This is a genomic window from Funiculus sociatus GB2-C1 (assembly GCF_039962115.1).
Taxonomy (GTDB): Bacteria; Cyanobacteriota; Cyanobacteriia; order Cyanobacteriales; family FACHB-T130; genus Funiculus; species Funiculus sociatus.
On record NZ_JAMPKJ010000030.1, the window covers coordinates 1 to 57671 of the forward strand.

The 57671-nt window shown below is 45.9% G+C and carries 54 protein-coding genes and 2 pseudogenes (1 of these 56 running past the window's edge); 27 read left to right on the forward strand and 29 right to left on the reverse strand.

The window, feature by feature from the left end:
- Positions 1-17: 17 nt before the first annotated feature.
- Entirely contained in the window at positions 18-278 is a 261-nt protein-coding gene (locus tag NDI42_RS15235) for a hypothetical protein (protein ID WP_190458872.1), read from the reverse strand.
- A gap of 732 nt (positions 279-1010) precedes the next feature.
- On the opposite strand from NDI42_RS15235, the gene NDI42_RS15240 reads away from it, so the two are divergent.
- Positions 1011-1253, forward strand: a complete 243-nt coding sequence (locus NDI42_RS15240; protein ID WP_190424801.1) for a NifU family protein — start codon at positions 1011-1013, stop codon at positions 1251-1253.
- Between the two features lie 79 nt (positions 1254-1332).
- On the forward strand, positions 1333-3564 hold the full coding sequence (locus NDI42_RS15245; protein ID WP_190458972.1) for a glycoside hydrolase family 57 protein: 2232 nt from the start codon (positions 1333-1335) through the stop codon (positions 3562-3564).
- Between the two features lie 420 nt (positions 3565-3984).
- Here NDI42_RS15245 and NDI42_RS15250 read toward each other — a convergent pair whose 3' ends face one another.
- The 4 genes and pseudogenes from NDI42_RS15250 to NDI42_RS15265 form a co-directional block, all read right to left on the reverse strand.
- Entirely contained in the window at positions 3985-4446 is a 462-nt protein-coding gene (locus NDI42_RS15250) for a DUF4383 domain-containing protein (protein WP_190458874.1), read from the reverse strand.
- Positions 4447-4919: 473 nt separating this feature from the next.
- Entirely contained in the window at positions 4920-5591 is a 672-nt protein-coding gene (locus NDI42_RS15255) for a GNAT family N-acetyltransferase (protein ID WP_190458875.1), read from the reverse strand.
- 473 nt (positions 5592-6064) lie between these two features.
- Positions 6065-7435, reverse strand: a pseudogene (locus NDI42_RS15260) (aminopeptidase P family protein); the annotation flags it as partial.
- Between the two features lie 153 nt (positions 7436-7588).
- Positions 7589-8020: an NUDIX domain-containing protein gene (locus NDI42_RS15265; protein WP_190458877.1), complete on the reverse strand. Its 432-nt coding sequence runs from the start codon at positions 8018-8020 to the stop codon at positions 7589-7591.
- A gap of 210 nt (positions 8021-8230) precedes the next feature.
- Here NDI42_RS15265 and malQ point away from each other — a divergent pair, with 210 nt between their 5' ends.
- On the forward strand, positions 8231-9739 hold the full coding sequence (malQ, locus tag NDI42_RS15270) for a 4-alpha-glucanotransferase (protein WP_190458879.1): 1509 nt from the start codon (positions 8231-8233) through the stop codon (positions 9737-9739).
- A 71-nt stretch (positions 9740-9810) separates the two neighbouring features.
- Here malQ and NDI42_RS15275 read toward each other — a convergent pair whose 3' ends face one another.
- Together NDI42_RS15275 and NDI42_RS15280 are read right to left on the reverse strand one after the other, a co-directional pair.
- Positions 9811-10611, reverse strand: a complete 801-nt coding sequence (locus NDI42_RS15275; protein WP_190458882.1) for a helix-turn-helix domain-containing protein — start codon at positions 10609-10611, stop codon at positions 9811-9813.
- Positions 10608-11393: a pseudouridine synthase gene (locus NDI42_RS15280; RefSeq protein WP_190458885.1), complete on the reverse strand. Its 786-nt coding sequence runs from the start codon at positions 11391-11393 to the stop codon at positions 10608-10610. The genes NDI42_RS15275 and NDI42_RS15280 overlap by 4 nt, the downstream gene beginning before the upstream one ends.
- Positions 11394-11558: 165 nt before the next feature.
- Between NDI42_RS15280 and NDI42_RS15285 the strand changes: the two genes are divergently transcribed.
- A complete protein-coding gene (locus NDI42_RS15285; RefSeq protein ID WP_190458886.1) occupies positions 11559-12278 on the forward strand; it encodes an LmeA family phospholipid-binding protein in 720 nt (239 codons plus the stop codon).
- A gap of 120 nt (positions 12279-12398) precedes the next feature.
- Here NDI42_RS15285 and NDI42_RS15290 read toward each other — a convergent pair whose 3' ends face one another.
- The 3 genes from NDI42_RS15290 to NDI42_RS15300 all read right to left on the reverse strand — a co-directional run bounded on the left by NDI42_RS15290 (position 12399) and on the right by NDI42_RS15300 (position 15675).
- Positions 12399-13271 (reverse strand): phosphatidate cytidylyltransferase, encoded by an 873-nt coding sequence (locus NDI42_RS15290; RefSeq protein ID WP_190444163.1) that lies wholly within the window; start codon positions 13269-13271, stop codon positions 12399-12401.
- Positions 13272-13524: 253 nt separating this feature from the next.
- Positions 13525-14127: a precorrin-6Y C5,15-methyltransferase subunit CbiT gene (gene cbiT / locus NDI42_RS15295; protein ID WP_190458888.1), complete on the reverse strand. Its 603-nt coding sequence runs from the start codon at positions 14125-14127 to the stop codon at positions 13525-13527.
- A 45-nt stretch (positions 14128-14172) separates the two neighbouring features.
- Positions 14173-15675 (reverse strand): aminotransferase class I/II-fold pyridoxal phosphate-dependent enzyme, encoded by a 1503-nt coding sequence (locus NDI42_RS15300; protein WP_190458890.1) that lies wholly within the window; start codon positions 15673-15675, stop codon positions 14173-14175.
- A 257-nt stretch (positions 15676-15932) separates the two neighbouring features.
- Here NDI42_RS15300 and NDI42_RS15305 point away from each other — a divergent pair, with 257 nt between their 5' ends.
- The 7 genes and pseudogenes from NDI42_RS15305 to NDI42_RS15335 all read left to right on the forward strand — a co-directional run bounded on the left by NDI42_RS15305 (position 15933) and on the right by NDI42_RS15335 (position 21336).
- A complete protein-coding gene (locus NDI42_RS15305; protein ID WP_190458892.1) occupies positions 15933-16169 on the forward strand; it encodes a hypothetical protein in 237 nt (78 codons plus the stop codon).
- A 49-nt stretch (positions 16170-16218) separates the two neighbouring features.
- Positions 16219-17310 (forward strand): redox-regulated ATPase YchF, encoded by a 1092-nt coding sequence (gene ychF / locus NDI42_RS15310; RefSeq protein ID WP_190458893.1) that lies wholly within the window; start codon positions 16219-16221, stop codon positions 17308-17310.
- A 27-nt stretch (positions 17311-17337) separates the two neighbouring features.
- Positions 17338-17692, forward strand: a pseudogene (locus NDI42_RS15315) (phage holin family protein).
- Positions 17693-17838: 146 nt separating this feature from the next.
- Positions 17839-18738 (forward strand): hypothetical protein, encoded by a 900-nt coding sequence (locus NDI42_RS15320; RefSeq protein ID WP_190458895.1) that lies wholly within the window; start codon positions 17839-17841, stop codon positions 18736-18738.
- A 23-nt stretch (positions 18739-18761) separates the two neighbouring features.
- The gene (locus NDI42_RS15325; RefSeq protein ID WP_190458897.1) at positions 18762-19754 is read left to right on the forward strand and encodes a GUN4 domain-containing protein; all 993 of its coding nucleotides are present in this window, start codon (positions 18762-18764) and stop codon (positions 19752-19754) included.
- Between the two features lie 97 nt (positions 19755-19851).
- Positions 19852-20550, forward strand: coding sequence for a hypothetical protein (locus NDI42_RS15330; RefSeq protein ID WP_190458898.1), 699 nt, complete (start codon positions 19852-19854; stop codon positions 20548-20550).
- Positions 20551-20907: 357 nt separating this feature from the next.
- Positions 20908-21336 (forward strand): hypothetical protein, encoded by a 429-nt coding sequence (locus tag NDI42_RS15335; RefSeq protein ID WP_190458899.1) that lies wholly within the window; start codon positions 20908-20910, stop codon positions 21334-21336.
- A 42-nt stretch (positions 21337-21378) separates the two neighbouring features.
- On the opposite strand, the gene NDI42_RS15340 is transcribed toward NDI42_RS15335, so the two are convergent.
- Together NDI42_RS15340 and NDI42_RS15345 are read right to left on the reverse strand one after the other, a co-directional pair.
- Positions 21379-22209: an ABC transporter permease gene (locus NDI42_RS15340; RefSeq protein WP_190424832.1), complete on the reverse strand. Its 831-nt coding sequence runs from the start codon at positions 22207-22209 to the stop codon at positions 21379-21381.
- A gap of 55 nt (positions 22210-22264) precedes the next feature.
- On the reverse strand, positions 22265-22477 hold the full coding sequence (locus NDI42_RS15345; protein WP_206755958.1) for a hypothetical protein: 213 nt from the start codon (positions 22475-22477) through the stop codon (positions 22265-22267).
- Positions 22478-22509: 32 nt separating this feature from the next.
- Here NDI42_RS15345 and NDI42_RS15350 point away from each other — a divergent pair, with 32 nt between their 5' ends.
- Together NDI42_RS15350 and NDI42_RS15355 are read left to right on the forward strand one after the other, a co-directional pair.
- Positions 22510-23190, forward strand: a complete 681-nt coding sequence (locus NDI42_RS15350) for a hypothetical protein (protein ID WP_348231424.1) — start codon at positions 22510-22512, stop codon at positions 23188-23190.
- 86 nt (positions 23191-23276) lie between these two features.
- A complete protein-coding gene (locus NDI42_RS15355) occupies positions 23277-23816 on the forward strand; it encodes a DUF3172 domain-containing protein (protein ID WP_190424837.1) in 540 nt (179 codons plus the stop codon).
- A gap of 61 nt (positions 23817-23877) precedes the next feature.
- Here NDI42_RS15355 and NDI42_RS15360 read toward each other — a convergent pair whose 3' ends face one another.
- Complete coding sequence (locus NDI42_RS15360) at positions 23878-25044, reverse strand: AMIN domain-containing protein (RefSeq protein ID WP_348231425.1); 1167 nt, start codon at positions 25042-25044, stop codon at positions 23878-23880.
- 199 nt (positions 25045-25243) lie between these two features.
- Between NDI42_RS15360 and NDI42_RS15365 the strand changes: the two genes are divergently transcribed.
- Positions 25244-26770 (forward strand): sensor histidine kinase, encoded by a 1527-nt coding sequence (locus NDI42_RS15365; RefSeq protein ID WP_190458905.1) that lies wholly within the window; start codon positions 25244-25246, stop codon positions 26768-26770.
- 2 nt (positions 26771-26772) lie between these two features.
- Here NDI42_RS15365 and NDI42_RS15370 read toward each other — a convergent pair whose 3' ends face one another.
- The 5 genes from NDI42_RS15370 to NDI42_RS15390 form a co-directional block, all read right to left on the reverse strand.
- A complete protein-coding gene (locus NDI42_RS15370) occupies positions 26773-27195 on the reverse strand; it encodes a pentapeptide repeat-containing protein (protein WP_199294988.1) in 423 nt (140 codons plus the stop codon).
- Between the two features lie 166 nt (positions 27196-27361).
- Positions 27362-28252, reverse strand: coding sequence for a glycine betaine ABC transporter substrate-binding protein (locus NDI42_RS15375; protein ID WP_190458907.1), 891 nt, complete (start codon positions 28250-28252; stop codon positions 27362-27364).
- Between the two features lie 102 nt (positions 28253-28354).
- Positions 28355-28987: an ABC transporter permease gene (locus NDI42_RS15380; RefSeq protein ID WP_190445318.1), complete on the reverse strand. Its 633-nt coding sequence runs from the start codon at positions 28985-28987 to the stop codon at positions 28355-28357.
- A 41-nt stretch (positions 28988-29028) separates the two neighbouring features.
- Positions 29029-29796, reverse strand: coding sequence for an ATP-binding cassette domain-containing protein (locus tag NDI42_RS15385; protein ID WP_190458909.1), 768 nt, complete (start codon positions 29794-29796; stop codon positions 29029-29031).
- Between the two features lie 375 nt (positions 29797-30171).
- Positions 30172-31617 carry an MFS transporter gene (locus tag NDI42_RS15390; protein ID WP_190458911.1) on the reverse strand — a complete coding sequence of 482 codons (1446 nt, stop codon included), beginning with the start codon at positions 31615-31617 and terminating at the stop codon, positions 30172-30174.
- A 66-nt stretch (positions 31618-31683) separates the two neighbouring features.
- Here NDI42_RS15390 and NDI42_RS15395 point away from each other — a divergent pair, with 66 nt between their 5' ends.
- Both NDI42_RS15395 and NDI42_RS15400 read left to right on the forward strand, forming a co-directional pair.
- Entirely contained in the window at positions 31684-32211 is a 528-nt protein-coding gene (locus NDI42_RS15395; protein WP_190458913.1) for a phosphoribosyltransferase, read from the forward strand.
- Positions 32212-32668: 457 nt separating this feature from the next.
- Positions 32669-33301, forward strand: a complete 633-nt coding sequence (locus NDI42_RS15400; RefSeq protein WP_190458915.1) for a low molecular weight protein arginine phosphatase — start codon at positions 32669-32671, stop codon at positions 33299-33301.
- Here the strand turns inward: NDI42_RS15400 and NDI42_RS15405 are convergent.
- Positions 33202-34254, reverse strand: a complete 1053-nt coding sequence (locus tag NDI42_RS15405; protein ID WP_190458917.1) for an AEC family transporter — start codon at positions 34252-34254, stop codon at positions 33202-33204. The two genes, NDI42_RS15400 and NDI42_RS15405, sit on opposite strands and share 100 nt — an antisense overlap.
- Before the next feature lie 240 nt (positions 34255-34494).
- On the opposite strand from NDI42_RS15405, the gene NDI42_RS15410 reads away from it, so the two are divergent.
- A complete protein-coding gene (locus NDI42_RS15410) occupies positions 34495-35403 on the forward strand; it encodes a M15 family metallopeptidase (RefSeq protein WP_190458919.1) in 909 nt (302 codons plus the stop codon).
- A 3-nt stretch (positions 35404-35406) separates the two neighbouring features.
- Positions 35407-36093, forward strand: a complete 687-nt coding sequence (locus NDI42_RS15415; protein WP_190458921.1) for an ATP-dependent Zn protease — start codon at positions 35407-35409, stop codon at positions 36091-36093.
- A 180-nt stretch (positions 36094-36273) separates the two neighbouring features.
- Here NDI42_RS15415 and NDI42_RS15420 read toward each other — a convergent pair whose 3' ends face one another.
- Positions 36274-37329 carry a GGDEF domain-containing protein gene (locus tag NDI42_RS15420; RefSeq protein WP_313931463.1) on the reverse strand — a complete coding sequence of 352 codons (1056 nt, stop codon included), beginning with the start codon at positions 37327-37329 and terminating at the stop codon, positions 36274-36276.
- 617 nt (positions 37330-37946) lie between these two features.
- Positions 37947-38150, reverse strand: coding sequence for a heavy-metal-associated domain-containing protein (locus NDI42_RS15425; protein ID WP_190424866.1), 204 nt, complete (start codon positions 38148-38150; stop codon positions 37947-37949).
- 600 nt (positions 38151-38750) lie between these two features.
- On the opposite strand from NDI42_RS15425, the gene alaS reads away from it, so the two are divergent.
- From alaS to ftsE, 7 genes are all read left to right on the forward strand, one after another.
- Positions 38751-41393, forward strand: coding sequence for an alanine--tRNA ligase (gene alaS, locus NDI42_RS15430; RefSeq protein ID WP_190458923.1), 2643 nt, complete (start codon positions 38751-38753; stop codon positions 41391-41393).
- A 517-nt stretch (positions 41394-41910) separates the two neighbouring features.
- Positions 41911-43632 (forward strand): adenylate/guanylate cyclase domain-containing protein, encoded by a 1722-nt coding sequence (locus tag NDI42_RS15435; protein WP_190458925.1) that lies wholly within the window; start codon positions 41911-41913, stop codon positions 43630-43632.
- Between the two features lie 64 nt (positions 43633-43696).
- The gene (locus NDI42_RS15440; RefSeq protein ID WP_190458927.1) at positions 43697-43957 is read left to right on the forward strand and encodes a hypothetical protein; all 261 of its coding nucleotides are present in this window, start codon (positions 43697-43699) and stop codon (positions 43955-43957) included.
- A gap of 37 nt (positions 43958-43994) precedes the next feature.
- Positions 43995-44498 (forward strand): VanZ family protein, encoded by a 504-nt coding sequence (locus NDI42_RS15445; RefSeq protein WP_199311374.1) that lies wholly within the window; start codon positions 43995-43997, stop codon positions 44496-44498.
- Between the two features lie 319 nt (positions 44499-44817).
- On the forward strand, positions 44818-44949 hold the full coding sequence (locus NDI42_RS15450) for a hypothetical protein (RefSeq protein ID WP_277876891.1): 132 nt from the start codon (positions 44818-44820) through the stop codon (positions 44947-44949).
- 187 nt (positions 44950-45136) lie between these two features.
- Positions 45137-45871, forward strand: a complete 735-nt coding sequence (locus tag NDI42_RS15455; RefSeq protein WP_190458980.1) for a WecB/TagA/CpsF family glycosyltransferase — start codon at positions 45137-45139, stop codon at positions 45869-45871.
- Positions 45872-46190: 319 nt separating this feature from the next.
- Positions 46191-46883 (forward strand): cell division ATP-binding protein FtsE, encoded by a 693-nt coding sequence (ftsE, locus tag NDI42_RS15460; RefSeq protein WP_431191432.1) that lies wholly within the window; start codon positions 46191-46193, stop codon positions 46881-46883.
- A 20-nt stretch (positions 46884-46903) separates the two neighbouring features.
- Here the strand turns inward: ftsE and NDI42_RS15465 are convergent, their stop codons facing one another.
- From NDI42_RS15465 to NDI42_RS15475, 3 genes are all read right to left on the reverse strand, one after another.
- Positions 46904-49582 (reverse strand): chloride channel protein, encoded by a 2679-nt coding sequence (locus NDI42_RS15465; RefSeq protein WP_190458928.1) that lies wholly within the window; start codon positions 49580-49582, stop codon positions 46904-46906.
- A 74-nt stretch (positions 49583-49656) separates the two neighbouring features.
- Complete coding sequence (locus tag NDI42_RS15470; RefSeq protein ID WP_190458930.1) at positions 49657-50973, reverse strand: TldD/PmbA family protein; 1317 nt, start codon at positions 50971-50973, stop codon at positions 49657-49659.
- Between the two features lie 322 nt (positions 50974-51295).
- Positions 51296-52180: a Tab2/Atab2 family RNA-binding protein gene (locus NDI42_RS15475; protein ID WP_190427638.1), complete on the reverse strand. Its 885-nt coding sequence runs from the start codon at positions 52178-52180 to the stop codon at positions 51296-51298.
- Positions 52181-52241: 61 nt separating this feature from the next.
- On the opposite strand from NDI42_RS15475, the gene rtcA reads away from it, so the two are divergent.
- Together rtcA and NDI42_RS15485 are read left to right on the forward strand one after the other, a co-directional pair.
- Positions 52242-53285 carry an RNA 3'-terminal phosphate cyclase gene (gene rtcA, locus NDI42_RS15480; RefSeq protein WP_190458932.1) on the forward strand — a complete coding sequence of 348 codons (1044 nt, stop codon included), beginning with the start codon at positions 52242-52244 and terminating at the stop codon, positions 53283-53285.
- 237 nt (positions 53286-53522) lie between these two features.
- Positions 53523-53762 (forward strand): hypothetical protein, encoded by a 240-nt coding sequence (locus NDI42_RS15485; RefSeq protein WP_190458934.1) that lies wholly within the window; start codon positions 53523-53525, stop codon positions 53760-53762.
- A 148-nt stretch (positions 53763-53910) separates the two neighbouring features.
- Here NDI42_RS15485 and NDI42_RS15490 read toward each other — a convergent pair whose 3' ends face one another.
- From NDI42_RS15490 to NDI42_RS15510, 5 genes are all read right to left on the reverse strand, one after another.
- The gene (locus tag NDI42_RS15490) at positions 53911-54621 is read right to left on the reverse strand and encodes a pentapeptide repeat-containing protein (RefSeq protein ID WP_190458935.1); all 711 of its coding nucleotides are present in this window, start codon (positions 54619-54621) and stop codon (positions 53911-53913) included.
- Positions 54614-55336, reverse strand: coding sequence for a hypothetical protein (locus tag NDI42_RS15495; protein ID WP_190458937.1), 723 nt, complete (start codon positions 55334-55336; stop codon positions 54614-54616). The genes NDI42_RS15490 and NDI42_RS15495 overlap by 8 nt, the downstream gene beginning before the upstream one ends.
- Before the next feature lie 214 nt (positions 55337-55550).
- Complete coding sequence (locus NDI42_RS15500; RefSeq protein ID WP_190458939.1) at positions 55551-56741, reverse strand: pentapeptide repeat-containing protein; 1191 nt, start codon at positions 56739-56741, stop codon at positions 55551-55553.
- A gap of 87 nt (positions 56742-56828) precedes the next feature.
- Positions 56829-57548 (reverse strand): pentapeptide repeat-containing protein, encoded by a 720-nt coding sequence (locus NDI42_RS15505; protein WP_190458940.1) that lies wholly within the window; start codon positions 57546-57548, stop codon positions 56829-56831.
- A protein-coding gene (locus NDI42_RS15510; RefSeq protein WP_190458942.1) for a hypothetical protein crosses the window boundary here: on the reverse strand, positions 57517-57671 show its 3' portion. 109 nt of this gene lie beyond the right edge of the window; only the last 155 of its 264 coding nucleotides appear in the window; the start codon falls outside the window, past its right edge; it ends in the stop codon at positions 57517-57519. Before NDI42_RS15510 ends, NDI42_RS15505 begins: the two co-directional genes overlap by 32 nt.

The window sequence follows — 57671 nt, forward strand, 5'->3', positions numbered from 1 at the left end:
TTTGGGAGCATAGTCGCTTAGGGACAACTGCCGCCCAGCGGGCTGGGGTGGCGGATACTTCTTGGAGTTGGCATAATTTTGCCGTTTATCCCACACTTTGTTAATGCACAATCGAGGATAATTACTTCTGTCCCCGGTTTCACACCCGCCGCCAGGCTTTCTTTATCCGCAACTGTGGCATCGATGAAAACAATCTCTTTATTTGCGGCACTGGAAGTAACTTCGGTCATAGAATTGCTGTATTGATTGAGGTTGGCGTTCTGGTCGAGGTCTTGCACGGTTAGGATTCCTTATAGTTAGTAAAAGCCATCAGAATTCCGGCGCGAATCGCAACACATCGCGCTGCCAAGTAACTTGGCTTTCGTATTGACAAAAATTAATAATTTTAGTGAATCACGCGCCACCAGTTGGTTAGGAATCTGACACAGATGGCGTTGTTTGGATGGCAAGGTAAGCGAGGGCGGTTATTAAGGTATTATTTTTTACCCGCTTACAACGGTAATTACGCTCAGGCAGCGGTGTCTGCAATCGCGTAGAACTGTGAAGTCGGTAGTTTTTCAGCCAGCCTCCCTCTAAAGTTTGTTTTCCTCTTACTAAGTTAATCTATCTTTAGAGGGATGACTTAAGCCAAATGGCGTAGTAAAAGAAAACTTAATCAAAGTTTTACAGTAGCTTTAAAGTTAATAGCTCGCTACTATCTACATCGCCGCAGAGATCGCCCCTCAATTCCAACGCCGATATAGGTGACAATCAAGGATTTTTTGGGATTCCAGCTTCTGCGATCGCAGATTATTGACAATAGGGCTAAGAACGCGAAGATTCATTCTGGAAATCTTCTGCTAATCACTCTTAGCTGACAATAGTTATGAGATAAGATACTTGCGATCGCTCGTGACAAGGGTAACAATGCCCACTCTACTTGAATCGCTGTCATCAGTTTTTTATCCTTGTGTAGACTAGGATCGAGATAGTTGCGATCGCACTCTCAGATTCCATAAGGTAAACAGACCATGACACAAACACTGGCACTAACTCCGGAAAACGTCGAACAAGTTTTAGATGAACTGCGCCCCTACTTAATTTCTGACGGCGGTAACGTGGAACTGGTAGACATCGACGGGCCAGTTGTTAAACTGCGGCTTCAGGGAGCTTGCGGCTCTTGCCCCAGCTCTACCATGACCCTGAGAATGGGTATTGAACGCCGCTTGCGCGAATTTATCCCAGAAATTGCCGAAGTTGAGCAAATCATGTAAAAGGTGATAGGTAATAGGTAATAGGTAATTGGCAAAAAAACTCCCATTACCTATTACTCATTACCCATTACCTATATCTATGCCTCATCCCCTATACATCGCTTTCATCTGGCATCAGCATCAGCCGTTATACAAAAGTCGCACAGTTCAACAGTATCGTTTGCCTTGGGTGCGTCTGCATGGGACGAAAGATTATCTGGATTTAGTGCTGCTCTTGGAACGTTATCCCAAGCTGCATCAAACTGTGAATCTCGTTCCCTCATTGATTTTGCAGATAGAAGATTATGTTGCAGGGACTGCAATAGATCCTTACTTGGCAGCATCTTTGACACCAGAGGAAGAACTGAGCGAAGAACAAAAAAGATTTATTATTGAACATTTTTTTGATGCCAATCACCACACTCTGATTGATCCTCATCCCCGCTACGGAGAGCTTTACCATCAGCGTCAGGAAAAGGGGCAAAATTGGTGTTGGGAAAATTGGAATTTGTCAGATTACAGCGATTTGCTGGCTTGGCATAATTTGGCGTGGATTGATCCCCTATTTTGGGATGATCCAGACATTGAAGGTTGGTTGAAGCAGGGGAGAAATTTTAGTTTAGGCGATCGCCAGCGCATTTACTCCAAACAGCGCGAAATCTTGAGCCGCATCATCCCTCAACACAAAAAGATGCAGGAATCTGGGCAACTGGAAGTAACAACCACGCCCTACACTCACCCGATTTTACCCTTACTGAGCGATACCAACTCCGGACGGGTGGCGGTGCCTAATATGACCTTGCCCCAGCAGCGGTTTCAGTGGGCGGAAGATATTCCCAGGCATTTACAAAAATCCTGGGATATGTATATAGACAGATTTGGACAGGAACCTCGCGGTTTATGGCCTTCAGAACAGTCGGTCAGTCCGGATATTTTGCCCTACATTGCCAAGCAGGGGTTTAATTGGATATGTTCCGATGAAGCGGTACTCGGTTGGTCGCTGAAACAATTTTTCCATCGCGACGGTGCGGGGAACGTGTATGAACCGGAGTTACTGTATCAACCTTATCGCCTGCAAACTGAGTCCGGCGATTTGTCGATCGTGTTTCGGGATCACAGATTATCAGATTTGATCGGCTTCACCTACGGGGCGATGGAACCGCGCCGCGCTGCTGCGGACTTGGTGGGACATTTGGAAGCGATCGCCCGAAGTCTCAAACACCGTCAGCCTGGAGGCGGTACAGCCCTGGAACAGCCAAGGCTCGTCACCATTGCCCTTGACGGCGAAAATTGCTGGGAACACTACTACCTAGACGGCAAACCCTTCCTAGAAGCTCTTTATCAAACCCTCTCCCAGCACGAAGAACTGAAACTGGTAACAGTTTCCGAATACCTAGACCAGTTCCCCGCGACAGAAACCATCCCCGTCCAACAGCTGCACAGTGGCTCTTGGGTAGATGGTAGCTTCACCACCTGGATAGGCGACCCAGCCAAAAATCGCGCCTGGGATTTGCTAGAGGCGGCACGAGAAGTCTTAGCTAAGCATCCAGAAGCAACCGAGGAAAACAATCCCGAAGTTTGGGAAGCACTATATGCCGCAGAAGGTTCCGACTGGTTCTGGTGGTTTGGCGAAGGTCATTCCTCCAACCAAGATGCCATGTTCGACCAGTTGTTCCGCGAACATTTGTGTGCAATCTACCAAGCTTTGAATGAGCCAGTACCGCCTAACGTGCGCCAACCTGTGGAAGTCCACGAAGCGCAAGGCGACCATCGACCACAAGGGTTTATTCATCCGATTATCAATGGACTCGCTGACGAACAAGACTGGGATCGCGCAGGTCGCATCGAAGTCGGCGGATCGCGGGGTACGATGCACAAGAGTAGCGCGGTTCAGCGTCTCTGGTATGGGGTAGATCACCTCAACTTCTATTTACGGTTGGATTTCCAAGCAGGTCTTCAACCGGGTAAAGGTTTTCCCCCGAAGTTACATTTGCTGTGGTACTACCACAACCGGACAATGCACAACAGTCCGATTCCTCTAGCGAATATGCCGGATGAAGCGCCTTTAAACTATCTGTTCCACCATCATTTAGGAATTAACTTGCTGACTCAATCAATTGAGTTTCAGGAAGCTGGGGAAAATCATCAGTGGCATCCTCGTTTTAGCCGCGCTCAAGTGGCTTTTGATAAGTGCTTAGAGGTGGCAGTTCCTTGGGCAGATTTGCAAATAGAACCAGATTATCCGCTGCGGCTGATAATGGTTCTGGCTGATGGGGAACAGTTCTCTAGTTATTTGCCGGAAAATGCTTTGATTCCAATTGAGGCTCCGTAAGGAAAAAGGTAAAAACGCCTGACGATTAAAGTCGCCGCTAAACAAACTAAGCCTGCTCTAGGCTTAGTTTGTTTAACTCCAGGTAGAACCTAAGGAAGTGTTACAAATATTTTTTTTGAAAGCTAAATAGTTAAGCCAACTTCATACCTGTTAATCAATAAGTCCGGGCAATAGTTACTTTGTACAAACAGAATTTATTGATATTTATAATCTTACATTAAATCGTGTATTAGAACGCCAATTGTTATCAACAACAGCATTCAAACACTTTATGTGATTACATTTGAAGCTTACAGAGAACCAGAATACTTCGTCTGAGTTAAAGGCATACTGGTTTTCTGTAAGGCAATTAGCGATCGCGTCCCTTTAAACTCAATCTGATTAGACAATCGACACGCTACATTTAAACGCTACTCTTTTTTAGCCCTGTCCAGGAGTATTGGTCGGCTGTCCCGTGCTTATCTCTAATAAATCTGGTTTAACAATAAAACCAAAGTACACTGCGATCGCTGCGGTGACTGCATGAAGCCAGACATCGTTGCCAAAGATTGGGATTAAGCCCAATATTGACTGGGTAGCAGGAATAAGCCCCATTACAGTTAGCAGCCCATAAAATATTCCGAGGGCTCCACTATAGAGGCGAGAACTGTCTAACGAGATGGATGCAAGAATTCCCAGAAGTCCCACGACGAGGTGAACAATATTGTGTAAGACATTGATGGGGAATATTCCCAGTAAGTAACCGTATCCAGTTGTGAACCCAAGGTTAGCCATATCAGGTGTAACTGTAGGCTCTTTCACAAACGCTGGAATAAATCCCATTACACCACAAAGAAAAAAGAAAATGCCGATAATCAAGGCGAATTTTTGCCCTGCTTTCATAATTAAACTCCCTACATATTTGATTTCACTTTAGACTGTATTCCTTAATCATTTGAGTTTCCTAAGGGAGAAGTATTGAATATGCCTAGAGAAAGGTTTTGTGTTAAAGACGATCGTAACTTAGACTACAACTGAAGCCAATTTAGACTACCAATTTGAATTAAACACACGAATTTAACTCCCTTTCCGATTCCGGAAAGGGAAAAGCCCCTATAGAAGAGTACGAGAGGGGCCAGAATTTATCGCCCCCAATTTCGTGCAATACAAATATTCGTAGGGACACGGCAATGCCGTGTCCCTACAGTGTCATCTACGCAACTGCTATATTTGCAAAAACCGTATGCTGGCAAGGTATTTAGCGCATTTAACCTAAAATATTATGTTGATTCTGAAGCCGTTTCCGGGGAATAAAGCGATTCCAGCTTTTTTAACCTCTATTCTGGGATAGGCACACTACGACAATTATTCTATTTCTAACTTTGATACCGCATGACCGTCCAAGAAATTCCAGTCAGCTTGCTGTCAATTTTGAAAATGTTAAAACTTGCCTGAAGCGGCGATGATAACTCATGCCAAGGAACTATTATGAAGCCGAGTTGGGAATAAAATTGCACCAATTTAGGTTTACATACTAAATAAAGGGGTTGAACAGCTTCCTGAACAAGACGCTTCACTAAACAAGAACCTAATTGCTGACTGCGCCAGACTGGTGTAACAAACAGGTAATAAAGCATTGAGTGTGTAGTGGAGGAGTGTAATTCCCCACAGGCTACTAAGGTTCCATTGCATTCAATTACCCAGAAACGCGACCAATTTACTAATGCGTAGGTAAAAATCGATAGCAAAAACAAAATAATCCCCAAGGTTAATACAACTAGGGAAATAAAAAGGAAAATGATTGTTGCTTCTAAAATAAATTTGATTAAAATAAAGTATTTAAGTAAAATCCATAACTTTATATTTATAATAAAAAAGAAACCAAGCAAAAGCAGAATCAGGAAATTCAAAATTATAATTCTTAAGTCAAATGCTAATGCTTCAGATGTGGTGAATTGAAGTAATAATTTCTGAATTAACCATTTTTCCCTTTCACGGGCTGGTCGAATAATACACCCTGGTGGCAATGAAGGAGGTTGCTCAGTCATTTACAAATTTTGTATGATTAGGGCAATTTTACCAGCACAAGAGCCGTTGTTACCTTAAAATAAAATGCAATTTATGGGCGATCGCGATCGCACTCCTAAGCTGTCAACAGCATCTAATCTTCATAAATCTAAACTTGAGGAAAGTTGCCCATTGTTACGGAGAGTTGTTAGAACCTGACAAGGTTCTAACAACTTTCCAACTCTTAAACTCCTTCAACCAGTTGTAAAGTGCAAATCATCCCATCCGGATATTTCGCCAGTGCCTTTTGTTTGGCAAGTTTATGATCTTCATCCAGAAAATATTCGCCGCTATCTGATTCAATAGCAACAAACCAGCCAGCATAATCTTTAATCAGTTGGGGGCGGACTTCTTCAAAAACTGAGCGACAACGCTTAATAAAAGCCGGAATACTATTATTTGAAATTACGTTTATTTGCTGCCGCCTCTCCACCCCTGAGCGTAATTCTTGTTTAACTAGCTGCTCAATTGTATCTATATTAGTTGGCAAAGCTGCTGTTAAGACTTCGCTGCCTGATTCGGTAACTAAAACATCATCTTCAATGCGAATTCCCCGCACGTCAGCAAACTGAGAAAGGCGATCCCAATCAACAACATCTTGATATTTTGAACGCATTTCTATATTGTTCAAAATTGCCGGAACTTGATAGAATCCCGGCTCGATTGTGACTAACATTCCAGCACTCAAGGGGCGATTTAGACGCAGATAGCCCAAGCCAAAGCGATCGCTTCTAACTCTTTGCTCCTCATACCCCGCCAAATCCCCCAAATCTTCCATATCGTGGACATCCAAACCCACCAGATGACCGATTCCGTGGGGGAAAAACAGCGCGTGAGCATCCATTTCCACCAAATCTTCAACATTACCTCGTAAAATACCCAAATCCACCAAACCTTGGGCAATTACAGTTGCAGCAAGTAGATGAATATCCAGATACTCTACACCTGGGCGAATCTTGGCAATACAAGCATCGTGAGCCGCCAGCACCACATTGTAAATATCTTTTTGGGTAGAAGAAAATTTACCAGAAACAGGCCAAGTGCGGGTCACATCAGCAGCCCAGCCCATTGATGTCTCAGCACCCACATCCGCCAGCAGCAAATCTCCTGGTTGCAGGGAGTGGTGATACTGCTCATTGTGTAGAACTTCCCCGTGAACAGTGACAATACTGGAGTAAGAGCAGGTCATATTGTGGGAGATGATCACAGCCTCCATCGCCGCCCGCACACCTGCCTCAATTTTGGCTTTGGATGTAGCCATCATCCCAGCTTTGTGAGCTTCCACAGTCACAGCAGCAGCCTCTCGCAACTCGGAAATTGCGCCAGCGTCATGATTCAGCCGCAGTTTGATAATTGCTCGTGCCAACTCAAGATCAATGCCCTGAGATAATTTTGCTGCTGCTAATGAGCGGTTAAGTAAATGAGATTGTGCTTGTTGGGTAGCAGCATCCTGCACAGAGATAGTAGCAGCACCAGCCGAGCGTGACTCCAATTGTGTGATCGCGAAAACTCCATCTGCCCCTATAGCTTTAGCGATTTCCTCACGTTTAGGCACTTCCCCATGCCAGAGGGCGCTATCTGGTGAAGCATCATCCATGAAAAGTTCTAATTTCCCGGCTTCCAGACGAATTGCGGCATTTTCCAGGGGTAGCCCAGCAAAATAGAGAAAATGACTGCTGGCGCGAAACGGGAAAGTATTTGCCGGATAATTGCGGGAACTGCTGCGCCCAGACCAGAGAATTACCGGAAAATCAATTAGCTCAGCTAATCGCGATCGCCTCCTCAATAGGGTAGCGGCGAGGTCTGATGTGGGGTGGAGTTGCATACCTACTAGGGGCCAATTTAGAACATATTCCTTCTGCTTAAAGTTTAACGTTACAGCAAAACACGTCTGGGGTTGCATCCCCAGATTCGGATTTTCGAGCGATCGCATATACCAAATCTGTCTGTTCGTCTTTTTACCCCGTGTGGGGTGCTACTAAGACAAACCCGGTCGTATTCCATAATGGCGATAGCGCCAATATTCGCGCAGAATTTTGTCGTGATCGAAACAAAGTTCCGTCGGAATCCGCCAAGATTCAAAAATCCCCACCGCCTTAGCATCATCAGCCGCTTTAGGTTCGCCCGTCGCCGTAGCAATAAAGACAACGCTCATCGTGTGCTGACGCGGATCGCGATTGGGATCGGAATACACCTGGAATTGTTCAACTAACTCCACCTTTAAGGAAATCTCTTCTGACGCTTCTCGCCGCGCCGCCGCTTCAGCAGATTCTCCGTAATCAATAAAGCCGCCCGGAATGGCCCAACCATAAGGAGGATTTTGGCGCAAAATCAATATAATCGGGCGATGCGGTCGGTCAACCAGCTCAATAATGATATCGACAGTAGGAGAAGGGTTGCTGTGAGTCATGTTGATATTTTGCCCCAAAAATGAATTGCCTACATTTTGCACCTGTTTGATGATGACAGGCGGGATACTCCTACGGTAAGTCAAGGCACTGGGAAAAAAAATTGCCCATCCCGTAAAGTATTTATCTGTAATCCTGCCTACGGATGGGTTTCAAACGTTGACCTGCCGTGATAATGTCAAAACGTTTGCGTACTCTCCATCAGGTTATTTATGCCGTTTCCCAGATCAAGTGGCATTTTGCTGCACCCCACCTCCTTTCCCAGTCGATTTGGCATTGGCGATTTAGGCTTAGAAGCTTATCGTTTTATGGATTTTTTGGTGGAGAGTTACCAGCAATTTTGGCAGGTTTTACCACTAGGCCCAACTGGATATGGTAATTCTCCATATATGTGCTATTCAGCGTTGGCGGGAAATCCGCTGCTGATTAGTCCAGAAAAGCTGCGCGACGCTGGTTTACTAACTGACGACGACTTTGCCGGATTGCCAGAATTTCCCCTAGATAATGTAGATTTTGAAAAAGCGATCGCCACCAAGATGCCTTTGCTTGCCAAAGCCTGCGAAAACTTTAAAGCCAAAGCTTCCCCGCTTCAGCAAAGGGAATTTGCGGGTTTTTGCGAGACTAAGGCTAATTGGCTCGATGACTACGCTTTATTTATGGCGCTTCGCGAGGCACATGAGCAATCCAGCTGGTATACTTGGGAGCCGGAAATTGCCAAACGCCAACCTGAAGCCTTAGAGCAGTGGCGGCAACGGCTAAACAATGAGATTTTTTACCACAAATACTTGCAGTTTGAGTTTTTCCGCCAGTGGTCTGAACTGAAGAACTATGCCAACCTGCGCGGTATTGATATTATTGGCGATATCCCGATTTATGTAGCTCACGATAGCGCCGATGTTTGGTCGCATTCAGAAATCTTTTGCTTGGATGAAGAAACGGGGGAAGCGGCGCTAATGGCAGGTGTCCCGCCGGATTACTTCAGCGCGACAGGTCAGTTGTGGGGCAACCCAGTGTATAACTGGGAGCAATTGGAGAAGCAAAACTTTAAATGGTGGGTGCAGCGCTTTGAGTCGTTGCTGGATTATGTGGACATCATTCGGATTGACCACTTCCGGGGGTTTCAAGCTTATTGGGCAGTGAAGGCGGGTGAAGAAACTGCCCTGAATGGGGAGTGGATTGAAGCGCCTGGAGATGTTTTCTTTGAAGTTCTAAATGAGAAGTTAGGCAAGCTACCCATTCTTGCTGAGGATTTGGGTGTGATTACAGAAGAGGTAGAGGCGCTGCGAGACAAATTTGAATTTCCGGGGATGAAAATTTTGCAGTTTGCCTTTGGTTCCGATGCAGGCAATGGCTTTTTGCCGTTCAACTATCCGCGCAACTGCTTAGTTTATACTGGCACCCACGACAATGACACTACGGTGGGCTGGTTCTATCAATTGTCAGATTATGAAAGGGAGAGGGTGCTGCGTTATTTAGGTTGCATTAGTCCCGAAGGCATCCACTGGGATTTTATCCGGCTAGCGATGAGTTCTGTGGCAAATCAGGCGATTATTCCCTTTCAGGATATTTTGGGATTGGGCAACGATGCCAGAATGAATTTTCCCAGTAAAGCTGAGGGAAATTGGGGGTGGCGGTATCGGTCAGAGGCGGTGAATAATCAAGTAAGCGATCGCTTGAAATCGCTTACTGAACTTTTTGGTCGCGCCCCGATTAGAGACTGATGAGTTTTGCCAAGCACAAGTTTCTCCGGCTTTGGAGTTTTGAGTTTTAAATAAACTCAAAGCTCCAAATATCAAGACTTGGAATTGGCGGCAAAGGTTACTTCCCGAACTTTACCGGGATCTCCCAGTTTCTTTGCCTTTTCATCGTTAACAGCGATGAGGACAGCACCCGCATTTCCTGCTCTGACAATTAATTTCTCCTCCGCCACCCAAGTGCGCTGAGTACCTTGGGGGAGCGTTCCTTCAAACTGGGTCTTGCCATCCACTACCACCCGAATCCAAGAATCGGATTTCACGGTAACATCAACACGTACTGGCTTACCGTTTTGAGTGGAACTGCTCAAGACCGCGGGGATCAGGGGCCCAGACTTTTGTTCTGGCGAATTTATCTGGACTGCTTTGTCAACTCCTCCCTGCTGCTCTACTGAACGCCGGAAGGATTCACTATTACTACTCACTTCTAAGGCAGAACGATTTACAAAGTAGGATAAGCCATTCACTGCGCCAATCACCAGAAACACATACAGCAAGTAAAGATGAATCGGTCGCAGTTGAGCTGATGGCAAACGCTGCCAGGTAGGTTTGATGAACTGGAAAACAGGCCCTGTAGGGAAGTCACGGGAGAATTCGGCACCGTTCATTCCCAGGGCCTCAGCATACCGCTTGATAAACCCCTTAATATAGACAGGCTCTGGCAATATTGCCCAATGACTTTCTTCAATTGCCCTCAGCAGACGAACCTGAATCCGGGTCTTTTCCCCAACCTCCTCTAGGGAAAGCGACTGCTCCTGGCGGAACTGGCGGAGGTGAGACCCAAGCTCTTTCAGCTTCTCGACTTGTTGCTGCTGAACATTGAGTGGATTCTCCTTCATACACGGCGCTCCTTGATGTCTGCTGGCACTTCTATTGATGTTAAGTTGACTTGGTTTTTGAGAAAAGCAATTTCAAAATCTTCTAAAAGACGATAAGTACCGGGGAACATTGACTTTGCTTTCCGTTCTAAATGAATCGGACCTATCGCGATGCGATGGAGATGGATGACAGGATAGCCTAGTTGCTCGGCAATACGTCGAATCTGGCGGTTTCTCCCCTCTGTCAGAACGACTTCCAGCAGGGTTTGAGAATCCCGCTTTTCCAGTACCCGAACAGGTGCGGGTAAAGTCTTTTGCCCAGACAGAATAACACCCTGACGCCAGTTGTCAAGTACGCTCTCTGGAGGATGACCCTGAATCCAAACCTGATATGTTTTCGGCAGGTGATAGCGAGGATGGGTCAGACGCAGCGTCATTTCACCGTCATTGGTGAGCAGCAATGCTCCTGTAGAGTCAGCATCTAAGCGTCCTACAGGGTGTAGACCTTTACCTTCTCGCAGGTGCAGAGGCAATAAATCGAGAACGGTGCGGCGATTTTGGGGATCGCGGCAAGTAGAAACGACCCCGGCGGGTTTGTAAAGTAGAAAATACAGCATCCCAGGACGACTGGGGGGAACTATAATGCCATCTACTTCGATGCGGTCTTGTTCTGGATTCGCTGTTTGCCCCAGATGAACCACAGTACCATTAAGCCGCACGCGCCCTTCGACAATCATTTTCTCTGCTTGGCGGCGTGAGGCAATACCCCTTTGGGAAAGAATTTTTTGTAGCCTTTCGGCCATAGGTAAGATTTATGCACTGACTGGGTAAGGGTTTAGGGTAAAGCCAGCCGAGGCGATGCCCCGGTAGACTATTTTGGATTTTGGATCTGGGATTTAGAATAAATCTCCTTTTCTTCAATCTAAAATCGACCACTGGCTATACTATGTACAAATATTACAGGAAGAATGCCATTGATTACTAAGCAGCAAAGCCGGATTATTAGCTCTGTGTTGTCCCCGGCTTGCCGGGCGTGGTTGCGATCGCAAGTATCTGCGATTGGTGATCTGAGCGTCAAAATCTCCGGGGGCGATCGCCAAATCCTCTCTGGTTATATTCCCAAAGTAGCGATCTCTGCCAGCCGTGCCATCTATCAAGGGCTGCATCTGTCTGAAATTCACCTAGTCGGAGAAAACATTCGCATCAATCTGGGTCAAGTTCTCAAAGGAAAGCCCTTGCGCCTTCTCGAACCAATCCCAGTTTCCGGTGAACTTTTGTTAGAAGAAGCAGACCTGAAAGCTTCTCTTGATGCACCCTTATTAGCCACGGCTTTAAATGATTTACTGGGGACACTGCTCTTGGCGGCTTTTCATCTGCACCCAGCTGACATCTTAGAAGACAAGCAAATCAATTGGCAACAAATTACTATTGAGCCTGAGTGTCTGACTCTCAGTGGTACCCTGACAGACGCTACTAATTACACCACGCCTTTCGTGCTTCGTACCGATCTCCAGTTAGCCAGCCCCCATGAACTGTTACTGGTTAACCCTTGTATCGAGATCCAGCAAAAATTGGTGCAAGCGGAGGAAGGATTCAAAATAGATTTGGGCAAAGAAGTCGATATTCAGGAATTAACTTTGAGTCAAGGTCGGCTAGTTTGTCGCGGCGGCATTACTGTAATTCCTTAATTGGGGATTGGGGATTGGGGATTGGGAATTGGGAATTGGGAATTGGCAAGAATCTTACCCAGTCCCCAACCCCTAGTCCCTAGTCCCTAGTTCCCAGTCCCCAGCCCCCAGCCCCCAGCCCTACTTCTCTAGAACAGGTAACAACAGGGTGACGAAATAGTAAACCAAAGGCGCGGTGAAAACGTAACTATCAGCCCGATCTAAAATGCCGCCGTGACCGGGAATTAGTTGCCCGGAGTCCTTTACGCCAGCATCTCGCTTCATCATCGACTCAGTTAAGTCTCCTAGTAGGCTGGCAATACCAATCAGCAGCCCCAAGGCGAAACCACTCAGCTGCCAAACGGGCCACTCAAGATACCAAGCCCCAGCTACCGCCACTGCTACGCTGCCGATTACTCCAAAAACAGCACCTTCGACAGTTTTTTTCGGGCTAATGTCGGAGAGGCGGGTGCGACCAAAGAACTTGCCGAAGATGTAAGCACCAATATCAGCTGCCCAAATGCAGCCAAATGCCAGTAGCGTTGCTGTTAAGCCTAGGGGGAGACTGCTGATTTGGTGCCAGTCAGCGCTCAGGGAGCCATTGAAGGGTTCGGCGTTGGCGATCGCGGGGGCGAGTCCAACGCGCAGCCGCACCCAGTAGCTGGGCAGATAGCCGCCGTAGAATAAACCTAAAATTGAGGCGGAAATATCGGCAATTGTGGCAAGTTTGGGCTGAAATAGCAGGTAAAAACAAATTAAGGTTCCTGCTAGGGAAAACATGGCATCTGTCAGATCCGGTGCGAGTGCGGCTGTGAGTAACAAAACCTGACTTACTACCAATGTGGTTTTGGCGGCTGGGGCAATGCCTTTGGCTCGCGTTAACTGAAAATACTCTAACTGACCGAGATAAATGATGATACACAGACCAGCTGTAAAGAACCATCCTCCAAAGATCAGCATGGAGAGGGCCAAGGCGATCGCTACTATTCCACTAAAAATTCGAGACCAAGGCATAAGGCGCGTTCTCTCTTGACCCCAGCGAGGAGGTTAATAGAAATTTAATAAGATTAAGAATTACTTTTGCACACTTTAGCCTATCCGCAGCGGATTTGGGCGATTGGTGCTGGCAATTCTCACCCTTATTCATCTTTGTGAAAGCGATCGCTTTGTTGCGACTAAAAAATCAATCCCTTCTGGTATGGATCTTAACGATAATTCTTCAGCCCTAACTCGCCTTTGAATATTGCCATTAGTCGCTTGAAAATTTTCAATCCAACTTTTCCCCACTGAGAATAAAAATCGGATCGACTGCGGCAAAGGTTTGATGAACCCCTCGCGTTTCCAGACGGTTAACAGCCGACTGAACTACCTCGATATTCCGGGCTTGTAACTCTGCGAAACCTTCGGAGATGGCATAGAGACTTTCTAGATTAGCAGCTGTGGCAACTACTCTGCCTTCGGGTTGCAAGTATTGCCAGACTACTTTCAGGATGTCTTTGATCGGTTGTCCGCCCTCAATGCAAACCCGGTGGGGTGGAACAGGTAAATTTTTTAGACACTCTGGGGCGCTACCTTCGATAATTTCCACATTGCGGACTCCGAAGCGATCGCAGTTGCGACGAATCAAATTCGCCACTTCCTCATCTCTTTCTATTGCCACAATTTTACCTTTAGGACACAGCAAACCAGTTTCCACAGGGATCGTTCCGGTGCCTGCACCAATATCCCACAACACAGAATCTTGTTTAAGTCTGAGGAGGGACAACAAAAGCAACCGCACCTCTCGTTTACTCAGGGGTATCCCCGGCAACCTCTCGAACAGGTCATCGGGGATACCAGGAGTAACATAAGGCCAGATTGGAGAGGGCATAGGAACAATTCAGAGACACCTTTCGAGATGTTGCATTCAACGTCTCTACTTTCGCACAACCTTTAGTGTTTTGAGACTGGAATCGGTACAACCTGTAATGCTTCCACCTAAAGTAACAATTTGTTGCAGGTAGTCCAAAGCTGCGGGGGCGATCGCTTCTCCAGGCATCAAAACGGGGATTCCAGGGGGATACGGGCAGATTATCTCTGCACTGATGCGTTCTACAGCCTTTTCCACGGGAAGGGTTTCTGTTTGGGAGAAGAAGGCTTCGCGGGGGGAGAGGTAAGGATGAATGATAAAGGATGAGGGATGAATTTGCAGGTATTCTGCTTTCCATCTGGTGAATACATCCAGATATGGGTTGGCAAAGGTAGTTTGTGGGTGTTTCTCGGCTAAAGTTTGGAGGGCGCACACCAAACCGTCTATATCTGCCTGGGTGTTCCCCAAACTGAGAATAAAGGTTAGATGTTGCAGGGATGCCAACTCAGAGGTAACGCCTAGCTTGTCATGGAGAATTTCATCAGCTTCAAATCCAGTCACGCCTAAACCAGAAACGCTGACAGTCAACCGCGTTGTATCTAGGGCAACAAAACCGGGGGTATTTGAGGATTCTAAAACGGATAATCCGGGAATTTGGCTAATTTTGGTTCTTGCCTGATTAGCCAGTTCCAAGGTTCTCGCCATCAGCTGTTTTCCGTGTACTGCCATTTGCTGCCTTGCCCCGTCGAGGGAAGCTAGGAGTAGATAGCTAGGGCTGCTAGACTGCAAAAGTTGTAAGGCAATGCTTACGCGATCGCTATCTACTAAGTTTCCCTGAACGTGCAGCATGGATGCTTGAGTTAGCGCCCCCAGTACCTTGTGAGTCGATTGAACGCTTAAATCTGCCCCGGCTGATAAGGCTGAGGGCGGCAAATCTGGGTGAAAGGCAAAATGAGCGCCGTGGGCTTCGTCTACCAATAGGGGAATACCGTGCTGATGGGACACTTGCGCGATCGCTTTCACATCCCCGCAAGCGCCATAATAAGTCGGATAGACCATCATCACCGCCTTAACGTCTGGATGCTGCTTCAAGGCGGCTGCAACTGCCACAGGGGTGATACTGTGAGCGATATCGGAATCTGGGTCGTATTCTGGATTCAGGAAAATTGGGATCGCACCCGAAACGATTAAGCCGTGGATAGCCGATTGATGGATATTCCGAGGCAGGATAATCTTGTTCCCAGGGTTACAGGTGGCTAAAATTGCCGCCATCACCCCACAAGTGGAACCATTTACCAAAAACCAGGTACGTTCTGCGCCAAAGGCCTCCGCCGCGAGTTCTTGGGCTTTTTGGATAACGCCTTCTGGAGCAAACAAATTATCTAATTCTGGCAATTCTGCCAAATCTGCGGGAAACACGGCTGAACCTAATAAATCTGCCAAGGGCTGGGAAATGCCTTGTCCCCGCTTGTGTCCCGGCGTGTAAAAGGGAGCATGATGCTTAGTAGCGCACTCCTGAATAGCATCCACTAATGGCGTGGTTATTTGAGACCCTGGTACAAAATCCATGCGCTAACTTTCTTGTTAATCAATGTGATTTCTGCCGCAGTTTGTTGGCTGAGGCTTTAAGATATATCCTTTCTGGCTAACAATTTAACCAGCGTCAAGTCCTAATGTTGATGCGTCGATACCTGCTAAAGTATTGAATTTGGATGCTGTTTGATTAATATTTAATAAGGAGTGTCAGTCAATGTAGTTACTCAGGGGGATGTGATGTTATTAGTTTTTCCCTATTTTAAGAGGGTTCAGTAATTGGAGGCGATCGCATGATTAATCCTATCCCTAACCCCATTCCCCAACCAGGTAATCCCATCCCCTCACCAATCCCCGATCCCATTCCTAGCCCGTCGCCAGTACCAGAACCCATACCGGGCCCAGCCCCAGAACCAGTGCCAGCACCCATCCCCCAGCCTGTTCCGGGGCCAGTACCAGAACCAGTGCCAGCGCCGATACCTCAGGCTGTTCCAGGGACAATTCCTCAAACCATTCCTGAACCTGTCTGAAAAAAATTCGCCCAGTCTCCACCCTGCTAATCGTCAAATTAAATCCAAAATGCTAAGAGCCGGAATTGTCGGACTTCCCAACGTCGGAAAATCAACCTTATTCAACGCCCTGGTTGCCAACGCCAAGGCAGAAGCTGCCAATTTCCCTTTTTGCACTATCGAACCCAATGTCGGTGTCGTTTCTGTGCCAGATGAAAGGTTAAACGCCCTGGCTAATATTTCCAGCTCGGTGCAAATTGTACCGACGCGGGTTGAATTTGTCGATATTGCTGGTTTAGTGAAAGGCGCTAGTCAGGGGGAAGGACTGGGTAATCAATTTTTATCCCACATTCGAGAAGTTGATGCCATAGTTCATGTGGTGCGCTGTTTCGAGAATGATGACATTATCCACGTTGCCGGCTCTGTTGACCCAGCGCGAGATATTGACATCATCAATTTGGAGTTAGCTTTAGCAGATTTATCTCAAGTTGAGCGACGAATTGAGCGCACCCGCAAAGCTGCCCGTACCAGCAAAGAAGGACAAATTGAACTTGCTGCTTTAGAAAAATTGGGCGCTTTATTAAATGAGGGCAAACCAGCGCGGCGGGCTGACTTAAATGAAGAAGAAGCTGAAGCGCTCAAAGGATTAGGACTGCTCACAGGCAAACCAATTATTTATGCTGCAAATGTGTCTGAGGATGACTTAGCCACTGGTAATGAATATGTGGAGCAAGTGCGGCAAATTGCGACCCAAGAAAATGCCCAAGTCGTAATTGTTTCTGCCCAAGTGGAAGCGGAATTAGTCGAATTACCAGAAGAAGATAAAGCTGAATTTCTGGGATCTCTTGGCGTTGAAGAAGGCGGATTGAAATCTCTAATTCGCGCCACTTACGAACTTTTGGGCTTGCGTACTTACTTTACCACTGGCCCGAAAGAAAGCCGCGCCTGGACAATTACAGCGGGAATGACAGCGCCTCAAGCAGCAGGTGTGATTCACTCGGATTTTGAGCGCGGTTTTATCCGGGCGGAGACTGTCGCCTATGAAGATTTAGTTGCAACTGGTTCGATGAATGCTGCGAAGGAAAAAGGCTTAGTTCGCAGTGAAGGTAAAGAATATATTGTCAAGGAAGGCGATGTGATGCTGTTCCGTTTTAATGTCTAGGTTATTGACGCCTCGGAGACACAAAAGATGGATATTGTTTCGCTTCTGGTTGCTTGGCTAATCACTGCTGTTAGCTTGTTTATCATTTCCAAATTACCAATCGGTGTTGAAATTGACACTTTTCCCAAAGCCCTCATTTCAGCAGCAGTTTTTGGACTCCTGAATGCTTTAGTGCGTCCAGTTATTTTCTTTTTGTCTTTGCCAATTACCATCCTAACTTTTGGTCTTTTCCTCTTTGTACTCAACGCGATTATCTTTGGTTTAGCTGCTTATTTAGTACATGGATTTCGCTTGCGCTGGGGGATTTGGAGTGCGTTGTATAGGCTCAATTGCACTCAGCATTATCAACTCTATTATCCATAAGTTGCTGGGCGCGTTTTAGTTGACAGGATAATTTTAGTAAGTTTTTAAAAAGTCGGTTTCTTGTAGAAACCGGCTTTTTCAGTATTTGTACGGAAACACCATAAGTAGCTAGTGCGATAGACTTTGATGAATGCTGCCAGCTTAGCGGTGCAAGGATGGTGAGAAATGCTGGGATGGATCTTTGGAGGTTTTATTAAAAAATTAGACCGTGCTTCTAAAGACGTTTCGCAGGATTTCGTGAAATCAGCTGGGAAAGAAATAAGTGAATTGTTTGATAAAAAACTATATCCCTTAGCTGACAAGCTTGATTACATAGCTCAAAACCGAATCAAACAAGCAAAAAATGAAATGGAGGAATTAGAAACTAAGACGATAGGTGATATCGAATCTCTACTAAACCAGACTGATGAAAAAGTAAAAGATGCTTTGGAAAACATTAATCAAGTGCGAGTAGCAGCGCTTAGAGATGTAAGAGAAACTATCGGAATAACTGATACCTATTTAGAAAATCGAATTAACCAAATTTCTCTGATGTTCATGGAAGCCTTGACTTTAGGCACTACCGCAATTTTTACACAAATTAATTTTTTAGAAGAGAAGTTATTTAAAGATGCTAATCAGCTTGTAGATAAGATAGACGAAGCGATAGATGGAAAGCTTGAACAGATTCGGAATGAGTTAAAAAAGCATTTAGCTCATGCTTTGCCGAATCCTTTTGATAAATGTAGACAGAGGCTCAAAATAGGATTGAAGCCTGGTGCTAGGCTTTCGGACATTGAGCTTTATGAACTAAGCGAATGCTATGAGTTGAGCAAGTTGAATGAGAAAAGTTCTATTGACGAGGTGCTGAAGATTTATGGACAACTTCAACACAATGCAGCGATGATGGCTGCTTTAGTAAAAAAATCTCCAGAGTTGAAAAGGATAGCTATTCAAGATTGGCTCAAATATGGCGTACTTTGTGAGTTTTGGCGCGGAACAATCAAGACTTATGATTCTACCGATCCTCTTTTGCTAAAGTCTGAAAAGTCGCAGCCATTCTTCACAGGTAAAGAGGATACATAAAATAAGAAGGAGAAGAGATTTTTATGGGTAAAGCTGGTGCTGATGACTGGAAAACGCCGCTTGGGTTTTATGAAAAAGCGATCGCAGAACTAGAACGAACACGCGAAGAGTTTCAAACAGAACTACAAATATTGAGAGAGCTTCAGGCTTCTCACGTAAATCTGAAAGCAGAGTTTCAGACAGAAATACAAGACTTGAAAAGTGAGATTCAAAATTATCAGCGACAACTAGAAACTACTAAGGTAGAACTTAAGTCCACTAAAACAGAACTTCAGACTACTAATGAACGTTTTGAGAATTTAGTAACAGAAACCCAAAAAATAGCTGAATATGCTTACGTTAAATCTAACGAAGCTGAAACAACAGCTAATAGTGCTAATTCTGAAATCGAGTCTGTTAAAGCTGGTATTGAAGATGGAACAATTATTGCTCATAAGGCACTAATGCTACAAGGTAAAGACGACCAGCACTGGATGAGATTTCGCGAACTCGATAGTGTAAATAATCATTGCTTTCAAGTATGGAAAAGCAATGATGATACATGGCATAAAATTTCTGGATTAGGAGTAGATTATCGGAAACTTGAGCAGCTATTAGCAGCAGGAAAATGGCAAGAAGCAGATGAGGAAACTTTTAAGAAAATGTTGGAGGTAGCAGGGAGGCAAAAAGAAGGCTGTTTGAAAAACGAAGATATTGATAAATTCTTCTGTGAAGATATCCGCACCATTGACCAACTGTGGGTTAAATACAGTAATGGGCATTTTGGATTGAGCGTGCAAATTCACATTTATAAAAGCTTGGGAGGAGCAATAAAATACGATTCAAAAATTTGGCAGGATTTTGGCGATCGCATCGGCTGGCGTGCGAACAACCAGTGGCTTTGGTACAGATATATAAATTTTTCAACCGCAGCACCTGCTGGTCATCTCCCTGCAAGGATATGGGATGATTGGGGCGGAGGTGGGGTAGGTTCATTTTATTCTCTCGCCTCGAAACTTTTAAGTTGCAATATCTAAAGGTTTGCTACTTAGTTACAGACACTAAAATTTGGCTGGGGTAGCGAATTGAGTAGCCTGGGTTACTAAGATTAATTACTGTTAGGAAAATTTGGTTATGACTAAAGCTGGTGCTGGAGACTGGAAAACGCCTCTAGGGTATTACGAAAGGGCGATCGCAGAATTAGAACGAACACGCGAACAGTTTCAGGCAGAACTACAGATATTAAAAGAGCTTCAGGCGTCTCAGAAAAATTTGAAAGCAGAACTTCAGGCTGCTCAAACAGAAATAAAAGCTTGTAAGACAGAAATTAAAACTCTGAAAGATGAGCTTCAAGCTATTAAAGCAGAGCCTCTGGTGACAAAAGCAGAACTTCAGGCTACCAACGAACGCTTTGAGAATTCAGTAAAACAAGCCGAAAAAATAGCTGAATATGCTCACAAAGAATCTAAGATTGCTCAAGACACCGTTAATGCGGCTTTTGCAGAAATTAAATCTGTAAAAGCTGGGATTGAAAATGGCGAAATTGTTGCTCAGAAAGCCTTAATGTTGCAAGGTAAAGATGACAACCATTGGATGAGATTCTGCAAACTTGATAGCATAAATCATCATTGTTTCCAGGTATGGAAAGTTGATGATAATACATGGCATAATGATATTCGAGTCAAGGCTGCAACATTTTTACGAGCTAGAGATGACAACCATTGGATGGGATGTCATCGAGTTGATAGTCGAAACAATGATGTTTTTGATATCTGGAAAGACCGAAGATGGCACTCCACTAGCCGAGTCCAGGTAGCGACTAGGTTGAGGTAGAGGCTGAGTCAACACAGCGATCGCGCAATTAAATCCTCTTCTGGAAATTCTTAGCATTTTGGCAGTTCAAAATTTAATCTTGCTGCTGAGCGAATTGATAAGCCCCGACGAAGGAAAGTGCGATCGCTTCTTTTTGACAACTAATTTTTGTTTTAGTTATACTAATATGTCACTTTGTGCAAGCGTTTAATTGCTTGAAATAGCCAAACAAATACAACAAATAAAACTAAAAAAACACAACTAATACAAATAAGCTTTACTTAAAAATCAGTATATTTACTGAAGCTTTGAAGCGTGGAAGTAAGGGAGAATTTGCACACATAGCTCTTTGCTAGAGCAATTGAAGGGTGCGACTCAATGTTTATTAAACAACTCTCAGTAAATACCGCAGCCGCCGCGTTAATTACTCTTGGAACCGTGGCAGCAGCAACGGTAATATCTTTTTATTCCATTACCGATGTGGGAACGCTTGGCAGAACGCAAAGCTATGCCAAGCAGATCAACAACTCCGATCGGATGATAGATGGGTCGCACGCGGTGTGGGAAAATGGCGCGATCGCTACCCTTGCTGAATTGGCTACAAGCTCCAGTAGTGCTGATGACATTAACAATTCAAAGCAAGCGATCGCTCAAGTGGAAAATTGGTATGCACTGCAAGCCTTCCTTCCCCGCACTGCTAAAACACAGCATCCCGATAGCTCTAATAACGCCCTTCAAAGCGATCCCCAACTGATTGTGTCACAAGATTCTCAGAGTGTAAGAGCGCTAAATCGTAGAGATGAATAAGCTACAGTAAACCACCCTTGAGGCGATCGCTTCACCCTACTATTAATCTTGTTGGTGAGCAAATTGATAAGCACCGACGAAGGAAAGCGCGATCGCAGCCACCAGCAAAACTGGTATCGCGTACCAGGGAAACTGGGACACTGGGAAATAGGCAGCAGCGCGTAAGCCAATGCTGGTATAAGTTAAAGGTAGGAAATAGACAATTACCTTCAGGGCTGCGGGGAGAGTGGCAGGATCGAAAAAAGTCGCTCCCAAAAACGACATGGGAATAATTAAAAAGTTATTGTACAGACCGACAGCTTCAAGCGATCGCACGCTCAACCCGACAATCACACCTAACCCGGCAAATACAGCGCAATTCAGCACCACCAACAGCAGAAACAACGGGTTTAAAAAACTCCAAATTTTTCCGGTAAATAGCACCGCCACCACAATTACAGCACCCGCCGTCAACAGCCCCCGCACCACTCCCGCCAGCATTTTTCCCAAGTGCAAAGCTAGAGGATGTACGGGAACCAGCAGCATTTCCTCAAACGTCTTTGTGTAGAGGCGTTCTCCACAAATGGAAAACGTTGTACCAGTGAAGCTAATCACCATCGATGATAGCGCCACCATCCCCGGCAGCATAAATTCTAAGTAGTTATTGTAGTTGCTGCTAATTCCTGCACCAGGCTTGATGGAACTACCCAGCCCTAAGCCAAAAGCCAGAATGTATATTAGAGGCGATACCAGTCCAGATGCCGCCACAGGCAGAATCCTAACCCGTAAATCTAACCAATCCCCCCAAAATACGGTGAGAGTGTCGGCGATCAGGGTCTGAAACTGGGAGCTTTTCAAGGTTTTGCCCAAATTATGGGACGCTTGTGATTTCACAGATGCCAGCCAATTGAGAGAGTTTCTTAATTTCTACTTTACATTTCTCAAACGCTCAACTGACTGGAGATATAGGGGCTGGGGACTGGGGGCTGGGGACTGGGGACTGGGTAAGAGTTTTTCCAATTCCCAATTCCCAATCCCCAATCCCCAATCCCCAATTCCCAATCCCCACTCCCCACTCGTCAACCAAGGGCAAAATCGGTAAAAATAAAACAACGCCTACTCTCACGGAAAGTAACCGCTGGAGCGATCGCACTGATGACAAGACTTCTGATAATCTTTTTCATATTCTTAATTTTGGCACTTGCTTACATTATTACTGAGCAACGTAGAACCAAAATTAAACAAATTAAAAGCAGCCTTGTGGTTTTGGTGAAAGGTGCTGAACAAAAATATCCCAATCTACCTCTAAAGAATTATGGAATTCCTTTGATGGTTCGGCGGGAGAATCGAGTGCAAGTAGTCTTTCCCAGACTGACGCAAAATGGTGATGTTGAGTACATTTATTCCTGGCACGAGCTGAAGGATGTGCAGGCAATTGCCCCCATATCCAAAACCAACGATCCCAAGCTAACTACTATAAAAGAATTGGCTCCTATTATTAAAGAACATTGGCAAATAGAGCCGGAGATGTCAGCGCTTGAGCAGCAATATAGTAAGATTAATAATTTGGCAAATTTAGTATCGACTTCTGATGTATATTCAGTCCAAATTGATACTTATGACAGAGCATTAAAAGAGGTAGAAAAATTGCTTTTAAAAGCCGAACAGTTACAAAAGATATATGTTCGCTTAATTAGAGAAGCTTTAATCGGAGTTCAAGTTGCTGAATATAATCCGGATAGTCTTCAAGTCTCGCAGATGGCTTTTGATTCGCAGTACCAACGGCTTAAACAAGAGTATCAAACTATGAAAGATGTCGCTCATGCCTATTCCCAACTGTTGAGGGAAAGCAGAAACCAGGAAGAGGAGGAGTAATACCTCATCCTTGCATCCCTAGTCATACTAGGAGAAGAACAGTGCGATCGCTCCCTACTAAGTTTGGTAAAATTACCTAACCGACGATGAAACGTAAATCTAAATACCCTACCTCTGACCCCTATACTGCCCCTAAAGCTTCTAAATCATCCCCTTTCAATTACACTTCCATCGCCATCATTGCTGGCGTGTTTATTTTGGGAATTGGGGTGGGGATTGGCTTTAGCTCCACAGCGACGTTTACTCCAGAAAACGTAGCATCTCGTGATTTTATTGACCGCGCTGCACCAAATCCTGAGCTTTGCGTACAGTATGGAGCTAGTGCTATGGTCATGGATACTCGCGTCTATGTAACGCTCAATCCCTTCAATGTCTATGTTTCTCAGCCGAATATGCGTCCTGGTTGTGTCTTGCGTAGCAATAACTGGTCTATTCTGGAGCAAAGAAATTTGGTGACATCGGATCAGGTGCGGGATTGCAAGAACCGGATGAACACCTTTGGCTACACAGGCGCTCTAGAGGGTACGCCTGATATCCGCTGCATCTATCAGAACGATGGCGCTAAAAACTTCTTCCTGAATCAGCCGGGAGCAGGCCCAGCAGCACCGGAAACAAACAAATTCTAGAAGGTTAATGGCTAATGGCTAATGGCTAATTTTTAATTGCCATTAGCAAAAAAATACAACTTTATCGCAAATCCTTGGTTAACTTAACTTGTAGGATTTGATTTGGGACGATACTGTTTTCGGGAACCTGTCGAGCGCGTCGCAAAAGTGGCGATCGCGCTGTTAGGCGAATGTTACGTCCGCCGAGAGAAATGGCTTGGGCAATGAAGCGACTGCCACTCCGGTCGCTCTCAAAGCGCCCAATTACCTGTGTCCCAGTTGGGAAAATTATATTGCCAGCTTTGTCGAGTATTTCTTCCTGTAGCAGCAACACCTCTTGCCTTGAGGAACCAGCCTGCAATTTTAATATCTTATCTCCCGGATATCTTAGAATCAGCTCACTCCCAGAAGGGAGCATCACATTTGGGTTGACATACGCCAATCGCCTCTCTACAGGTGCCGCGGCATCAATTTCTAGCGATGGTAGGTTTGAGGACTCTTCTGTTCTACTTTGGCGCACTGGTGAGGCGGTTTTCGGTGTTGGCAGCGGTTGACCAAATTCAACCACTCTGGTGACAGAAGGTTGAGACTCCCTCTGTGGTGTTGGTGCTGTTTCCCTTTGCAGGGGAGGAACGCTGACGGAGACGTTACTATTAGGCGAAAATATCGCTGGGGGCAGCGTTCCGGTTGGCAAGTTAGATCCGGTGCTTGTCGGGTTAAGAGGCGGTACGCTCACTACACCAGCGCGATCGCTTCCGAAAAAGTTAGCAGGGGGAAGCGTGCTGCCTTCAGGCGCTGCGGTTTGAACTCCAGAAATTAGGGGACGCAACACCCAGCGAACCCCTTCTAGGGGTCGTCCTTGTAGGGCATTGCCTCCCACCTGTTGCAGTTGCACCTGTTGCGGTGTCAACACCACCTCTGGCGATAGATCCATCACAATTCGGGTGACACCAGCCTGAAAGCGGGAAACCCGAATTTGCCGCACCAGTCCTGTATAAGATTGTTGAGTTTCCACGCTTCCCAACTCGGTATCGGGTAAATCTAGAACAATCCGAGGCGGTTGAGTTAGTAGGAAATAGCGCGGTGTCGTTCCCTCATCCACAGTCACTTCCAACTGATTTAAGGATGGGTCAAATCGCCAATTTGTCAAGCGGGCAGCTAGAGCCGCTATATCGACAGCACCGAGAGCCAGAATTGCGATCGCGCCAGCGAGACTAAAGGTTTTCAAAACTATTTTTGCTCCCCACATCACTATTTACTGAAAAACGCTGCTCCCAGTTACAGCAATTGTCTCGGTAATTTCAGCGATTTATGTCACTAAACAAGCTGATGTATATCACAAAATGATGACATTAAAAATCACATGATTCAAGAGAGAGGCATCACTCCGTATTTTCCCGTAGAGACAGATACTGGGGTGTGGGGCCACTCATCTCTAAAGACCTGCTATGTTCCTATGCCGTGACAATTCGTCAGCCGATGTTCCCACTTGGGTAGAGCGTTGGAGAAAAATCCAGAAAAGTCTCCTCAAGCGAACTATGCAATTACAGCAGGCTAATCGAGAATTGGCAAACCAAATTGCTGAACGCCGTCTAGTAGAAGAGGCGCTGCGGCAAGCTGAGGAAAAGTATCGCAGCATTTTTGAGAACGCCGTCGAGGGGATATTCCAGACAACACCAGACGGGCGTTACATCAGTGCTAACCCAGCGCTGGCTAAGATTTACGGTTACGCTTCACCAGAGGAACTGATAGAAAGTCTTACCGACATCAAGCACAAACTGTATGTAGATCCAACTCGTCGTGACAAATTTCTGAGTTTACTGCAAGAACGCGAGTATGTGAGTGAGTTTGAATCTCAGATTTATCGCCAAGATGGCAGCATTATTTGGATTTCCGAGAATGCGAGGGCAGTAAGCGACAAGGATGGTAAATTACTTTTCTGTGAAGGCTTCGTCACCGACATCACAGGGCGAAAATTAGCCCAGGCGAACCTAAAGGCATCAGAAGCAAAATTCCGAGAACAAGCCACTCAACTCCAGCTTACCCTGTGCGAACTTCAGGAAACTCAGAGCCTTCTGATTCAGAACGAAAAACTTTCAAATTTAGGGCAGTTAGTTGCTGGTGTTGCCCATGAAATTAACAATCCAGTCAACTTCGTTTGCAACAATCTCAGCTATGCAAATCAATATGCCCAGGATCTGTTAAACCTGCTACAGCTCTACGGGAAACATTATCCTCAACCAGTGCCAGAAATTAAAGAAGAAGTCGAGGCTATCGATCTAAATTTCCTAATTTCAGATTTTCCCAAAACTCTGTCTTCGATGCAAATGGGTAGCGATCGCATCCAGCAAATTGTCCACTCGCTGCGAAACTTCTCCCGGATTGACGAACCGCAGATGCGGACAGTCGATATTCACGAAGGCATTGACAGTACGCTGCTGATCCTCCACAGTCGATTAAAAGCCAGAGGCGGATATTCAGGGATTAACGTTGTTAAAGAATACGGCGAGTTGCCAGTAGTAGAGTGTTACGCCGGACTCCTTAACCAAGTGTTTATGAATCTCATCTCGAATGCGATTGACGCTTTGGAAGCAGTAACAGGGAATTGCGAGGATTCCCATTCCCAATTCCCCAGTCACCAGCCTCCCTGTTCAGCCCCTAATCCCCAATCCTCATCCCAGTCCCCAGTCCCCAGTCCCCAGTTCCCAATCCCTACAATTCGGATTTCTACCGAAGTGCTAAACGACAATCAAGTGGCGATTCGGATTATCGATAATGGCCCTGGAATGACTGAAGAAGTACGCTGCCGGATTTTTGAAGCCTTTTATACCACGAAACCCACAGGCAAAGGCACAGGTTTGGGGTTGTCAATCAGTTATCAAATCATTGTTGAAAAACACAATGGCAAAATCGAGTGCATTTCTGCACCAGCACAGGGAACCGAGTTTATCATTAAAATTCCGATTCGTCAGTAAATTTACGGGGATACATTTTTGGGCAGATTGGCATCGTTTAATTTAGCGCCCGTTAAGAAAGCACCCCAAAGATTTGCCCCTTCCAGATTTGCCCCAGTTAAATCTGCCTCCGTCAAATCTGCCATTTTCAAGTTTGCCCCTGTCAAGTTTGCACCTCTGAGATTTGCCTGAAACAAATTTGCTCCGCTCAAATTTGCTCCGCCCAGATTCGCCCCACTCAAATTCGCCCCACTCAGGGATGCTTCCATGAAAGCAGTTTCGCTGAGATTCGCTCCACTGAGATCCACCTCACTCAGAGAACCTTCATGAAAGTTGGCTCCGCTTAAATTCGTGCCTTTTAGGGAAGTTCCAATTAAGTCTCCCCCTTTAAAATTGCGTTCCCCGGCGGCATATCGCTCCAGCAGTTCATCCTTCTCAATTATCATCAGCTTCTGTCTGTTGAACTCTTTTAAATAGTTTGACGCAACTGCTGAAATTTTTTGATGTAATTGGTGTTTTAGTAGCCAATACTGTTGTGTTCGTATCGTTACCCTTGCAAAAACCCTGTTTATAGTAACAAACGGATTTCTATATTTTCAGCTTTTGTCCCATCTATTTGTTACTGTTCTTTGACAAACCCTGCGATCGCAAAAATTCCCGTACAACTTGTTTCACATCCCGCCGTTCCCCATCTACCAGGTAATTCAGCCTTCGCATCTCTTTCTCAGAAATTAGTCCGCCCAGCTGTTGCAGAGCTTGACGTAACTCCGGGTGTTGTGCTAAAGCTTCCTGTCGTACCACTGGCGCAGCTTCGTAAGGCGGAAAATAGTTTTTGTCATCCTCCAGCACCACCAGATTCAAGCTGTCGATGAGTCCATCAGTGGAATTCCCAGCAACTAAATCCACCTGCTTTTGTTTTATTGACTGGTACATTAGCCCCAAATCCATCACCAGAGGCGGTTGTGCTAACTTTATCCCATAAGTTTTGGCTAAACCCGGAAACCCATCTGGGCGTTCGCTGAATTCAAAGCCAAAAGCAGCCCGCCACTTGGGTGTAAACTTAGCAGCTTGGGAGAGAGTTTGAATATTTAACGCCTTGACATCTTCGCTGCGGACAATCATAGCGAAAGTGTTGTTAAAACCCAGAGGTGGAGTCCATTCCACCTGGTACTGCTGGTTATATGCTTGTTGCACTCGATTGTAGACAGCCTTGGGATCGCTCTTTGGTTTTTCTTTCAGCACCGAAGTCAGGGCAGTGCCAGTATATTCTACATAAGCATCAATTTGTCCAGAAATTAGAGCTTGATGACAAACAAATGTACCGCCCAAATAGAGACGGCGATCAACTTGCAAATCTGTCTTGGCTTCAATTGCTTGCGCCAAAAGTTCACCCAGGATAATTTGCTCAGTGAAATTCTTTGAGGCGACGACGATGCGCCGATTCGAGTTATGGCTGCAACCTGCGATCGCTAACAGACAAATTATAGACAGAAATCGCTTCATAATCCTTATTTCAACGCCAATGAACGCAAACTAATGCAGAGATAAGAATTAAAAATTAGCATCTAACAAGTACCTCTCTTTCGACCTTTGCACCCTTAAAAATCATTTTTTTATAGTTAAAACATTCTCAACCAATCCTAAGATAAAATCTGCCAACAACGCCATCAAAGCCGCCGGAATCGCACCTGCCAAAATTAAATTGTTATCTAAGATTGCCACGCCTCGGAAAATAAATTGTCCTAGTCCACCAGCACCAATTACGGCAGCAATTGTCGCCACACCAATACAAATTACTGTTGCCACCCGTACACCTGCTAAAATAAAGCCTAAAGCCAGCGGCAACTCAACTTGAAATAATAGCTGCCAATCTGTCATTCCCATGCCTCTACCAGCTTCGCGGATGGCTGGATCTACTTTAATAATACCTGTGTAAGTGTTGCGAATAATCGGTAGCAGGGAATACAGTACAAGAGCAACAATCGCTGGACGCGCACCAATTCCTCCTAGCAATGGCAGTGGGATCAGAAAGCCAAACAGTGCCAGACTGGGAATTGTTTGCATGACGTTTGCAAAGCCTAAAATTAGTTGGTGGAATTTAGTGCGAGTACACAATATCCCCAGCGGAATTCCCAACAAAATAGCAATTCCAATAGAAACTCCTACCAAGAACAAATGTTCCCGCGTGTACTGAAAGAGTTCAGCGCCATACAAGTTGAAAAAATTATTCAAATTCATTATTTTAAGTGTGGTAATAGATAATGGGTATTATTCACCAATTAGCCATTAGCCAAAATTGGGTTTCCAGCTTGCAAACATTGAGTGTAGGCGCGAACTTCGTCTGCTTCTGATTGCAAAAATTCACTTGGTGTACCCAGCACTACTAAGCGTCCTTCGTGCATTAAACCAATTCTGGAAGCTAAAATAAATGCTTCTTGAATGTCATGGGTGACAAAGACAATTGTTTTACTCAGTTGCTGTTGCAATTGACGTACTTCGCGCTGAATTTCCAACCTGGTGACGGGATCTAGTGCGCCGAAGGGTTCGTCCATTAGCAAAATTGGCGGATCTGCTGCTAAGGCGCGTGCTACGCCTACGCGCTGTCTTTGTCCTCCTGAGAGTTCGTGGGGATATCTGGGTGCAAATTTCTGGGGATCTAAGCCAACTAGGTGCAATAGTTCCGAGGCTCTTTGGCGGATGCGATCGCTCTTCCATCCCTCCAGCGCAGGCACTAATCCTACATTCCGTTCTACGGTGAAATGGGGAAACAAGCCAGTTTCTTGAATTACGTAGCCAATTTGCCGCCGCAACTTAATCGGGTTCCATTCTCTGGTCGAAATCCCTTCAACCCTCACTTCCCCGCTTGTTGGCATCAGCAAGGCATTAATTAGCTTCATTGTCGTGGTCTTGCCGCAGCCACTCCTTCCCAGTAACACCAGAGTCTCACCTTGCTGGATGCTGAAACTGAGATTTGATATCAGGGGTCGTCCGTTTACTGAGTAGGTAACGTTGTCAAATTCAACTGCGTTGTGATTATTTTGGGGCATTTTGTAGGGATTGGCTATCTTTCGATTAGTTTTTAGCTTAATCGATGATGCTGATACTCAGCGCAAGGATTAAAAAGTTTCAAAAGAGTTTTTAATTTGTATCGCACCTAACTTTTTGAGATGTCTAGATTAAATAATAGAAATATTATTTAATAAAATATTGCGAGATACTTCTTCCTTATCCAGATTATTGTATCAGAGAAAATAAAGTAAAGTCTAGTAGTTGAAATAAAAAATTTTCTCTTTCCTAGCCTCCCGCATTCCCAGCGGGAAACTAAGGCGACCGCCTCATATTCTCTGTAAGTTTTTTGGGTGTAAGGGGGCTAGAATGAGTTCCCAGCCGTTGGCTAGGAACGAGCTATTAGCAATTAGCTACTAACTTTTTTTGCGTTCTTTCAGCTTCAGCAAGATTTCCGCGTGAACTTCGCGGGTAATCGGATAAAAATACGCCAAAACTAAGCCACAAATCAAAAAAATCATGGGTAGAGGGCCAACAGCAAAGCGGATAGCTTGTAGCGCCGAATCTGGTTGTACTGGTAGCATACTTTGTCCCGGAACAGCTTCTTTAAAGCCAGATGTTTCTAAAGCCATTCCCACCAAAAACAAGCCGAAGGCTAAACCAAATTTTTGCAGCAAAACCATGAAACCATAAAAAATCCCTTCGCGGCGCTGTCCGGTTTGTAGTTCATCGAGTTCTATCACATCTGGCATCATCGACCAAGGGATGAGATAAGCTGTGGAAATACCGAAACCTGCCATTACCGCTAAAAGGTACATCAAACCTATTTGATTGGGCTGTAAGAAAAACAGTCCCACTTGTGCTATTATCCATACGCTCATTCCCATAAAATAAACAGCTTTTTTACCAAATCGCTTACTCAAAGCACTCCAGACAAATAGCATTAAAAGGGCGGTACCTTGAACCCCAATAAGCACACTTGGGACATCTGATTCTTTAAGGCGCATCCAGTTGACGACAAAGTAGGGAATAACGCTGGCTGTCAACTGTACAGCTAACCAGGAACAAAGATAGATACCGATAACGAAGAGAAAAGCGCGGTTGCTGAAAACGATTTTTAGCTGTTCGCCAATTGGGAGAGATGCTGGTTGTTCAGTTTCAATGCGTCTTCGTTCAAAAAACATAACGCGATCGCGTATTCCGAAAACGCACCAATATAATGATAAAACCGAAATTACTGTACAAACTGCCGCTAAAACGACATACTGTTGCTGGCGGTCAGCAATGTTTTCAAAAATAACTTTCGCTAAAATCAACGATAAAATACTACCGCCAATGGAAAAAGTAAAGCGAAAGCTATTAAGACTGGTGCGTTCGTTGTAATCTTGAGTCAGTTCTGGAGTAAGTGCGGTATAAGGTAAATTCACAACGGTGTAAAACACCTGAGACAACACCCCAATCGCCACGTAATACCAAAACAACCCCCACATTTGAACCGTTGGTTCGCCGCTAAATCGCGGTACAATCCACTGTAAAAAAAAGAATATTCCAAAAGGAATAGCTCCATAAAATATCCAGGGAAGACGACGACCCCAACGACGAGATTTCGTTTTGTCCGTCAACACCCCCACAAAAGGATCGTTAACCGCATCCCAGATTTTCCCAATCAGCAGAATGCTACCCGCCAACCCCGCCGGGATACCAGCGACATTAGTAAAGAAAATTAGCAGGAAAAATACTGCAATATTGGCAGTAATCGCTGGGCCTAAATCCCCTGCACCATAAGCCAGTTTTGTTTTGAAGTCCAGCTTGTCATTTTCAGGAGTTGGTTGGGGATAGTGTTCGGGGGAAGAATTGTTCATAACGGCTTGCGCTCATAATAAAATAAATGGCTCGCCACTTAGTATTAGATCGAAATCGCACACCTCATGGCAGACCTTTACGTTTCTTGGTCAGATTACCACCAAAAGATTGAACAGTTGGCGGTGAAGATTTATCAATCCCACTGGGAGTTTAACCAGATAGTCTGCCTTGCAAGGGGCGGTCTGCGGGTGGGTGATATTTTATCGCGGATTTACTGCAAACCGTTGGCGATTTTAGCTACCACTTCTTACGGTGGCCCAGGCGATCGCGTCCGGGGTTCTCTTACTTTCTCCCACACCCTGACGATGACAACCGCCAAGTTAGGCAACAAAGTCCTCTTAGTCGATGACTTAGTAGATTCTGGTGTCACTCTCCGGGAAACTATCCCCTGGCTGAAGCAGCACTTTGCCGCTGATGTTGAGGAAATTCGCACCGCCGTCATCTGGTGGAAAGCTTGCTCGGTCATCGAGCCTGACTACTACGCCGACTATCTCCCAGACGACCCCTGGATTCACCAGCCTTTTGAAAAATACGAGCAAATTAGTCCAGCTGAGCTGGCGGCGAATTATCAGCAATTAGCAGTTAGCGAGTAGCTATTAGCTTTTAAAAGACTACGGCACAACTAATTGTATTTGTCAACAGCCCTCTCTGAGAGGGTTCTAATTCGGCACGGAAAAATTTATTGGAAAATTTTCGGTTTGAGCAGGCAATTTCTACGATATTTCAAGGGCTTTAGGTTACTATAGTTATAATTGAATTCCTATGGGTAATAGTGTTAATCATAGAATAAGGATTATAAAATAATTTGATTAGCTTAGCAAACTGAAATAAATTAAGCAAGCCCTGAAACATCGTGAATGCGTTAATTTATTAAAAATGATTCTCAATATAACTGTTGAGGTTTCCTGACAGATATAAAAATATCAAAACAGAGTCCAAGAAAAATATTTTTTATACTAATAATTTATAGTTGATTTATTTAACAAGTCAGCGGATGGGAGCATCAGTCGTAGCATAGTGGCATAAACCATTGTTCCACTCACTTCTAAGATGCGAGTTCTATTTGTTTGTACTGGAAACACTTGTCGTAGCCCGATGGCAGAAGAGCTATTTCGGAAAAAGGTTGGGGAACTGAGGCAAAGGTGTGAAATTGAGGTGCGATCGGCGGGACTTCATAAATTTAAGAGTTTTCCAGTGTCGCCCCATGCTGTAACCGTATTGTCAGAGTACGGTATTGAGTGCGATCGCGAACCAGTGGGGATAAATGCAGAACTAATCGAGTGGGCAGATTTGGTGCTGACAATGACGAGGTTTCATAAAAATGTAGCGATCGCTATATTTCCCGAAATTATCGCCAAAACTTTTACCCTCAAAGAATTTGTGCGATCGCAAAATTCCTTAGATATTAGCGATCCCGTTGGCAAATCCTTATCCACCTATCGGCAATGCGCTGCTGAAATCGACTTTGCACTCAATCTTTTATTGGAGTTACTCCAAGTTGAGCCTTTTTCTCTCCCTACCCCTAACCCCTTACCCCGCACACTACCCCTGTTAAGGTGGCTGATTAAACTAATCACAACTAACTACCGACCAAACAACAACAACCAAACTGGCAGAGTAAAAAGCAAACCTGTAGATCCCACAGCCAAAGCTGTCACCGTCAAATTGCGGTCAAGATCGTAAGCTTCCGCCAGAATCAGAGTAGCAAAAGCTGGAGGCATCGCCATTTGTAAAACAATGACCAACAGAGGCGAACCACTTACACCCAGCAGCAATAATCCAATACCCAACAGCATTGGCACCAGCAGCATTTTAATCCCCAAACTGACCCCCGCCTGCCCCAGACTATCCCAGTCAGAAAGCTGACTCAGGCGCATTCCAATTAACACCAGAGACAAAGCCACTGCACCCCAACCGCACAACCGCAAACTCTCCTCGATAGGGTTAGATAACGGCAAGTTGCGAAAAACTAACCCCAAGGCAAAACTCCACAACGCCGGATTAATAACCACAGCCTGAAGGATTTTCCAGTGACTTTGCGCCCCCATCCCAAAACGTGCAGCCAAGACAACACCCAAACCGTAAGCCCCTAACGTAGTGCCAAGCAAATCGTAGAATAATGCCCAGCCAAAGTATTGCGAACCCACCAAAGCCAGCGTCACCGGATAACCCAGATACCCAGTGTTACCGACCATTGAGGCTAACAGGAAACTTCCCTGAGTTGGTTTACTCCAAAGAAGGGATTGGGTATTAGGGATTGGGGATTGGGGATTAGGTGAACCGGAAGAAATATGTGCATTATTCTGTCCCCCAGTCAACCGTCCCCAGCCCCCAGCCCCCAATCCCCACCTCCCAATCCCTTCTTTCCCCCCTTGCAAGGCAATCCAGATCCAAGCTAAGCCAGCCCCGAAGAAAATAGCCACCCAAGCGGCGACCGATGCAATCCAAATTGGCCCGGATAAATCGGCGTGGCGCAGAAACGCAAAAATGCTGATCGGTACGCCAATCCAAAAGAGAAATTTGCCTAAATATGCCGGAACCACTTTGGGCAGTTGACGACCTAAAATCCATCCCAGCAGAACACTGCCACCCAGCCGAAGATAAAGTTCTAAAAGCTGAGTTACTAGAGGGGGCATGATTTCCTGAGTTGTAAACAATAGTAGTAGACTGGCACCTGTATGCTACTTTGCCAGTCTCTATTTATGTTAAGCATCACGCTTAAAGATGAAGAAGGGAATACACAACAGATGTTGATAGGCCGACGTGCGTTTAAAATTCCTGTAGAGACGGGATTTTGGTTGATACAAGTAAAGTTCAGTCTCACTGCTGTTGTGATTCTAAAAATTAACCACTAAAAATTAATAGGAGTGGCTGTTTTGGATAACGCGGGTATACCTGGAAAACCCCCAGAAACCTCAGTACCGCCGATAGACGATATTCCAGAGGCGTTGCGGGATACACCTAAAATTAAACGTCGGCGACGATTTAAGCCGATACTATTACTTGGCGGTTTGCTAGGATTAGGAGCGATCGCTTTGCTTGTGGGTATTTTCTTACCTCGTCCCACACCCCAGTCGAGTGCGTCAACTTCCCAACCGAAGCCCAGTCAAACCAGTCCAACGCCCACAGTAACACCCCAAGCCACCATCTTCGGACACTTTTCCTACCCGGAAGCACCCGCCTCAGACCTGCAACCAATTTCATTTAATGGTCGCCTGAAAATGCGTAAAGCTGCTGCTAGACAATTTCAAGCAATGGTAGCAGCAGCACGAGCGTCGGGTGTTAATATAGTTCCAATTTCCGGTTTCCGCTCTATTGATGAGCAGAAGCACTTATTTTTTGATACCAAAGCGCAACGGGGACAGTCAGCTAGCGAACGAGCTAAAGTCAGTGCGCCTCCAGGCTACAGCGAACATCATACTGGCTACGCGGTAGACATTGGCGATGGAAACGTTCCGGCAACAAATCTCAGCCCCAGATTTGAAAATACAGCTGCCTTCAAGTGGCTTGTGAAAAATGCCCCCTTCTATAGCTTTGAAATATCATTTCCCAAAAATAATCCCCAAGGTGTTAGTTATGAGCCTTGGCACTGGCGCTTTGTTGGTGATAGCCACAGTCTAGAAACATTCTACAAAGCCAAAAATTCCGAAAACACTCAGCAATCAGAATTAACTAAACCTTCCCCAGTCCCTACTCTCCAGTTCCCAGTTCCTAGTCCCTCCTCCCCAGTCCCCACTCTCCAATTCCCAGTTCCCAGTCCCTCCTACCCAGTCCCCAGCCCCTAAAAAATGCAGCAAACCGCCCTAAATTTAATTGCCATTGGTGTTTTTGCAATTACGCTTTCTAGTCTGCTGGGGCCAATGTTTAACATATCACCAGCAATCCCCGCGATCGCTACTTTTGGCATCATGGGACTTTTCACCCTCGACACCCTCACCTTTCAAGGTAAAGCTGGTACAATCTTTTTGGATTTGTTAGCCGGGAAAAATCCCCAACATCGCGATCGCATCCTGCGCCACGAAGCCGGACACTTCCTTGTCGCTTACTTACTCGAAATTCCGATCACAGGTTACACTCTCAGCGCCTGGGAAACCTTCCGACAAGGAATTTCCGGACTTGGAGGAGTGACATTTGATACCCAGAAATTGCAGCAAGACTTCCCCTCACCTTGGGAAATGCAAGTTATCCTAGATCGCTTCTGCACTGTCTGGATGGCTGGTATCGCCGCCGAAACTATAGTTTATGGCAGTGCAGAGGGAGGCGCGGAAGATCGCCAGAAAATTAGATATGCTTTGACACAGTTGGGAATTCCCGTCAGCAACCAAGAGCAAAAAGAGCGTGCCAGTGCTTTACAAGCACGTACCTTGCTTGAGGAAAACTCTCACGCTTACCAAGCCTTGGTAACTGCAATGGAACAACGCGCCTCCGTGGAAGATTGCTATCAGGTAATTGGACAACATCTTGTTAGTAGTTAGTTGTCTGTTGTTAATAATTAATCACTAAGATTTTTTTTCTAACTTGCTAGACTTTACTATATTTTTCTGGTAGTATGAAGTCGATAAGGAAGAAATATCTACTAATATTTTCTACTTAACAAATTTTCAAAATTAAATAATACCCGGCTCAGCACCAGCTAGTAGTGAGTAAAATTTATTTTACTCACTCACAACTCGGTTGCGACCATCAGATTTAGCTTGCAACAGATTTTCGTCGGCGCGTTGCAGCAAACTCACACCTTTAGGATCGTCCGCGTCATTGAGAGTGCTTGATCCCAGGCTGATAGTAATATTCAGCGCCGTTGTGGGATTAATACTGAAAGGTTGGTCGCCGATCAGATGACGCAGGCGGTGAGCTACCATAGGAGCTTCTTGGGAATCTGTGTTGCTGAGAATAACGACAAATTCCTCACCGCCGTAGCGGAAGAGAGTGTCTTGAAAGCGCAAATTGTGCAGCAGACGGGCGGAGAGAAGTTGGAGAACGCGATCGCCCACCAAATGTCCGTAGTTATCATTAATAGACTTAAAAAAGTCCACATCTAAAATAACCAAGCTTAGCGGACGTAAGCGAATACGAGCATTTTGAACTTGTCGGGGCAGCTCCCATTCTAAGGCGCGACGATTATTTAATTCCGTCAAAGGGTCAGCCAGCGCCATTGTTGACAACAAATCGTTAGTTCGCATCAACTGGCGATAGTTCTGCACCTTCCGTAATCCCGCCTGAATTTGCGCCAGCAGCAAGCGATTTTGTAACTGCATCTCTTTTTGTGCAAGGGCTGCACTTTTTTTTCTTACAGGAGCAATTTGCAAATAAGCATCTGCCCCTTTTTCCAAAGCTTCGCAAGAAAGCGCCATTTCCCCTTGCCGATTCCAGAGCGTCCGTTCGCGGGTAATCTGGGGACGATCTTCTACAAGGATGCAGTAAATTCCGGAAACCTGAGTTTGTTGTTTGATCTGACAACATAATTCCAGACTGCCTTCAAAGCGTGCCTGCACAATTACAATATGAGGCAGCCGGTTCTCAAGCATCGGCATCACCTCATCCATCTGAGAGAGTGCCTCCACCCGGAGAGCGGTTAAATCGCTAATCCGCTTGAGAAACGTGGCAATAAAGGCATCACCTCCAACGACCAGAACAAAAGCATCCATTAGCGTAGGCATACTTGGAGAATCAGGGCGCTGTTCCTGCTGACAAATTGTGGGAACTTTAACCACTAGAGATAATTAGAGCAACGACAGAAACGAACAGGCAAAAGACCCTGATACTAAATAAGCGTGCATATTGTGGGTGTGGGACAAGTGCAGCCAATTATTTTTGAGGTTATACACTTTAACCGGCTAGCACGACCAGACTGTAACCTTATCCTTAGCACTTCTTTTACATTTTGTTACATTTGGATACTACAAGTCTTCAAGATGACGATTCCACTGCTGACGGCCAACTTTCTGAAATCTTCACAAAAAACCGCCACAGCCCCAGGTTCTTGAAGCGCTTGTAAGCAGAGCCTTTATATTTATGCTGGCAGATGATAGCTATTTATTGCCAGTGTTCAGGTAAATGCTGGGAAGGGAAACGCGATCGCGCCTCTATATCTGCACTTCACCCCCCCTCTGGAATCCGCTAGTAATAAGATTTTTCGTGCTATGAGGCAAACAGCTAGATCCACCACCAGAAGAAATCATTCGGCAAATTCTAGAGGAAATCAGGCGTAATTGCTTACTCCATTTCTACCCAGATGAGGTGTAGTTTGTATTAATTTTTAATAAACATAAAAGCCAGCTAGGGCATCACCCAACTGGCTGATAATTAATGCAAGCGTTGCTTCGTAAGGTTATTGATAACCTTCAACAGTGTGACCTGTCGCCACGATCGCTTGTTTAATTGTCTCTTCAGAAGCTTGAGCTTCCACTGTCACCGTCTTGGCTTGTACATCCACTTCCACCTTGGCATCAGGTTCCATAGTCTGGATAGTTTCGGTGATCGTTTCTGCACAGCCATTACAGACGATAGTGGGAACTTTTACTTTAAGTGCCATCGATTAATCCCAAATAATTGCGGTTATTTTCAAACCTTTATTTTACCGCCAGATGAATAGGAAGAAATCTATCTTAGGCGATGAGCCTATTAAAAAACCCTATAAAAAATTTTAGGGCTTAGTCAAGTGCGACTAAGCCCGTTAAAACGAAAGAGTTAGTTTTTTCAACAATTAAACATCAACTACTAGGGTGGACAATTAAGCAGCTTCACCTCTCACTTTTCCCGCATGGTCGTCTCTTCTTAGACCCTGGTTTGGCGTTGCCCTCTAAAGGCGTTTGCCACTGCCATCTATGCTTGGTGGGCTACTGCTGCACTTGGGTCACAGACCGGGGACACCGCGCCTATGTCTCCCATTCGTTTTATCTTCCTCCTCTTTATCTCTCACTTCTTGGTGTCCACTATTAAATTAACATCCTCTTCACTGGAGGATCTGCTGAATTTACCAAACTTGACGTATTTTTACGAATTGCAGTTAACCATTAAACAATTGCAACTTTTACTAGGATTGCTACTCTAAGGCTGGAGGTGATGCAACAAGGCATAAACAAATGTAAAAATAGATAACACGTTGACCGAAACCAATCCCTTGTAAACTCCCATGTCTTCTTTTCCCCAGTTCCTTAGCGGTAGTGAAATTCGGCAAAAATTCCTCGACTTCTACGCTTCTCGTGGACATCAAATTTTGCCGAGTGCTTCTCTGGTACCAGAAGATCCCACCGTACTGCTGACGATCGCTGGGATGCTGCCATTTAAGCCAATATTTTTGGGACAGCGATCGCCCGAATTTCCCCGCGCCACCACCTCGCAAAAGTGCATCCGCACCAACGATATCGAAAACGTAGGACGCACCGCCCGACATCACACATTTTTTGAGATGCTGGGAAATTTCAGCTTTGGGGATTATTTCAAAGAACAAGCGATCTCCTGGGGTTGGGAACTGTCAACACAAGTCTTTGGCTTACCCCCAGAACGCCTTGTAGTGAGTGTCTTCCGGGAAGATGACGAAGCATTTGCCATCTGGAGGGATAAAATTGGCGTTTCGCCACAGCGCATCCAGCGTTTAGGAGAAGATGATAACTTCTGGGTATCTGGCCCCACTGGTCCTTGCGGCCCCTGTTCAGAAATATACTATGACTTCCACCCGGAACGCGGCGACGAACACATCAATCTAGAGGATGATACTCGGTTCATCGAGTTTTATAACTTGGTGTTCATGCAATACAACCGGGATGCAGAAGGTAATTTAACACCACTTGCTAATAAGAATATCGACACCGGAATGGGACTGGAACGGATGGCGCAAATCCTCCAGAAAGTTCCGAATAATTACGAAACAGACCTGATTTTCCCAATTATCAAAACAGCGGCCCAAATTGCCGGAATTGACTACGCCAGCAGCGACGAGAAAACCAAAGTTTCTCTGAAGGTAATTGGCGATCACGTCCGGGCAGTTGTCCACATGATAGCTGATGAAATCCGCGCCTCGAATATTGGACGGGGTTATATTTTGCGGCGATTAATTCGGCGCGTGGTGCGTCACGGGCGGCTGATTGGCATTGAAGGTGAGTTTACAACGAAAGTGGCAGACACTGCGATCGCGCTTTCCGAATCTGCATACCCCAACGTCCGTATCCGAGAAGCACAAATTAAAGCTGAATTGCAACGAGAAGAAACCCGCTTTCTCAAAACTTTGGAAAGAGGCGAAAAACTGCTGGAGGAAATTATCCAGCAAGTTAAGAAAGAAGGAAAAACCGAAATTAGCGGTGAAAGTGCTTTTACCCTCTACGACACCTACGGCTTCCCCTTAGAACTAACTCAAGAAGTTGCTGAGGAAGAAGGAATTACCGTAGACGTGGAAGGTTTCAATGTGGCGATGGAACAACAGCAAACGCGATCGCAATCAGCCCACGAAACTATCGATTTAACCGTACAAGGTTCTCTCGATAAATTAGCTGAGGATATCCACTCTACTGAATTTCTCGGTTATACCCAACCCGTCAGCCAATCCCAGGTAGAAGCAATACTTGTAGAAGGCTTCTCTGTGGAAGCGGCGGAAGCGGGAACAAGCGTACAAATAATCCTCGATCAAACCCCGTTCTATGCAGAATCAGGAGGACAAATAGGCGATCGCGGCTACATTTCCGGCGATTCAGTTTTGGTACGAGTTGAAGATGTCAAAAAAGAATCAGATTTCTTTGTCCACTTCGGTCGCATCGAACGGGGTACGCTGCGGTTAGAAGATACCGTTACTGCCCAAATTGACTTAGCTTGTCGTCGTCGCGTTCAAGCGCACCACACAGCAACTCACCTATTACAATCAGCTTTGAAAAAGTTTGTCGATGACGAAATTTCCCAAGCTGGTTCTTTGGTGGCTTTCGACAGGCTGCGCTTTGACTTTAACTGTCCTCGTCCCGTGACACCAGAAGAGTTGCAACAAATTGAGGAACAGATTAATACTTGGATTGCAGAAGCACACCACGCCCATACTGAAGTATTGCCCATAGCTGAGGCAAAAGCAAAAGGCGCGATCGCGATGTTTGGGGAAAAATATGGCGATGAAGTGCGGGTACTAGATATTTCCGGTGTTTCTATGGAATTGTGTGGCGGTACTCATGTGAGTAATACCGCTGAAATTGGGCTATTTAAAATAGTCTCCGAGGCGGGAGTAGCATCAGGTATCCGACGTATTGAAGCTGTCGCCGGGCCAGCAGTTCTGGAATACTTGAATGTACGGGATAAAGTGGTTAAAGAGTTAAGCGATCGCTTTAAAGTCAAACCCGAAGAAATCCCCGACAGAATTACCAACCTCCAGAACGAATTAAAATCATCCCAAAAGCAATTAGAAGCATTAAAAGCAGAACTCGCCTTTGCCAAATCTGACCAATTACTCAGCACTGCCCAAACAGTTGGCGATTTCCAAATTCTAGTTGCCGAATTGGGAGACGTAGACGCAGAATCCCTAAAAACTGCCGCTGAAAGATTGCTGCAAAAATTGGGTAATGGTGCTGTATTCTTGGCATCAATTCCCGAACCAGACAAAGTAAGTTTGGTGGCACATTTTAGCCCAGATGTTAATAAAAAAGGATTGCAAGCTGGTAAATTTATCGGCGCGATCGCCAAAATTTGCGGCGGCGGTGGCGGCGGACGACCCAACTTAGCGCAAGCTGGCGGACGCGATCCAAGTAAACTGAAAGAAGCCTTAGAAACAGCACGCGCCCAGCTTCTTGAAGGTTTGCAATAAGTCCCATAGGGTGGGCTTTTGCCCACCTTACAAAATCTTCTCTTCTAGTCTTTAGCTTAGTATTATACAGCGTCTAAGCAATTTATTTTATTATCTAAAATCTATGAATAAAGCAACACAAACATCCGCATTTTAACAAGCAATTGAAGCAGTATAGCAATCCTATTTGAGTTGTGAGGTGCTAGCGCTTTAGATACCCGACTTCTCTAAGAAGTCGGGTATCTCGGCTTATAGTAAGTTGGATTGGGGGTAAGCGAAACTCAACCCATGTAAAAGAATAGTTGGGTTTCCTGCCTCAACTTAACCTATATATTTTCATTATTTAGCTACCATAAGGTCAAAAGGGTATCAGGGGAAATTATATTTGGAAATTACAGGATCGTATATTTTTAAAAACGCTCAGACACAGTTCCACTCAGCCTTAAGCAAGTCTTAGATTATAGAATGTTCTCCGGTTTAAGTTATGTTGTGGATGTAGCTCGTCAGTACCCGCATAGCTGACCGCTCATTTAGGTGCATGAAACTGCGCGAGAAAACACTGCTGGCGATTGGCGTGACCGTTGTAAGTTTGATTGGGGTGTTGTATCTCACCTCATCAACCATCTTGGTGAACGGCTTCGCCAAATTGCAAGAACGGGAGGCTTACCGGAACGCTCAACGAGTTCAGGATGCCCTCTCTAACTACCTTAGCGATTTCAGCGCCTTGAACGATCAATGGGCGGTGTGGGATGACACCTATAAGTTTATTAAGGATGGCAACAGCCTCTATATCGAGCAAAATCTGAACGATTTTTCCTTACGACCACTCAAATCCAACTTGATACTGTTTATCAACTCTAAAGGTGAATTGGTTATCGGTCGCAGCTTCGACTTAAAGCAGCACCAGGTAGTACCTATTCCCAAAAACGTCCAAACATACCTGACGGCTAATCGTTACCTGCTACAAGATCCCCAGCAACAGCCGCGTACCGGGATAGTTCTCCTCCCAGATGGCCCAATGGCGATCGCAGCGGGGCCGATTCTAAATAGCCAAGGTCAAGGGTCTAGTCGGGGGACGCTGATCTTAGGGCGATACTTGGATGCTGAAAAAATTCAGTATTTAAGTAAATTGACCCATTTGCCCATCACTGCATACCAAGTAAACGACCCGCAATTGCCCTCTGATTTCCAATCGGTGCGTTCTGCTTTGTCCAAAATGTCCGATTCTTCCATTCTCGTCAAACCTCTCAGGGATGGTTTGGTGGTGGGATATGTTTTGCTGCGGGATATCTACGGAAAACCTGCGCTACTGCTACGAGTGGATCTGCCCAAAGAATTTTATCAACAAAGCCGATTCCTGCTAACTTATCTAGTGGTTAGCTTAGGCATATCAACCTTGGTGGTAGGTATCTTGTTTACTGGTGCAACTCTATTACTCTTAGAAAAATTGGTGTTGTCGCGCCTCGCTTATCTCAGCACTGAAGTTAAAAGTATTGGCAGCAGTGGCGATCTTTCCATGCGCGTGTTAAGCGCTGGCAAAGATGAGTTATCAATCCTGGCGCGGACAATTAACTGGATGCTAGAAGCTTTAGAATCGTCTTTAAAAGATTTAACAGCGGAACAGGAAAAGGCTGAGCGACTGCTGCAAAATATCTTACCGCAAGCGATCGCAGATCGCTTGAAAAAAGAACAGCGTACTATTGCGGACAACTTCGCTGAGGTAACGGTGTTATTTGCTGATATCGTTGGCTTTACCCAGCTAGCTGCTCAGACATCGCCTGTAGAACTGGTAAACTTGCTCAACCAAATTTTCTCAGCTTTTGACCAATTGGCTGAACAGCATGGGTTGGAGAAAATCAAGACAATTGGCGACGCTTATATGGTTGTTGGCGGTTTACCCACGCCGCGAGAGGATCATGCGGAAGCGATCGCGCAAATGGCTCTTGATATGCAAAATGAAATTACCCGATTCAATATCGCCAATGGTTTAAACTTCAGCATCCGCATTGGCATCAACACTGGGCCAGTTGTGGCGGGAGTAATCGGTCTGAAAAAATTTATCTACGATCTATGGGGAGACACTGTTAATATCGCTAGCCGCATGGAATCTCACGGTAAGCCTGGGTCTATTCAACTAACTGCCGCAACTAAAGAGTGCTTACACGATAAGTATCACTTGCAGGAGCGAGGTTCTATCCAAATCAAAGGAAAAGGAGAAATGACAACTTATCTACTCATTGGCATCAAAACTGAATCCTGAGTTAAAAGATTGTTATACCCCTCCCCCTCTTACCACTTAACCCAATTTAGAAAGGCAGAAATCTATGGCACGAATTAATCCCTACACAATACAAATGCAAGTTAGCCGGATGTTTCAGGATGGGCAAGCTTTTTTTGCCACAATGAAAGTGCAGGATTGGTTGAAGGAACGGAATGAAGATCCCGCAGCCTACGATATCATTTTCCATCAGAAACCAGCAGCGCCGGGAGCGATAGAAGCGATCGCTATTCATATTGAACTGCGCCGTCGAGATGGGCAACCTGTCGATTCCTGGCTGCAAGAAGAAGCCAATCGTCACGCCTAACAAATACACGATAGTTCATGGCAATAAGCCATGAACTATGACCAAAAAGAGCGTTACTTCTGGAATGCTCTTTTTTTGTGATGTAGATATTTCTATAGCAATCCTAAATATTACCTGTCGCTCTCGTGATGCCCGCGCTACTCACTTAGCTATATTACCTTCTCAAGGAATGGGAATGAAATCAACTCAGCGCTGGATTTTGGCTTTTTGCCTTTACTTTCTTATTCTGCTAACAATTATTGTCTTAGCTTATCGGGGCATTCTCCCTGTCAAAATCTCAGCGATTCCCTTCTATGACACAATTGGACACTTTGTATTATTAGGAATTGCCTCTTATTTAGCTCATAAATCTCTTGGTAAGAGAATGATTAAAACTTGGCCTTTGGCAATTACCATGCCACTGGGCCCAATTCTCGTTAGCATCTTTGCCATTGTGGATGAGAGTTTGCAGATGCTTTCACCCCTTCGCACCTCCACTTTGTCTGATCTTGTTGCTAACCTGGTGGGAATCTGGTTCTTTTACTGGTTAGCATCGCGCTAATGCAAGTTTTTTGATAATCAGTTCAGCCGCTTACCTTTTTGCAATCCACTACAGGGGTAAGCGTTTCCCTGTGTCTGCGGACTTAAGCCACAGGGTTAATGACAGGATAGACTGGCGGATTTATTTTAGATTTATAAGGATTTAGATTGTTTAACTCTACTCCCAACACTTTAAAGATTTTACAGAATCTTAATCAAAAAGTCTGTCATGTTTTCGGAATCTTTAAAAGACTTTTTGTATAAAGGAAGTAGGGCTAAAAGTAAAACCTAATGAGTTGAATTAAAAGAATCAAAGAATCAATTTTTGCGAGGAGGTTTATATGTCATTTCGCTACAACCAAAACCAAGCTCCCTTTGTGAGAATTGTTTACTCTAAAGTCAAAGTAAACGGAAAAGTCGAATTGGTGCCGTTGGAACTGTATGCCGATGGCTCTGTTAAAAGAGCAAGTTAAAAACAGGTAATTGAGAAAAGTGAGGAGTTAAGAATTTTTAACTCCTCACTTTCCCTTTTAAAAAAATATTTTGTCCGGTTCTGTACCCCAGCGGAGGAATACTCTACAATACAGCGAATAAGCTAGCGTTCATGGTTTAAAGACTACAAACCCTATGGGTGGTGTGAGACAGTACGAGAATTCGATGATGTCTGAGAAACCCGAACATTTTCCTGTGTTGGGAGTTCCCGTTCACCTGTTGGATGACTATTCCAGCTGGTTAATCTCGCGCCTAGAGCGGAGGATGGGCAGTCATGTGGTGACGCTAAATGCAGAAATGGCAATGCAGGCAGAAGGCAACCCCACTCTGAGCGAAATTATTCGCTCCGCAGAGCTGGTGATTCCGGATGGAGCTGGTGTCGTACTATACTTGCGGCTAAAGGGTAGACGCTTACGCCGCTGTCCCGGAATTGAATTGGCAGAGTCACTATTGCGGCAAGCTGGACAATTGGAACAGTGTCCGGTTTTCTTCTTTGGAGGCGCACCGGGAGTTGCCCAGACGGCGGCGGAGGTTTGGAGAGGTAAAATACCAGGGGTAGCGATCGCAGGTACTCAACACGGCTACTTATCGCCCGAAGCTGAACTAGAATTTATCCAAACCCTCAAAGACTTACAGCCCCGCCTAATTTTCGTAGGTTTAGGCGTTCCTCGTCAGGAATTATGGATAGCCCAACATCGCCACCTATGTCCGCAAGCAATTTGGATCGGTGTTGGCGGTAGCCTGGACATCTGGGCGGGGATAAAATCGAGAGCACCCGCCTGGTTTCGAGATAATCACCTGGAATGGCTTTATCGACTGTATCAAGAACCCTGGCGCTGGCGGCGAATGATGGCTTTACCGCAATTTGCCTTAAAAGCTGTGGTAAAAAATTATCAGTTTTGATGGTCATTAGTCATTGGCACCAAGTAGGACTATAGCAATCCTTGGCAGAATCGTGAAATAATTCTTCCTTTGTAGTGCAGGATGAATGGTTGCGGCTTGCCCTGTCCTACGATTTACAACGGCTATAGCAGTCCTAAATGATTCATGAAGGCGAGATCCCCGACTTCTTTAAGAAGTCGGGGATCTGAAACGCTAACATTTCACAACTCAAATAGGATTGCTATATAACTAAAGACGAAAAAACTATACACTTAATAACTTTTTTATGACCACAACTTCTGGTCATCCCGGTATTGGCAAAAATCATCAACATCAGGCAATGAATGCTGATGCGGGAGATGAATTGCGGGGGATGGTAAAATTGCGCTCCGTGAAAAAAATCTATCCTAATGGCAGTTGTGGGCTATTAGATGTCAACCTGGAAGTCAAGCGGGGGGATTTCATATTCGTCACTGGGCCTTCTGGTTCTGGTAAGTCAACACTTCTGAAGTTGCTGTACGGGGAAGAACGTCCCACTGATGGCGAAGTAATTGTCGATAACTGTAACGTCGGACAACTGCGCGGACACAAGTTGTCTTTGCTACGGCGGCGGATTGGCGTTGTGTTTCAAGACTACAAACTCATCCCCCGGCGCACGGTGACGGAAAATATTTCCTTTGTCCTGTGGGCGCAAGGCTTCACTCACAAGGAAATTGAGCGTCGTTTAGTTCCCACCCTGAAGCTGGTAGGTTTACAGCATAAAGCCAGCTGTTTTCCAGAGGAACTGTCTGGGGGAGAGCAACAGCGAGTCAGTCTTGCGCGTGCGATTGTGGGAACGCCGCCGCTGTTATTGGCAGATGAACCGACTGGGAACTTAGATCCAGATAATTCGGCATCGGTGCTGAAGATTCTTCAGAAACTAAATGCTTTTGGTGCGACAGTGATTGTAACGACGCACGACGAACGCTTGCTACGGATGGCGAATAAAACTGTGGTGCAATTGCGAGATGGAAGATTAAAAATTAAAAATTAAAAACTTTGCTTTTTTAACTTTTATTGGGCGCTGCGAACTAAAATTACCGTGCTTTTCACGCCACGCGCGATCGCTTCCGGTATATTTCCTTTAATCGCTTGTTGCAACATTCCCTCACGACTGGCACCTAATACCACCACATCGCAATCATCGGCGTGCGCCAAATTGATGACCGCATCGGAAACAGAAGTGGCGCGAACCGGAATTGCCATCACACTTGCGCTCAACTGGCTACTGAGAAAAAGAGCAGATTTTTCTAGCACAGCTGTGTCAGGCAAAAGTGTGGAGGGATGGAAAATTTGGGCTAATTGGATGGCTGGTGTATGCGACAGGGAAAGCAAAGAAGGTAAAATTTGCAAAGCTTGCTGGGCGTTAGGGCCACCAGCGATAGGAACTAACCACTTGTGGAAAGCAGAAGGTAGCAGACAGAAGGATGAATTAGAAGTAAACCCTTGACCTATTTTCACCAACACCAGCTCGCAAGGAGCCTGTCTGATAATCGTGTCCACAACATCGCCAAAAATGCGACCTTGGGTGATGCTGCTGCCTTTCCAGCCCATTAATAACAAATTGATGTGTCGCTCGTTAATCGTTTCCAGGATCGCTTGAGCGATATCGTGGGATACCCGAATCTGGGTGTGAATCGGAATATTCAATTCCTTGCCTAGTTTTTCCGCCTGACGTAGCAAGCGGCGACTAGCACCCGTCTTCACAGGTGATTGCGCGGGGGCGCTACTGCGTCCAACTAAAATCACCTGAAGACACTCTAATTCATAGTTGCGATCACGGGCAATTGCGGCTGCCATCTGCAACAGCGCTGGTGCTGTTTGCGGGTTGGCTAGGGGAACTAGCATTCGTCCGGTTCCTATGGCAGGAGCGCGAGTTTGATAAACTACATAGGAAGGTTCCGACCGGGGGCCAATAGAGCCAGTTTGACCGTTCAGCTTGTCTGCTTCCGCCTTAATAATATCGGCGCGGGTAATAATCCCAATCAGCTTGCGCCCTTCCGTGACTGGCAATCGGCTGATTTGATACCGATTAAGTAAATATAAAACATCGCCAAGCGAAGCTGTCGCACCAACAGTCACAGGTTGCGGTGTCATAATCCGCGATAGGGGGAGATTTCCCGGCAGACTGCGCTCTTTGTAAATTGCTAAATCTGTTTGGGTGACAATACCAACCAGCAATCCCTTGTCTACAACGGGGAAACCGCGATGATGGGAACGGGAAAAAGCTTGCGTCGCTTCATCAAGGCTGATATTACTAGGCAAGGTTTCCACCCGGCGCTGCATCACATCTTCTGCCTTGAGATTTGCCAATAGTCCATCGGTAGTCGGCTTTTTCTCTAAATGAATGCCATTCCACTCTAAGAGGCGACTGTAAAGCGATCCTCTGGTTATCTTTTCCGACACCAGATAGGAAACCACCGAACCAATCATCAAAGGTAAGACAAGGTTAAAGTCCATCGTCATTTCAAAGACAATGACAATGGAGGTGATTGGAGCTTTGGCAACGGCGCAGAAAAATGCCCCCATGCCAGCCAGAGAGTAGGTAGCAGGCGAACCGACTCCCAAAGTTGCCTGTTGGAGGAGTCCCACTAGATAGCCCAGCCCAGATCCCAAAATTAGGGAGGGGGAAAATAAACCACCGGGAGCGCCAGAGCCACAGGCGACAAGTGTTAAAATATACTGCACGACAAAAGCTATGGTCGTAAATTGCCAAGCCGCCTCACCCGTGACTAAAAATTCTCGCAAACCTGTGTTGTCCCGAAAGCTTTCGGGTAGCAAAGCGATCGCTATCCCAGAAATCAAACCAGCCAAAGCGACTCGTTGACTTAAAGGCAGTTTCAGGGTGCGGTAGAAGCCGAGACTGGCAAAAATTCCCTTAGAAAACCATGCTCCCAACAACCCAGCCAAAGCTCCCAACAACAGATAAAAAGGAATCTCTTGTAAAGAGAAGCTAGACTGAGATGCTGTTATCGTCAAGTTGAGTTCCAGGCTGCGGCCCCCTAATAGCCGCGAGACAACCGCACCGATGAAGGATGCTAAAATTGCTGTCCCTAGAGTCAGGTCGGATAAATCCTGAAGCAGTTCTTCTACAATAAATAGGACGCCAGCGATCGGCGCATTGAAGCCAGCGGCTAACCCGGCACCAGCACCCGCAGCAATCATCTGGCGGCGATGGTCGGGGGAGGTGGGAACCCAGTGACTCAATTGCGCGGCGACGGCTGCACCCACATGAACGGTTGGGCCTTGTCGCCCCAAGGTCAGTCCGGAACCCAAAGCCAGGATGCTGCTCAATAATTTAACTATGGCAACCCGTAAATTCAGCGCTATGGGAAATTGGGCAAGAGCAGCTTTGACATAAGGAATACCGCTACCAGCAGCTTCTGGTGCCTGACGTTCCACCAGCCAACCGGAGAGGAATCCAAAGGATAAACCAATGGCAGGGAGGACGATCCACGCTGGTAAAAAGTGGGACGCATGAACTCGCCATGCGCCTAAAGCCCCAACTGATACCTTTAATAGAACTCCTGAGAGTCCCGATACTAAACCAATCAGACAAGCTTCAGCGATCGCTACCCGCCGTCTGGGACGTAAGAAAGTTTTGAATTGTAAAGAAGCGATATATCGCTTCTGAGTTTTGAGTTTTAATTTGAAAGACTTTAACCGAGAACTTAACTCTCTCAAATAATTCATAATTCACTCAAAACAATCAAGAGCTAATAGCTATTGATGGAACAATTAGCTATTAGCTATTAGCCATTGTGCAACTAACTAATAACTTTTCCGGTGACAGATAGCCCTTCTACAATCAGAGAGGGTGTATAAATCGAATCGTTCCAATCGGCATCGCCTCCCAGTGCTACTAACTGTTTCAGCGCTGTGTAGACGTTACCCGCAACCATAGTATCTTTCACTCGCCCGACTACCTGACCGTTCTGGACGCGGTAGCCTAGCTCAACGTTAACCGAGAAGTCGCCAGAAATACCAGCACCGCCGCCCAGCATCTGGTCTACCACCAGTCCATCATCCAATTTTTGCATTAAGTCCAACAGCGTCCCCTTCCCTTGCCCAACCAGCAAATTAAATAGTTCTGGTGTGGGATAGCTGCCTAAACCAGGGCGAAACCCGTTGCCTGTGGTGCCACTGCCCAGCTGCCGCCCTGTGGTGCGATCGGTGTAAAATAGTTGCAAAATGCCGTCTTTTATAAAGATTAGTTCCCGTGTGCTGGTGCCTTCATCATCAAAAGGACAGCTGAATGGCCCCGATTGCGGGTTTTGGGAAATGGTGATGGCTTCTGATATTACCTGTTCGGTAAGGCGATCGCTCCAGGGGGAAGCACCTTCGATTACCCGTTTGCCATTGAGTGCAGCTGCAACTGTCCCCCAAAGCATTTCCGCTGCTTTGGCGGTGAATAGCACTGGTACGCGACCGATGGGGGGGGAAACGTTTTCTTTAGACCAACTCAATCGCTGCACAATTTGGAGAGCCAGCGCGACTGGATCGAGTCTGTCCCGCTGGGTTTGACCATCGCTGACACTAAGAATATCATCCCCCCGCACCCACTCTGCTCCTAGATAACAGCTGAGGGTGGTATCGGTATAACGGCAATCTAGTCCTTTAGAGTTGATAAATCGTGTAGTTTCTGATTCGCATTCCCAGGTGCTAGAACAGAGGACTTCTGGGTAAGCGTCTCGGACAATGGCGATCGCTTCTTTGCCCATAGACACCAGATCCTCAACTTGTACTACCTCTCCCAAGTCTGGATAGTTGCCTTTAGTACCATCAGTTAGTTCCACGGTTTCTGGTGGGTTGAGCTTAGCGATCGCGATCGCCCGATCCACCAAGGCTTGCGCTTCCACCGCTCCATAGGCGACGGCTAGCCCCGGACGCCCATTTTGCCACAGCCGCAGGGCTGTGCCTTCTGCTTGAGCTATTTCTAGCTGTTTGAGTCGGTTGGCTTCAAAAAATACCGGTCGAGATAGCGATCGCGACTGATAAACCTCCGCTGCTTCTGCTCCTGAGTGCAAGGCTAGATCCAATAGCTGCTCTGCTAGAGTCTCTTGTGGCAAATCGTTAAAACCCATATCTATTGATAACTATGGAATAGGCAACCGCCAAGACGCTCTTAAAAGGTAAAAGGAAAAAGCGCCCCAACGATAGGGTCTAGCTATGCTTCCCCGAATCGTGGGGCAAGACAGTAAAAATGCAAAAAAAAGAGAAAATATTCCCTAGTAGTAAATAATCTTCTAGGTGGGCATTTTAACTTCTTCTGGTGCTTTTTTTTGCTTTTTTCCTTTAACTTTTTTAAGAGAGTCTAAAGTAGTAAGCAATCTTCATCTGGTGGCATTTTAACTTTTTATGAGAGTCTTTTTCTTTTTCCCTTTTTACTTTGCCATCAGAGTCTTTTTACTTAACTACAGGCAACTCTTGCAGTAGCCAAAACCCCGCAAACGATTCTGTCTGGGGGGTGGACTGAAAAGCTAAAAAATGCACCATCCCCGCTTTTTGCTTAGCCTGCTCAAAGTTTTTGGCTTCCTCCAGAATTTTTGGGTCTTTGAGATTAGCCAGAACCCAGCTATTACTCTCCCCTGTCTCCAATAACAATCTAGGCGACGCACCACCGCTGAACTTGATAAAAGCTGGTTCAATCCCAGACATCCAGCCAGCCATTGGTGTCGCCCTAGGGGAAAAAATCACCACGCCAGGAATTGGCGTTTGGGGCGCAAGGGGTGCGGTATCTGTCGCACCTATCAGCGGGAAAGCTTCCCCAAAGCCAATATCCCACTCGTGCATTTCCTCAAATTCCGCCGCAGGCAACGTTACAAACGCCCACTGCTGACCTCTCAAAGCATCTGGTAGAGGCTGGGGTGGCTGGGTTTGGTATTGCACAGATGGATTAGGCGCAACAAGTTGATAGCCCGGTTCTTTGGGATAAACTTCCTGCATCCGCTCTTGTAGCCAGAAATACAGCGAAAAAGTCCGGCGAGAAAGTTGAGCTGAGATGCCCAATTCATCGCAGGCTTTGACGATCATCTTGGTCATCGGACGGCGGAAAAAGCGGATTTTTTGGGGAGCGCCGGTCTTGGAGGATGCGATCGCCTCCTCCAAGGTCGTCCGCAACCATATCGAATTCACCTGGTTATTGGGGCAGAACTGAGCATAACGAAACAAAGACTCAGGTTTTGTGCGGGTATCCAAAGGACTCTCGCACACCAATAATTCCCAAATTTTTTTCTGATTCTCGTCCAAAATCGGGCGAGAGTAAAAATCTAATTCCCAAACTGTTCCCATACCAAGGCGCTCAAAACTTATCCTATCTTTTATGATACGGGGGAAGCATCCCTTGCCCTTCATGATTTACATAGACAGCTCTTACGGCGAAGGCGGCGGACAAGTGTTACGCACTTCCCTCAGCCTTGCGACTATCACAGGTCAACCGATACGCATCGAACGCATTCGGGCGGGACGCAAAAAGCCCGGACTAGCTGCCCAACACCTTACAGGGGTACGGGCGGCGGCGGCAATTTGCAACGCCCAAGTACAGGGGGATGAGTTGGGTTCAACGAATTTAGAGTTTACCCCCAGTTACTCTGTTCAAGCTGGAAAATACACCTTTGATGTCAGCGACGCACGGGAAGGCCGATCGGCGGGTGCTGTCACTTTGGTTTTGCAGACTATCTTGCTGCCCTTAGCTCTCGCTCGCGGCGATTCGCAAATAATACTGCGCGGCGGCACTCATGTAGCATATAGTCCCTCACTCTCCTACATTGAGCAAGTTTACCTGCCCATCTTGAAACGAATGGGGGTGCAAGCTGAAGTAAGGCTACACCGTTGGGGATGGTATCCGCAAGGCGGCGGAGAAGTGGAACTCCACGTCAGCGGCGGTAGCACCCTCAGCAGCATTAATTTACTCGAACGAGGACAATTGCAGGAAGTGCGGGGTTTAGCTGTGGTGACACAACTGCCCTCCCACATTCCGCAACGGATGGCAAGCCGTGCAGAGAATTTGTTACACGAGGCACATCTGAAAGTTACGGTGCGTCCATTGCGAGAAAGGGGTGTTGCACCAGGAGCGGGTATTTTTCTCACAGCTGAGTATGAAGACAGTTTGGCTGGTTTTGGTGCCTTGGGGCGTTTGGGGTTGCCAGCTGATAAAGTAGCCGAAATAGCTTGTCAGGAGTTGCTGAATTTTCATAAAACTAATGCACCTGTTGAGGAGCATTTGGCGGATCAGTTGCTATTACCTGCGGCTTTGGGTTCCGAGACGAGTCAATACCGAGTAGCTGAGATTAGCACCCATTTAACTACCAATGCTTGGGTGATTCATCAGTTTGGCATTGCATCGATAACTATAGATGAAGTTGAGCGGGTGGTGACTGTAACACCCAACACTTAAAGAGGCAGCGATGTTCTAAGAGGGCGATCGCTTTCTCTTTTCCCATCTGGCAATCAGAAACCATATTTAGCGCCCAGTACCACAATTTTGTCCCTATAATTTGCCTTTTGACGCAAATCACATTTTTCTCTGATGAGAATCGCGCCTCTAAAAGCTGGAGATCACCTGTTTTGATGGTGAATTTGCACGAACATTATTGAAGAAAGATATAAGTCCACTATCTAGAGGAATAAAAATATGCCAACGTCTTATTCAGTAACTTCTTCTGTAAAACCTGCCGATCAAAACGCGCTGACTCAGGCTGATGTTTCGGGGAACACTGTTGCTGGTGTTCTCCTATTTGTCATTCCTTTGACCATTATTTTAGGAGCTGTTTTATATAAAAAGTTTCGTCCTAAACATCGTGCTACTCTTCTGCTGGAACAGATTGAAATTTTAGAGAGAATCTGGCGGATTAGTCCAGAAAATAAATATTAAATGCTAAACATAAAAATAGCAGACTACCACCGCCCTTTCTCATTTCAGTCCACACTGGAGAAGAAATACCCGAAGTTTTGATGGATTTGCAGTGGTTAAAAACGCGACTGCTGGCGGTGGATTTCCCTTGACGCTAAAAGCGATCGCATTAAATTCGCCTAACTAAAGTGGGAGCGATAGCTAAAGAATCCTCAAATATTGCTCCTCGCCGCTTCAACTCCAGCCTCATCTCCTCACCAAGTCCTACATTCCATCCAAATTCAGCATTCTTAACTTTTGCACCGTTCAGGATAGCACCACTGAAGATGGCACCCTTCAAGTCAGCACCAGTTAAGTCAGCACGGCTCAGGTTGGCACCCTTCAGGTCAGCACCAGTTAAGTCAGCACTACTCAGAGAAACACCAATCAGTTCAGCACGCTTGAGGTTAGCACCAATCAAGATCGCACCATTGAGGATGGCACCGCCCAGGATAGCATGGCTCAGGTTGGCATGGCTCAAATCGACGACACTACTCAAGTCTGCACCGCTCAGGTCAGCATGGCTCAGGTTGGCACCCCGGAGATCCACCCCCCGAAGATCCACACCACTCAGGTTGGCGCAACTGAGATCGGCACTACTGAAAATAGCATGGCTCAGGTCGGCACCACTGAGGTCGGAACAGCTCAAATTGCCATCGCTGAGGTTGAAACAGCTCAGATTGACCCCACGGAGATCGATATTGCTCAGGTCGGCTCCTGCGAAATCTTCGGCAGGATTTAGAGCGGAAATTTCCGCAAGCTCAAACAAATCATCAGTTTGTGCCTCTACAACCAGATGGATCAGTTCTTCAATTTCCTGAAGAGATTTAGTCTTAGTCATATAGCAACACTGCCTGACTTAAATAGGGCGTTAATTTTGTATCTATTAGCCACTGGGTAATCATTGTGTTTAACACTACCCTCTTATTAGAATTAATATCTTCTAAACCCAATCCTTGTATATCCCTCAACAGGATATCTTTCTTTGAAATTTCAAAAAAACCTGTCACAATGCAAGGCTTTTTCGTCACATACAAAGTTCCCAGTTTTTCCCGATAACTCACGCCAATCAATACTGGCTGACTCCTCTCTTTTGTAAAAGTCCAAGACGGGTTTTCTGGCTCCCCTTGAGTTGTAACTTGATAAGCAGTGACTCCAAATTTATTCATCATATCTGCTTTTTGCTCCCCGGTGCCGGTTGCTTTCGCTTTAGCTTTAATCTCACTTAGGGCAGCATCACAGTCTGTGGAATTTTGAGATTTATTAACTTCCCGATTTTGTCTATCCGTGTGAATCAAAAGTTGACGCGAGCCTGTTAACTTACGCGAGTCATAGGGCATAACGCCATTTGTCAGCTTCAGTTTTAGTTTTGCACTTTTTAAGCCAAACTTGACTTGACCGCCCAAGAACGACTCCCAATCTTCCTTGAAACTCACGGTCAAGTAGAGGTCAATGTGTCTAGGTGATTTTGGCTCCCCGTTCAATTCCATGTACAGGCAACCAGATTTGTTTTCTAGCTGAACCACCCGAAGCGGCTGGGGGAGAGGCTTTTGCATTAGAGCATCTCAAGAAGTGCAAATACATCGGGTAGAGAATCCGCCAAGTTGCCACTTCAGTTGTAAATTAGTCTATTCCTTTAGCAGCAAGATGCACCAGTTGCTTTGCCTACCTGGTGTGACTCATTCGGCAATTACTTAAATATTAATAAAGCTAACATAAAGGTGCCATCCATCAACGGTATTGACTACTAATTGAAACATACAATTGTCCTCAGTCATCGTCAATAATTGCCCCACGCTGCTTCAGCTCAAGCTTCATCGCCTCGGAAAGTCCTAAAGCCCCTATTAGGCGAGCATTTTCTATATTGGCACCGCTTAAATTGGTACGCTTGAGGTCAGCATTTTGCAAATTCGCCCTGCTTAAGTTGGCACCACTCAAGTCAGCATCACTGAGAGTAGCACCACTCAAATCTGCTGCCGCTAACTGGGCATTAGGTAAGTAAGCGCTGTATAAGTTTGCACTCTCCAGGTTGGCACCACTGAGGTTAGCGCGGGGCATTTTGGTACGCAAATCGGCTCGACTCAGGTTAGCACCACGCAAGTCAGCATCGCGGAGGTTGGCATTACAGAGGCAGGCACCAGCCAGGTTAGCACTTTCCAGGTTGGCACGGCTCAAGTCCGCAAATGTTAGGTCTGCGTCGCTCAGATTGGTATGATTGAGATCAGCATTGCTCAGGTCGGCGCTGCGGAGGTTAATACCACTCAGGTCAGCTTTGGCAAAATCCTCAGATGGATTGATGCCAAGCATTTTGGCGTGAGTTAGGAAGTCTAGAACCTCAGCTTGCCATAGTTTCCTGACAAGAGAGGAGTGCTGTTGCTGGTAGTCGTTCGCCGCTTGCGAGTCAAGAAGAGCATCTGAGACTAAACGTAGATTTTTGAGCGCCAGTCCCTCTGTTCGACTATCTGGCAATTGGAGCGCGATCGCTCGACACTCTTGAAAGCATTCCTTCGCCTGGCTATACTCATCTAAGGAATAGTAAACTGCTCCCAGATTCAAGAGCGTTTGCATCTCACTTTGACGATCTTGAATTTCGCGGACAATGGTTAAACGCTGTTGCTGGTAAGCGATCGCTTTTAGCTCCTCTCCCATCAGGTAGTAAGCATTTCCCAAGTTACCAAGGGCATTCCCCTCACCGCGTCGGTCTTGGATACTTTGAGCTAGATTCAAGTGCTGCTGATAGAATGCGATCGCTTGCGGTAAATCTCCCAAAGCCTTGTATGCAGCTCCCAGATTTCCTAAAGCGGCTCCCTCCCCAATGCTATTTTGGCTGGCTTGATACATAGAAAGCGCCTCTTGCCAAGACTGCATTGCAACCTCTAGAGACGCGATTAGTCGCGTCTCTATATACGCCTGATATTGCTCAATTCCTTGCTTTAGCAGTTGGTCGGCTTCAGGAGTCATAGTCGAACTCTGCACCAGATAAGGTAACTGGATTAAGAGCTATTAACTCTTAACTCCTAAGTTTTTATAAATAGCCTTTTTTATTTTTTAGCAGATTGCCCCGCGTCGCCTCAAGTCCCGTTTTATGCTCTCTGCCAATCCTTCATTTTCGCCAAATCGAGCCTTCTGGACTTTCGCACTGCTTAGGTCAGTATCGCTGAGGTTAGCACCACGTAGGTCAGCGCTGCTCAGGTCAACACCCTGCATATTGACACCAATCAAGATGGCATTACTTAGGTTGGCACGGCGCAGAGAAGCATGACTCAGGTTAGCATCGCTTAGGTTGACACAGCACAATTTCGCATCCATCAAGTTGGCGCGGCGCAGGTCAACTCCAATTAGTTTGGCATCATTGAGAGTAGCACAAAGCAAGTTGCAAGTGTTGAGGCTAGCACCAACCAGGTTGGCACCGCTCAAGTTGATATTGATCGTGTCAGCACAAATCAAGTTGGCACTGATCAAGTTGGCATTGCTGAGGTCAGCATTGTTCAGGTTGGCTCTGCTCAGGTTAGCACCACTCAGGTCAGCACAACTGAGGTTAGCAGCCAGTAACATAGTACCGCTCAAAATGGCACCGCTTAAATCGGCACCACTCAGGTCAACACCACTCAGGTTCCCACCAGCAAAATCTTTCAGAGGATTTAATCCAGCCATTTGCGCTAGTTCAGAGAAATTATCTGTCTCTGCTTCTACGACGCGCAGGATCAGGTTTCTGATTCTCTGGAGAGATTTTTCATTAGGCACATTCCCACTTGGCCTGATCTGCATAAGGTTTTATGTTTGACTCCGAGACGCTCAGGGCAATAATTCTCTCTATCACTGCCCTCTTGTTACGACTAATGTTTTTCAAGCCTAGTCCCTCTGCATCAGGATAGTCTGCCACTAGAGAGC

What these genes read in the sequence shown, in the direction of transcription:
- NDI42_RS15325 (WP_190458897.1), top strand. Translation starts at nt 18,762, where the DNA reads ATGGGTAAAGCTGGTGCTGATGACTGGAAAACGCCGCTTGGGTTTTAT.
- NDI42_RS15355 (WP_190424837.1), top strand. Translation starts at nt 23,277, where the DNA reads ATGAAACGTAAATCTAAATACCCTACCTCTGACCCCTATACTGCCCCT.
- NDI42_RS15245 (WP_190458972.1), top strand. Translation starts at nt 1,333, where the DNA reads ATGCCTCATCCCCTATACATCGCTTTCATCTGGCATCAGCATCAGCCG.
- NDI42_RS15335 (WP_190458899.1), top strand. Translation starts at nt 20,908, where the DNA reads ATGTTTATTAAACAACTCTCAGTAAATACCGCAGCCGCCGCGTTAATT.
- NDI42_RS15435 (WP_190458925.1), top strand. Translation starts at nt 41,911, where the DNA reads ATGAAACTGCGCGAGAAAACACTGCTGGCGATTGGCGTGACCGTTGTA.
- cbiT (WP_190458888.1), bottom strand. Translation starts at nt 14,127, where the DNA reads ATGCCCTCTCCAATCTGGCCTTATGTTACTCCTGGTATCCCCGATGAC.
- NDI42_RS15360 (WP_348231425.1), bottom strand. Translation starts at nt 25,044, where the DNA reads ATGTGGGGAGCAAAAATAGTTTTGAAAACCTTTAGTCTCGCTGGCGCG.
- NDI42_RS15445 (WP_199311374.1), top strand. Translation starts at nt 43,995, where the DNA reads ATGACCAAAAAGAGCGTTACTTCTGGAATGCTCTTTTTTTGTGATGTA.
- NDI42_RS15455 (WP_190458980.1), top strand. Translation starts at nt 45,137, where the DNA reads ATGTCTGAGAAACCCGAACATTTTCCTGTGTTGGGAGTTCCCGTTCAC.
- rtcA (WP_190458932.1), top strand. Translation starts at nt 52,242, where the DNA reads ATGATTTACATAGACAGCTCTTACGGCGAAGGCGGCGGACAAGTGTTA.
- NDI42_RS15385 (WP_190458909.1), bottom strand. Translation starts at nt 29,796, where the DNA reads ATGCCCCAAAATAATCACAACGCAGTTGAATTTGACAACGTTACCTAC.
- NDI42_RS15285 (WP_190458886.1), top strand. Translation starts at nt 11,559, where the DNA reads ATGCCATTGATTACTAAGCAGCAAAGCCGGATTATTAGCTCTGTGTTG.
- NDI42_RS15300 (WP_190458890.1), bottom strand. Translation starts at nt 15,675, where the DNA reads ATGGATTTTGTACCAGGGTCTCAAATAACCACGCCATTAGTGGATGCT.
- NDI42_RS15280 (WP_190458885.1), bottom strand. Translation starts at nt 11,393, where the DNA reads ATGGCCGAAAGGCTACAAAAAATTCTTTCCCAAAGGGGTATTGCCTCA.
- NDI42_RS15265 (WP_190458877.1), bottom strand. Translation starts at nt 8,020, where the DNA reads ATGACTCACAGCAACCCTTCTCCTACTGTCGATATCATTATTGAGCTG.
- NDI42_RS15375 (WP_190458907.1), bottom strand. Translation starts at nt 28,252, where the DNA reads ATGAAGCGATTTCTGTCTATAATTTGTCTGTTAGCGATCGCAGGTTGC.
- NDI42_RS15275 (WP_190458882.1), bottom strand. Translation starts at nt 10,611, where the DNA reads ATGAAGGAGAATCCACTCAATGTTCAGCAGCAACAAGTCGAGAAGCTG.
- NDI42_RS15390 (WP_190458911.1), bottom strand. Translation starts at nt 31,617, where the DNA reads ATGAACAATTCTTCCCCCGAACACTATCCCCAACCAACTCCTGAAAAT.
- alaS (WP_190458923.1), top strand. Translation starts at nt 38,751, where the DNA reads ATGTCTTCTTTTCCCCAGTTCCTTAGCGGTAGTGAAATTCGGCAAAAA.
- NDI42_RS15400 (WP_190458915.1), top strand. Translation starts at nt 32,669, where the DNA reads ATGCGAGTTCTATTTGTTTGTACTGGAAACACTTGTCGTAGCCCGATG.
- NDI42_RS15290 (WP_190444163.1), bottom strand. Translation starts at nt 13,271, where the DNA reads ATGCCTTGGTCTCGAATTTTTAGTGGAATAGTAGCGATCGCCTTGGCC.
- NDI42_RS15505 (WP_190458940.1), bottom strand. Translation starts at nt 57,548, where the DNA reads ATGCAGATCAGGCCAAGTGGGAATGTGCCTAATGAAAAATCTCTCCAG.
- NDI42_RS15465 (WP_190458928.1), bottom strand. Translation starts at nt 49,582, where the DNA reads ATGAATTATTTGAGAGAGTTAAGTTCTCGGTTAAAGTCTTTCAAATTA.
- NDI42_RS15365 (WP_190458905.1), top strand. Translation starts at nt 25,244, where the DNA reads ATGTTCCTATGCCGTGACAATTCGTCAGCCGATGTTCCCACTTGGGTA.
- NDI42_RS15320 (WP_190458895.1), top strand. Translation starts at nt 17,839, where the DNA reads ATGCTGGGATGGATCTTTGGAGGTTTTATTAAAAAATTAGACCGTGCT.
- NDI42_RS15470 (WP_190458930.1), bottom strand. Translation starts at nt 50,973, where the DNA reads ATGGGTTTTAACGATTTGCCACAAGAGACTCTAGCAGAGCAGCTATTG.
- NDI42_RS15395 (WP_190458913.1), top strand. Translation starts at nt 31,684, where the DNA reads ATGGCAGACCTTTACGTTTCTTGGTCAGATTACCACCAAAAGATTGAA.
- NDI42_RS15415 (WP_190458921.1), top strand. Translation starts at nt 35,407, where the DNA reads ATGCAGCAAACCGCCCTAAATTTAATTGCCATTGGTGTTTTTGCAATT.
- ftsE (WP_431191432.1), top strand. Translation starts at nt 46,191, where the DNA reads ATGAATGCTGATGCGGGAGATGAATTGCGGGGGATGGTAAAATTGCGC.
- NDI42_RS15405 (WP_190458917.1), bottom strand. Translation starts at nt 34,254, where the DNA reads ATGCCCCCTCTAGTAACTCAGCTTTTAGAACTTTATCTTCGGCTGGGT.
- NDI42_RS15370 (WP_199294988.1), bottom strand. Translation starts at nt 27,195, where the DNA reads ATGATAATTGAGAAGGATGAACTGCTGGAGCGATATGCCGCCGGGGAA.
- NDI42_RS15240 (WP_190424801.1), top strand. Translation starts at nt 1,011, where the DNA reads ATGACACAAACACTGGCACTAACTCCGGAAAACGTCGAACAAGTTTTA.
- NDI42_RS15485 (WP_190458934.1), top strand. Translation starts at nt 53,523, where the DNA reads ATGCCAACGTCTTATTCAGTAACTTCTTCTGTAAAACCTGCCGATCAA.
- NDI42_RS15250 (WP_190458874.1), bottom strand. Translation starts at nt 4,446, where the DNA reads ATGAAAGCAGGGCAAAAATTCGCCTTGATTATCGGCATTTTCTTTTTT.
- NDI42_RS15380 (WP_190445318.1), bottom strand. Translation starts at nt 28,987, where the DNA reads ATGAATTTGAATAATTTTTTCAACTTGTATGGCGCTGAACTCTTTCAG.
- ychF (WP_190458893.1), top strand. Translation starts at nt 16,219, where the DNA reads ATGCTAAGAGCCGGAATTGTCGGACTTCCCAACGTCGGAAAATCAACC.
- NDI42_RS15255 (WP_190458875.1), bottom strand. Translation starts at nt 5,591, where the DNA reads ATGACTGAGCAACCTCCTTCATTGCCACCAGGGTGTATTATTCGACCA.
- NDI42_RS15490 (WP_190458935.1), bottom strand. Translation starts at nt 54,621, where the DNA reads ATGACTAAGACTAAATCTCTTCAGGAAATTGAAGAACTGATCCATCTG.
- NDI42_RS15495 (WP_190458937.1), bottom strand. Translation starts at nt 55,336, where the DNA reads ATGCAAAAGCCTCTCCCCCAGCCGCTTCGGGTGGTTCAGCTAGAAAAC.
- malQ (WP_190458879.1), top strand. Translation starts at nt 8,231, where the DNA reads ATGCCGTTTCCCAGATCAAGTGGCATTTTGCTGCACCCCACCTCCTTT.
- NDI42_RS15475 (WP_190427638.1), bottom strand. Translation starts at nt 52,180, where the DNA reads ATGGGAACAGTTTGGGAATTAGATTTTTACTCTCGCCCGATTTTGGAC.
- NDI42_RS15440 (WP_190458927.1), top strand. Translation starts at nt 43,697, where the DNA reads ATGGCACGAATTAATCCCTACACAATACAAATGCAAGTTAGCCGGATG.
- NDI42_RS15500 (WP_190458939.1), bottom strand. Translation starts at nt 56,741, where the DNA reads ATGACTCCTGAAGCCGACCAACTGCTAAAGCAAGGAATTGAGCAATAT.
- NDI42_RS15450 (WP_277876891.1), top strand. Translation starts at nt 44,818, where the DNA reads ATGTCATTTCGCTACAACCAAAACCAAGCTCCCTTTGTGAGAATTGTT.
- NDI42_RS15425 (WP_190424866.1), bottom strand. Translation starts at nt 38,150, where the DNA reads ATGGCACTTAAAGTAAAAGTTCCCACTATCGTCTGTAATGGCTGTGCA.
- NDI42_RS15330 (WP_190458898.1), top strand. Translation starts at nt 19,852, where the DNA reads ATGACTAAAGCTGGTGCTGGAGACTGGAAAACGCCTCTAGGGTATTAC.
- NDI42_RS15305 (WP_190458892.1), top strand. Translation starts at nt 15,933, where the DNA reads ATGATTAATCCTATCCCTAACCCCATTCCCCAACCAGGTAATCCCATC.